This window comes from Vibrio rubrogenes (genome assembly GCF_059641415.1).
The window spans coordinates 115,343-173,013 of the sequence record NZ_JCARSY010000006.1; the positions used below are offsets into that span (position 1 = coordinate 115,343).

The 57,671-nt window shown below is 45.9% G+C and carries 55 protein-coding genes and 2 pseudogenes (2 of these 57 running past the window's edge); 37 read left to right on the top strand and 20 right to left on the bottom strand.

What is annotated here, in order from left to right; translation table 11 throughout:
- Window positions 1–1,696 carry the 3' portion of a DNA polymerase I gene (gene polA / locus AC55NX_RS06650; protein WP_496995025.1) on the top strand. It extends 1,076 nt beyond the left edge of the window, so the window shows 1,696 of its 2,772 coding nt (coding positions 1,077–2,772); its start codon lies off the left edge, out of view; the stop codon is at window positions 1,694–1,696.
- Window positions 1,697–1,892: 196 nt separating this feature from the next.
- Window positions 1,893–1,937 (top strand): annotated as a pseudogene (gene spfP, locus AC55NX_RS06655) (small protein SpfP); the annotation flags it as partial.
- A gap of 488 nt (window positions 1,938–2,425) precedes the next feature.
- Here spfP and yihA read toward each other — a convergent pair.
- On the bottom strand, window positions 2,426–3,088 hold the full coding sequence (gene yihA, locus AC55NX_RS06660) for a ribosome biogenesis GTP-binding protein YihA/YsxC (protein ID WP_496995026.1): 663 nt from the start codon (window positions 3,086–3,088) through the stop codon (window positions 2,426–2,428).
- Window positions 3,089–3,933: 845 nt separating this feature from the next.
- Between yihA and AC55NX_RS06665 the strand changes: the two genes are divergently transcribed.
- The 4 genes from AC55NX_RS06665 (at window position 3,934) to hemN (ending at window position 7,160) form a co-directional block, all read left to right on the top strand.
- A complete protein-coding gene (locus AC55NX_RS06665; RefSeq protein ID WP_496995027.1) occupies window positions 3,934–4,572 on the top strand; it encodes a class I SAM-dependent methyltransferase in 639 nt (212 codons plus the stop codon).
- Window positions 4,572–5,135: a Der GTPase-activating protein YihI gene (gene yihI, locus AC55NX_RS06670; RefSeq protein ID WP_496995028.1), complete on the top strand. Its 564-nt coding sequence runs from the start codon at window positions 4,572–4,574 to the stop codon at window positions 5,133–5,135. Before AC55NX_RS06665 ends, yihI begins: the two co-directional genes overlap by 1 nt.
- 9 nt (window positions 5,136–5,144) lie before the next feature.
- A complete protein-coding gene (locus tag AC55NX_RS06675) occupies window positions 5,145–5,633 on the top strand; it encodes a DUF2489 domain-containing protein (protein WP_496995029.1) in 489 nt (162 codons plus the stop codon).
- A 141-nt stretch (window positions 5,634–5,774) separates the two neighbouring features.
- Entirely contained in the window at window positions 5,775–7,160 is a 1,386-nt protein-coding gene (gene hemN, locus AC55NX_RS06680) for an oxygen-independent coproporphyrinogen III oxidase (RefSeq protein ID WP_496995030.1), read from the top strand.
- Window positions 7,161–7,311: 151 nt separating this feature from the next.
- Here the strand turns inward: hemN and AC55NX_RS06685 are convergent, their stop codons facing one another.
- Genes AC55NX_RS06685 through hemC form a run of 4 tightly spaced genes read right to left on the bottom strand, consistent with a single transcriptional unit; the run spans window position 7,312 to window position 11,340 of the window.
- The gene (locus AC55NX_RS06685) at window positions 7,312–8,496 is read right to left on the bottom strand and encodes a heme biosynthesis HemY N-terminal domain-containing protein (protein ID WP_496995031.1); all 1,185 of its coding nucleotides are present in this window, start codon (window positions 8,494–8,496) and stop codon (window positions 7,312–7,314) included.
- On the bottom strand, window positions 8,496–9,650 hold the full coding sequence (locus AC55NX_RS06690) for a uroporphyrinogen-III C-methyltransferase (RefSeq protein ID WP_496995032.1): 1,155 nt from the start codon (window positions 9,648–9,650) through the stop codon (window positions 8,496–8,498). The genes AC55NX_RS06685 and AC55NX_RS06690 overlap by 1 nt, the downstream gene beginning before the upstream one ends.
- Window positions 9,647–10,399 (bottom strand): uroporphyrinogen-III synthase, encoded by a 753-nt coding sequence (locus AC55NX_RS06695; protein WP_496995033.1) that lies wholly within the window; start codon window positions 10,397–10,399, stop codon window positions 9,647–9,649. The genes AC55NX_RS06690 and AC55NX_RS06695 overlap by 4 nt, the downstream gene beginning before the upstream one ends.
- Before the next feature lie 2 nt (window positions 10,400–10,401).
- A complete protein-coding gene (hemC, locus tag AC55NX_RS06700) occupies window positions 10,402–11,340 on the bottom strand; it encodes a hydroxymethylbilane synthase (RefSeq protein ID WP_496995034.1) in 939 nt (312 codons plus the stop codon).
- Window positions 11,341–11,745: 405 nt separating this feature from the next.
- Between hemC and AC55NX_RS06705 the strand changes: the two genes are divergently transcribed.
- On the top strand, window positions 11,746–14,280 hold the full coding sequence (locus tag AC55NX_RS06705) for a class I adenylate cyclase (protein WP_496995035.1): 2,535 nt from the start codon (window positions 11,746–11,748) through the stop codon (window positions 14,278–14,280).
- A 126-nt stretch (window positions 14,281–14,406) separates the two neighbouring features.
- Here AC55NX_RS06705 and cyaY read toward each other — a convergent pair whose 3' ends face one another.
- Window positions 14,407–14,721 carry an iron donor protein CyaY gene (gene cyaY, locus AC55NX_RS06710; RefSeq protein WP_496995036.1) on the bottom strand — a complete coding sequence of 105 codons (315 nt, stop codon included), beginning with the start codon at window positions 14,719–14,721 and terminating at the stop codon, window positions 14,407–14,409.
- A gap of 76 nt (window positions 14,722–14,797) precedes the next feature.
- Between cyaY and lptM the strand changes: the two genes are divergently transcribed.
- Genes lptM through yigB form a run of 6 tightly spaced genes read left to right on the top strand, consistent with a single transcriptional unit; the run spans window position 14,798 to window position 19,454 of the window.
- Window positions 14,798–14,917, top strand: a complete 120-nt coding sequence (gene lptM, locus AC55NX_RS06715) for an LPS translocon maturation chaperone LptM (RefSeq protein ID WP_082671483.1) — start codon at window positions 14,798–14,800, stop codon at window positions 14,915–14,917.
- Between the two features lie 30 nt (window positions 14,918–14,947).
- A complete protein-coding gene (gene lysA / locus AC55NX_RS06720) occupies window positions 14,948–16,201 on the top strand; it encodes a diaminopimelate decarboxylase (protein WP_496995037.1) in 1,254 nt (417 codons plus the stop codon).
- An 8-nt stretch (window positions 16,202–16,209) separates the two neighbouring features.
- Window positions 16,210–17,040 (top strand): diaminopimelate epimerase, encoded by an 831-nt coding sequence (gene dapF, locus AC55NX_RS06725; RefSeq protein WP_496995038.1) that lies wholly within the window; start codon window positions 16,210–16,212, stop codon window positions 17,038–17,040.
- Between the two features lie 42 nt (window positions 17,041–17,082).
- Window positions 17,083–17,769: a DUF484 family protein gene (locus AC55NX_RS06730; protein WP_496995039.1), complete on the top strand. Its 687-nt coding sequence runs from the start codon at window positions 17,083–17,085 to the stop codon at window positions 17,767–17,769.
- A gap of 35 nt (window positions 17,770–17,804) precedes the next feature.
- Window positions 17,805–18,734, top strand: coding sequence for a tyrosine recombinase XerC (gene xerC / locus AC55NX_RS06735; RefSeq protein ID WP_496995040.1), 930 nt, complete (start codon window positions 17,805–17,807; stop codon window positions 18,732–18,734).
- Between the two features lie 3 nt (window positions 18,735–18,737).
- Window positions 18,738–19,454 carry a 5-amino-6-(5-phospho-D-ribitylamino)uracil phosphatase YigB gene (gene yigB / locus AC55NX_RS06740; protein ID WP_496995041.1) on the top strand — a complete coding sequence of 239 codons (717 nt, stop codon included), beginning with the start codon at window positions 18,738–18,740 and terminating at the stop codon, window positions 19,452–19,454.
- Between the two features lie 55 nt (window positions 19,455–19,509).
- Here the strand turns inward: yigB and AC55NX_RS06745 are convergent, their stop codons facing one another.
- Both AC55NX_RS06745 and AC55NX_RS06750 read right to left on the bottom strand, forming a co-directional pair.
- A complete protein-coding gene (locus AC55NX_RS06745) occupies window positions 19,510–20,202 on the bottom strand; it encodes a tRNA-uridine aminocarboxypropyltransferase (protein WP_496995042.1) in 693 nt (230 codons plus the stop codon).
- Complete coding sequence (locus AC55NX_RS06750) at window positions 20,199–21,212, bottom strand: COG3650 family protein (RefSeq protein ID WP_496995043.1); 1,014 nt, start codon at window positions 21,210–21,212, stop codon at window positions 20,199–20,201. The genes AC55NX_RS06745 and AC55NX_RS06750 overlap by 4 nt, the downstream gene beginning before the upstream one ends.
- Window positions 21,213–21,830: 618 nt before the next feature.
- On the opposite strand from AC55NX_RS06750, the gene AC55NX_RS06755 reads away from it, so the two are divergent.
- From AC55NX_RS06755 to AC55NX_RS06765, 3 genes are read left to right on the top strand one after another with little or no spacing between them, the layout of a single operon-like run.
- A complete protein-coding gene (locus tag AC55NX_RS06755) occupies window positions 21,831–22,520 on the top strand; it encodes a 4'-phosphopantetheinyl transferase family protein (RefSeq protein WP_496995080.1) in 690 nt (229 codons plus the stop codon).
- 51 nt (window positions 22,521–22,571) lie between these two features.
- On the top strand, window positions 22,572–22,784 hold the full coding sequence (locus AC55NX_RS06760; protein WP_496995044.1) for an MbtH family protein: 213 nt from the start codon (window positions 22,572–22,574) through the stop codon (window positions 22,782–22,784).
- A 13-nt stretch (window positions 22,785–22,797) separates the two neighbouring features.
- The gene (locus AC55NX_RS06765) at window positions 22,798–26,298 is read left to right on the top strand and encodes a non-ribosomal peptide synthetase (protein WP_496995045.1); all 3,501 of its coding nucleotides are present in this window, start codon (window positions 22,798–22,800) and stop codon (window positions 26,296–26,298) included.
- Window positions 26,299–26,404: 106 nt separating this feature from the next.
- On the opposite strand, the gene AC55NX_RS06770 is transcribed toward AC55NX_RS06765, so the two are convergent.
- Entirely contained in the window at window positions 26,405–27,226 is an 822-nt protein-coding gene (locus AC55NX_RS06770; RefSeq protein WP_496995046.1) for a Cof-type HAD-IIB family hydrolase, read from the bottom strand.
- A 148-nt stretch (window positions 27,227–27,374) separates the two neighbouring features.
- Entirely contained in the window at window positions 27,375–28,373 is a 999-nt protein-coding gene (locus tag AC55NX_RS06775) for an alpha/beta fold hydrolase (RefSeq protein ID WP_496995047.1), read from the bottom strand.
- A 72-nt stretch (window positions 28,374–28,445) separates the two neighbouring features.
- On the opposite strand from AC55NX_RS06775, the gene rhtB reads away from it, so the two are divergent.
- Window positions 28,446–29,063 (top strand): homoserine/homoserine lactone efflux protein, encoded by a 618-nt coding sequence (gene rhtB, locus AC55NX_RS06780; RefSeq protein ID WP_496995048.1) that lies wholly within the window; start codon window positions 28,446–28,448, stop codon window positions 29,061–29,063.
- 9 nt (window positions 29,064–29,072) lie between these two features.
- Entirely contained in the window at window positions 29,073–30,299 is a 1,227-nt protein-coding gene (locus tag AC55NX_RS06785; RefSeq protein WP_496995049.1) for an EAL and HDOD domain-containing protein, read from the top strand.
- A gap of 66 nt (window positions 30,300–30,365) precedes the next feature.
- Here AC55NX_RS06785 and AC55NX_RS06790 read toward each other — a convergent pair whose 3' ends face one another.
- Window positions 30,366–30,836: a Dps family protein gene (locus tag AC55NX_RS06790; protein WP_496995050.1), complete on the bottom strand. Its 471-nt coding sequence runs from the start codon at window positions 30,834–30,836 to the stop codon at window positions 30,366–30,368.
- Window positions 30,837–31,051: 215 nt separating this feature from the next.
- On the opposite strand from AC55NX_RS06790, the gene AC55NX_RS06795 reads away from it, so the two are divergent.
- From AC55NX_RS06795 to AC55NX_RS06810, 4 genes are all read left to right on the top strand, one after another.
- On the top strand, window positions 31,052–32,056 hold the full coding sequence (locus AC55NX_RS06795; RefSeq protein ID WP_496995051.1) for an acyltransferase: 1,005 nt from the start codon (window positions 31,052–31,054) through the stop codon (window positions 32,054–32,056).
- A gap of 50 nt (window positions 32,057–32,106) precedes the next feature.
- Entirely contained in the window at window positions 32,107–32,478 is a 372-nt protein-coding gene (locus AC55NX_RS06800; RefSeq protein ID WP_059123038.1) for a hypothetical protein, read from the top strand.
- Between the two features lie 858 nt (window positions 32,479–33,336).
- Window positions 33,337–33,930 carry a lysoplasmalogenase family protein gene (locus AC55NX_RS06805; RefSeq protein ID WP_496995052.1) on the top strand — a complete coding sequence of 198 codons (594 nt, stop codon included), beginning with the start codon at window positions 33,337–33,339 and terminating at the stop codon, window positions 33,928–33,930.
- A 131-nt stretch (window positions 33,931–34,061) separates the two neighbouring features.
- Window positions 34,062–34,649, top strand: coding sequence for a YhgN family NAAT transporter (locus AC55NX_RS06810; RefSeq protein WP_496995053.1), 588 nt, complete (start codon window positions 34,062–34,064; stop codon window positions 34,647–34,649).
- Window positions 34,650–34,696: 47 nt separating this feature from the next.
- Here AC55NX_RS06810 and rsmD read toward each other — a convergent pair whose 3' ends face one another.
- Window positions 34,697–35,299 (bottom strand): 16S rRNA (guanine(966)-N(2))-methyltransferase RsmD, encoded by a 603-nt coding sequence (gene rsmD, locus AC55NX_RS06815; protein WP_496995054.1) that lies wholly within the window; start codon window positions 35,297–35,299, stop codon window positions 34,697–34,699.
- Between the two features lie 243 nt (window positions 35,300–35,542).
- On the opposite strand from rsmD, the gene ftsY reads away from it, so the two are divergent.
- From ftsY to glpG, 6 genes are all read left to right on the top strand, one after another.
- Window positions 35,543–36,772, top strand: a complete 1,230-nt coding sequence (gene ftsY / locus AC55NX_RS06820) for a signal recognition particle-docking protein FtsY (RefSeq protein WP_496995055.1) — start codon at window positions 35,543–35,545, stop codon at window positions 36,770–36,772.
- A 124-nt stretch (window positions 36,773–36,896) separates the two neighbouring features.
- Window positions 36,897–37,571 (top strand): cell division ATP-binding protein FtsE, encoded by a 675-nt coding sequence (gene ftsE / locus AC55NX_RS06825; protein ID WP_496995056.1) that lies wholly within the window; start codon window positions 36,897–36,899, stop codon window positions 37,569–37,571.
- The gene (gene ftsX / locus AC55NX_RS06830; protein WP_496995057.1) at window positions 37,561–38,544 is read left to right on the top strand and encodes a permease-like cell division protein FtsX; all 984 of its coding nucleotides are present in this window, start codon (window positions 37,561–37,563) and stop codon (window positions 38,542–38,544) included. Before ftsE ends, ftsX begins: the two co-directional genes overlap by 11 nt.
- Window positions 38,545–38,715: 171 nt before the next feature.
- Complete coding sequence (gene rpoH / locus AC55NX_RS06835) at window positions 38,716–39,570, top strand: RNA polymerase sigma factor RpoH (protein ID WP_496995058.1); 855 nt, start codon at window positions 38,716–38,718, stop codon at window positions 39,568–39,570.
- Window positions 39,571–39,990: 420 nt separating this feature from the next.
- Window positions 39,991–40,314, top strand: a complete 324-nt coding sequence (glpE, locus tag AC55NX_RS06840; protein WP_496995059.1) for a thiosulfate sulfurtransferase GlpE — start codon at window positions 39,991–39,993, stop codon at window positions 40,312–40,314.
- A gap of 86 nt (window positions 40,315–40,400) precedes the next feature.
- Window positions 40,401–41,237: a rhomboid family intramembrane serine protease GlpG gene (gene glpG / locus AC55NX_RS06845; protein ID WP_496995060.1), complete on the top strand. Its 837-nt coding sequence runs from the start codon at window positions 40,401–40,403 to the stop codon at window positions 41,235–41,237.
- Window positions 41,238–41,333: 96 nt separating this feature from the next.
- Here glpG and AC55NX_RS06850 read toward each other — a convergent pair whose 3' ends face one another.
- Complete coding sequence (locus AC55NX_RS06850) at window positions 41,334–41,744, bottom strand: flagellar basal body-associated protein FliL (RefSeq protein WP_059123027.1); 411 nt, start codon at window positions 41,742–41,744, stop codon at window positions 41,334–41,336.
- A gap of 166 nt (window positions 41,745–41,910) precedes the next feature.
- Between AC55NX_RS06850 and AC55NX_RS06855 the strand changes: the two genes are divergently transcribed.
- Both AC55NX_RS06855 and ubiA read left to right on the top strand, forming a co-directional pair.
- A complete protein-coding gene (locus tag AC55NX_RS06855) occupies window positions 41,911–42,456 on the top strand; it encodes a chorismate lyase (RefSeq protein ID WP_496995061.1) in 546 nt (181 codons plus the stop codon).
- Entirely contained in the window at window positions 42,453–43,313 is an 861-nt protein-coding gene (ubiA, locus tag AC55NX_RS06860) for a 4-hydroxybenzoate octaprenyltransferase (protein ID WP_496995062.1), read from the top strand. Before AC55NX_RS06855 ends, ubiA begins: the two co-directional genes overlap by 4 nt.
- An 80-nt stretch (window positions 43,314–43,393) precedes the next feature.
- Here the strand turns inward: ubiA and plsB are convergent, their stop codons facing one another.
- Window positions 43,394–45,817 carry a glycerol-3-phosphate 1-O-acyltransferase PlsB gene (gene plsB / locus AC55NX_RS06865; protein WP_496995063.1) on the bottom strand — a complete coding sequence of 808 codons (2,424 nt, stop codon included), beginning with the start codon at window positions 45,815–45,817 and terminating at the stop codon, window positions 43,394–43,396.
- 227 nt (window positions 45,818–46,044) lie between these two features.
- Between plsB and AC55NX_RS06870 the strand changes: the two genes are divergently transcribed.
- From AC55NX_RS06870 to AC55NX_RS06880, 3 genes are all read left to right on the top strand, one after another.
- Window positions 46,045–46,407, top strand: a complete 363-nt coding sequence (locus AC55NX_RS06870; RefSeq protein ID WP_496995064.1) for a diacylglycerol kinase — start codon at window positions 46,045–46,047, stop codon at window positions 46,405–46,407.
- Window positions 46,408–46,499: 92 nt separating this feature from the next.
- Window positions 46,500–47,123 (top strand): transcriptional repressor LexA, encoded by a 624-nt coding sequence (gene lexA / locus AC55NX_RS06875; protein ID WP_496995065.1) that lies wholly within the window; start codon window positions 46,500–46,502, stop codon window positions 47,121–47,123.
- Between the two features lie 106 nt (window positions 47,124–47,229).
- Window positions 47,230–48,048 (top strand): class I SAM-dependent methyltransferase, encoded by an 819-nt coding sequence (locus AC55NX_RS06880; RefSeq protein ID WP_496995066.1) that lies wholly within the window; start codon window positions 47,230–47,232, stop codon window positions 48,046–48,048.
- A gap of 102 nt (window positions 48,049–48,150) precedes the next feature.
- Here the strand turns inward: AC55NX_RS06880 and sthA are convergent, their stop codons facing one another.
- Window positions 48,151–49,551, bottom strand: coding sequence for a Si-specific NAD(P)(+) transhydrogenase (gene sthA, locus AC55NX_RS06885; protein ID WP_496995067.1), 1,401 nt, complete (start codon window positions 49,549–49,551; stop codon window positions 48,151–48,153).
- Between the two features lie 225 nt (window positions 49,552–49,776).
- Between sthA and fabR the strand changes: the two genes are divergently transcribed.
- Together fabR and AC55NX_RS06895 are read left to right on the top strand one after the other, a co-directional pair.
- Complete coding sequence (fabR, locus tag AC55NX_RS06890; protein WP_059123019.1) at window positions 49,777–50,406, top strand: HTH-type transcriptional repressor FabR; 630 nt, start codon at window positions 49,777–49,779, stop codon at window positions 50,404–50,406.
- Window positions 50,406–50,759 carry a YijD family membrane protein gene (locus tag AC55NX_RS06895; RefSeq protein WP_496995068.1) on the top strand — a complete coding sequence of 118 codons (354 nt, stop codon included), beginning with the start codon at window positions 50,406–50,408 and terminating at the stop codon, window positions 50,757–50,759. The genes fabR and AC55NX_RS06895 overlap by 1 nt, the downstream gene beginning before the upstream one ends.
- A gap of 203 nt (window positions 50,760–50,962) precedes the next feature.
- On the opposite strand, the gene AC55NX_RS06900 is transcribed toward AC55NX_RS06895, so the two are convergent.
- Window positions 50,963–52,009, bottom strand: a complete 1,047-nt coding sequence (locus tag AC55NX_RS06900; RefSeq protein WP_496995069.1) for a hypothetical protein — start codon at window positions 52,007–52,009, stop codon at window positions 50,963–50,965.
- A 638-nt stretch (window positions 52,010–52,647) separates the two neighbouring features.
- Between AC55NX_RS06900 and AC55NX_RS06905 the strand changes: the two genes are divergently transcribed.
- Window positions 52,648–52,836 carry a hypothetical protein gene (locus AC55NX_RS06905; protein WP_159440512.1) on the top strand — a complete coding sequence of 63 codons (189 nt, stop codon included), beginning with the start codon at window positions 52,648–52,650 and terminating at the stop codon, window positions 52,834–52,836.
- Window positions 52,837–52,881: 45 nt separating this feature from the next.
- Here AC55NX_RS06905 and AC55NX_RS06910 read toward each other — a convergent pair whose 3' ends face one another.
- Both AC55NX_RS06910 and AC55NX_RS06915 read right to left on the bottom strand, forming a co-directional pair.
- Complete coding sequence (locus tag AC55NX_RS06910; RefSeq protein ID WP_496995070.1) at window positions 52,882–53,184, bottom strand: hypothetical protein; 303 nt, start codon at window positions 53,182–53,184, stop codon at window positions 52,882–52,884.
- 95 nt (window positions 53,185–53,279) lie between these two features.
- Window positions 53,280–54,017, bottom strand: a complete 738-nt coding sequence (locus AC55NX_RS06915; RefSeq protein WP_496995071.1) for an SEL1-like repeat protein — start codon at window positions 54,015–54,017, stop codon at window positions 53,280–53,282.
- Between the two features lie 825 nt (window positions 54,018–54,842).
- Here AC55NX_RS06915 and AC55NX_RS06920 point away from each other — a divergent pair.
- Window positions 54,843–55,034 carry a hypothetical protein gene (locus AC55NX_RS06920; RefSeq protein ID WP_496995072.1) on the top strand — a complete coding sequence of 64 codons (192 nt, stop codon included), beginning with the start codon at window positions 54,843–54,845 and terminating at the stop codon, window positions 55,032–55,034.
- Window positions 55,035–55,078: 44 nt separating this feature from the next.
- Here the strand turns inward: AC55NX_RS06920 and AC55NX_RS06925 are convergent, their stop codons facing one another.
- Window positions 55,079–56,215 (bottom strand): hypothetical protein, encoded by a 1,137-nt coding sequence (locus AC55NX_RS06925; protein ID WP_496995073.1) that lies wholly within the window; start codon window positions 56,213–56,215, stop codon window positions 55,079–55,081.
- A gap of 3 nt (window positions 56,216–56,218) precedes the next feature.
- Window positions 56,219–57,671, bottom strand: a pseudogene (locus tag AC55NX_RS06930) (hypothetical protein) (its annotated part continues 1,252 nt past the right edge of the window); the annotation flags it as partial.

The following is a 57,671-nucleotide window of genomic DNA, read 5'->3' on the forward strand; positions in this document are numbered from 1 at the left end:
GGCCAATCTGGTCGGGGTGTCATTTGCGATCACCGAAGGTGAAGCGGCCTATGTGCCAGTTGCTCATGACTATATGGATGCGCCGCAACAGTTGGATCGTGATTGGGTATTGGCTCAGCTTAAGCCGATTCTGGAAGATGAACATAGTCACAAAGTCGGGCAGAATCTGAAATTTGATATGAGTATTCTGGCCCGTTATGACATTGAATTACGCGGGATTGCGCATGATACCATGCTGGCTTCTTACGTGTATGACAGTGTCGGCGGACGGCATGATATGGATAGTCTGGCGCTACGCTTCCTGCAACATAGTTGTATCTCATTCGAACAAATTGCCGGCAAGGGTAAAAATCAGCTGACATTTAACCAAATCGATTTGGAACAAGCCGGTGTTTACGCGGCAGAAGATGCGGATGTTACGCTTCGGTTGCACCATCGTTTGATGGAAAATCTGGAACAGAATGAAGCGCTATTACGCATCTATCAAGAGATTGAAGTGCCACTGGTGCCCGTGCTGTCAAGAATGGAGAGAACCGGCGTTCATATCGATGATATGCGTTTGAATGTTCAGTCTCAGGAAATCGCCCAGCGTTTAGAAGAATTGGAGCGCAAGGCATTTGAGATTGCCGGAGAATCATTTAACTTGAGCTCGCCGAAGCAGCTCCAAAAGATCTTCTTTGAAAAAATGGGGCTGCCGGTGGTGAAAAAAACACCTTCGGGAACGCCATCGACCAATGAAGAAGTGTTACAGGAGCTGGCGCTGGATTATCCGTTACCGAAGGTCATTCTGGAACATCGGGGGCTGGCGAAACTGAAATCGACTTACACGGATAAGTTGCCGAAAATGATTAATCCGGTTACGGGGCGTGTGCATACCTCTTATCATCAGGCTGTGACAGCAACCGGACGGCTTTCATCGACCGATCCGAACTTGCAGAATATTCCGGTGCGGAATGAAGAAGGTCGGCGGATTCGGCAGGCGTTTGTGACCGAACCCGGCTGGAAGATTGTCGCGATCGACTATTCTCAGATTGAGTTGAGAATTATGGCGCATTTGTCTGGCGATCAATCACTGTTGGATGCTTTCCAACAAGGGAAAGATATTCATGCCGCCACGGCTGCGGAAATTTTAGGGATTCCGCTCGAACAGGTCTCCGGTGAACAGCGTCGTCGCGCCAAAGCCGTTAACTTCGGGTTGATCTATGGGATGAGTGCATTTGGTCTGGCCAAGCAGCTTGGTATTCCACGCCATGAAGCCCAATCTTATATGGAGAAATACTTCGAGCGTTATCCCGGCGTGATGCAGTATATGGAAGATACGCGTGCACAAGCAAGCGAGCAGGGCTATGTAGAAACACTATTTGGTCGTCGTTTACATCTGCCGGAAATTCGTTCCGGTAATGGGATGCGGAGAAAAGCTGCGGAACGTGCTGCGATCAACGCCCCGATGCAGGGGACAGCAGCAGATATTATCAAAAAAGCCATGTTATTGGTTGATGCCTGGATCGAGCAAGAAGGTCAAGGGAGAGTCCGCCTGCTGATGCAGGTGCACGATGAACTGGTTTTTGAAGTCCAAGAGTCATCTCTGACCGAAATTGAAAGTAAAATACAAAAACTCATGGAGTCCGCTGCGACCCTTCGTGTGCCTTTGGTTGCAGAGGTTGGTCGGGGTGATAGTTGGGAACAGGCCCATTAAATCGGGTTTTTTGACCAAAATGGCATGAATTTTATGAGCTGGCGCACAAGTGTCAGCTTTTTTTTTACATAAAAAAAGTAACAAAATATCAGTTTCTTATGTTGTCTGATTTAAAATAAGTGAAAAAAAACTACAGAATGGGTTTTCTTTTCCATCAGTTTATTGTACATTTAATGACGTAGGGTACAGAGGTAAGATGTTCTATCTTTCAGACCTTTTGTTTCACGTTATTGGATTAGGCTGTTTCAGCCGCCCCAGTCAGTTTTTGACTGGGGCGTTTTTTATTGTGTTAAACTTATGTTATTCATCAATAAAATCTGAATTTCTTTTCGCATTCACCGCTCACTTCACGGCATCTATACTACAAATCGTTGATAAAATTCTTGGTTTTTCTTCTGGGATATGAAAATTCTCAAATGAAGTAATGTAACGATTCTGTAATTAATTACCCTTCACAAAATAGTTATTTCACTAAAAAAATAAAGTGTTACAGTTTGGTTAATATGTATATATTTCAAAATATTACATTTGTTTTGTGGTCTGTGGCGTTTTGGAGCGGAGGGATTGAAAAATCAGATGAATTCAACGATGCTTGTAAGGGCACAAAAACAAAACAATTAGAAGAAGTTCATTATCTCTCCCATTACCCTGCCAGGATGGCGGGGTTTTTTATGCCCGGAAGAAAAGCATGGGTGGTTCCCTTTCTTCCGGAGCACTGAGCGCTTGGTATTAGTGATTGGACTCACTGTTGTTAGTATCACTATCTTGCTCATCATCTTGAGGGGCAAACGCTGGTGCATACCAGCTATCAAGTTTTTGGCGTAGGACATCAACACCCAGCCCTGACGTCGAGGAAAAAGCATCGACACTCACATCACCACAGAATGCCAGTGACGCTTCACGAATTTTCAGTACTTGTGCTTTTCTTGCGCCACTTTTCAGTTTATCGGCTTTGGTCAGCAGAACCTGAACCGGAATATTGCTTTCCACTGCCCAATAGATCAGTTGTTGATCCAGATCCTTCATGGGATGGCGAATGTCCATCAAAACCACCAGTCCTTTTAAACATTGGCGTGCTTGCAGATACTCTCCGAGTGCTTTTTGCCATTTTTTCTTGAGTTCCGGTGGGACTTGAGCAAATCCATATCCCGGCAGATCGACAATATGGCAGCCATCAGTGACCTGAAAGAGGTTGATTAACTGAGTTCGCCCCGGTGTCTTACTGGTTTTGGCTAAGTTTTTTTGATTCGCCAAACGATTCAAAGCACTGGATTTTCCTGCATTGGAGCGCCCGGCAAACGCGACCTCAATGCCTTCATCTTCCGGCAAGTGGCGGATATCTGGGGCACTGGTAATAAAATGCGTATTTTGATAGTGGATTTTTACACTCAAGGTAGACTCCATGGTAACTGTCTGCTGTTGATGAATCATTTGCCGGAATGCAATGGTATCACAGCAATAACCTGAAAGAAGGTCTCTGCGAAACGCCCCCTGATTCAACGGGACTGGCGATTATACACGACTCCTGCCAGAATCTGGAACATTATCATCATGAGCGATGGGCAGGAATTCGTCGTGTGATGGGCTGCCTGGAGCCATTGGCTTGACGGGGACTGAGCTCTCTCCGGCTCGGTATGTTCCTTTTTTTCTATATAGATTGTGAGAGATCCGCTATAGATAACCCGATGATTACACTGAGAATGATTTTAATTTTATGATTTTATTATTATTTTTAATATTGCATGTGGAATGTGATCTGAATCATTTTTTGATGGGTTGTGTCTATCGGGATAAAGCGTAAAGTTTAATCGTTGCTTCAGGGATGAATCGCTCATTCTGAAGTGACTGACAAACAGGATGTTTGTCTGATAAGGATGATCTGCTTGGCCCTATGGAGTGGGGGATGTAATGGAACCAAGCTACGGAAGAGCTTCGTTACAATGATGTTTTCAGGGACAGTGAAAATTCATCAGGATTGATGACGAACAACAACGTTTTTGCAAGGAAAGCACGAAAAACAAAAGGAATATTGTGCGCATCTCTATGTGCCAGAATAGTTTCCGTCACTACGGTGACTGTTTAGAAAGCGACAGGTCATTCTGTCGCTTTTTTTATCTCTCTTTTTTGATCGAACTGAAAGCCATCACGTCTATCCGCTGAAGAAAAAATCAGCTGAAATACTCCACTATCGGGTGAGTTTCTGGTATGTTGCGCATCCCGTAATAAGGAGAGTCCATATGATCTCATGTCCACTGTGCGGTGCTGAATCGCTGGGGATTTATCATCGGGATAAACGTCGCGACTATTGGCAATGCCACCAATGTCATTTGGTGAGTGTCGCACCTGCATTTCATCTGGATGCAGAATCCGAAAAATCCATCTATGATCTGCATGAGAATGATCCATCTGATATGGGATATCGGCGATTTTTGTCCCGCCTGACGGTGCCGTTGGCGGAACGGATTGCTCCTGGTGCTCACGGGTTAGATTTTGGATGTGGCCCCGGGCCGACGCTCTCTTTAATGATGGAAGAGCTCGGGTTTCGGATGGCTGTATATGATGTCTTTTATTTCCCACAGCAGACGGTGTTAGAATCAACATATGATTTTATGACCGCAACTGAAGTGATTGAACACTTACATGCTCCGGGCCAAGTGTGGCAACAGTGGTTGTCCTTGGTGAAGCCGGGGGGATATATCGGAATCATGACCAAATTAGTTAAAAATTTGGACGCGTTTACAAGGTGGCATTATAAAAATGATCTCACCCATGTAAGCTTTTTTAGCCGAGAGACTTTCAGTTTTTTAGCAGAACGGGATGCTCTCGAAATTGAATTTATCGGTAGTGATGTAATTTTACTGAGGAAAAGCCAGTAATGAGCCGTAAGAAGAAAGTAAGATCATCTGGGAATTCAGACGTTGTTGTCGTTCGTCAGCGTTCTCAGACAGATGTCGAAGGGCGTTTGCGCAAGAAGCTGAAAAAGAGAAAAGGCTTGAAAACCGGCAGCCGTCATTCAGAAGAGTCCGGCAATACACGTCGGTTAAGCACTTCGCAAGCGCAGGATCCTCGTCTGGGGAGTAAGAAAAAAATTCCGCTCGTCGTAGAAACCCAGCCAAAAGTCATTGCTAAGCAACGGCAAGACCAAGCTGAACAAGAGCTGGCTTTGCTCGAAAATGATGCGCAGCTTCATGCTTTGCTTGCCCGGTTAGATCGGGGAGAAAAGTTGGGTGCCGGTTTGCAACAGTATGTTGATGAAAAGCTCGATCGCATCGAACAGCTGATGAAACAGCTAGGGTTATTTGATGAAGAGAATCCGGTTGATGAAGAGAGTGATGACGAGGTATCCGAGTCTCCGGTGATGAAATCAAAGCAGGGCGCATCGGATGACGAACTTCTGAAGAAATTTACCGGATTCGATCCGGATGATTTTCAGCAATAGGAGTGACATATGAATCTGACTGTACTCGTGATTGTTGGGTGTCTGATTGTTGCCGGTCTGGCGATTTATGCCGGGTATCTGCTGGTGAAGTTGAAGCAGCAGAAAGCGTTGGTTGCCAAGCATCGGGAGTTGGAGATTGAGAAGAGAAATGCAAATATTTTCGAGAACGTAAACACACTCTGTATGGTCGGCATTCAAGGTCAATGTGATCTTTCGGAAATCAGCATTCGTGTTTATTGCATCATGGACTACGTTCAGGGTGAGCAGCGAATTGATTTTGAAAAACAATTTCCAGCGATTTCAGAGCTTTATCATATCGTCAAAGATATGCCTCGTGGTGAGGCCCGGCAAGAGATGCCCAAAAAAGAACGGATGCAGCAAAATCTGGAACGGATGAAAGCTGAAAATCGGCTGGAGGATGATATTGTCCGAGAGCTGACCAAGCTGAAGGATATGATTCAGCCATTAAACCAACAAATTCAGGTTCAAATGATTTAAATCTCGAGTATTGCAGTGGTTCATTCGGTGATCTCTGTAGCACTTTCACACAATAATCATGGATTTCTATTTTGCTGCCTGAGTTGTCAGTATCGCAGTGTGGCAAAATAGGGGTTCATCGACGCATTCGGAAAGATAAATATGTTTCAGCAGGTATCTCGTCAGCAGGTTGTCTGGGATCAGGCAATGTTGGATAAATATAATTACTCCGGGCCTCGTTATACCTCTTATCCGACAGCCGTCGAATTCCATGAAGCGTTTACGATTGCGGACTTTGATATGGCTTGTGCCCAGTATCCGGACCGTCCGCTTTCTCTTTATATCCACATCCCTTTCTGCCACAAGCTGTGTTACTACTGCGGTTGTAACAAGGTTGTCACGCGTCATTCCCATAAAGCGGATGAGTATCTGGATATGCTGGAGCTTGAGATTCGTCAGCGTGCGTCTCTGTTAGCGGGTCGCCGTGTGGTTCAGCTTCATTTCGGTGGTGGAACCCCGACATTTCTGACTGCTCCCCAAATTACCCGTTTGATGACACTGATCCGACAGGAGTTTGATTTTGAGCCTGAGGCTGAAATCAGTATTGAAGTTGATCCGCGCGAGATACAACTGGATATCTTGGACCACCTCTACCAAGAAGGTTTTAACCGTTTAAGTATCGGAGTGCAGGATTTCAACAAAGAAGTACAGCTACTGATCAATCGCATTCAGGATGAAACTTTCATCTTCGCTCTGGCAGAACGCGCCCGAGAATTGGGTTTCCGTTCGACCAACCTTGACCTGATTTATGGTTTGCCCAAGCAGACACCGCATTCATTTGCTCGAACCTTAAACCGGGTTCTGGAAATGAAACCGGGCCGGTTATCCATTTTTAACTACGCGCATATGCCGCAATTGTTTGCTGCACAGCGGAAAATTAAAGAAGATTTTCTGCCGACGGCGCAAGAAAAAATGGAAATCTTGCAGATGACCATTGAGACACTGACCGATGCCGGTTATCAGTTTATCGGTATGGATCATTTTGCGCTGCCCGAAGATGATCTTGCGATTGCGCAAAGAGAAGGTTGCCTCCATCGTAATTTTCAGGGGTATACCACCTATGGCGATTGCGATCTGATTGGTTTTGGGGTGTCAGCGATATCTATGGTCGGTGATGCGTATGCTCAGAACCAGAAAGAGCTGAAGAAATATTATCAGCAGGTGGATCATCAGCGTCATGCATTATGGAAAGGAGTGGCGTTGGATAAAGATGATTTAGCCCGCCGGGATGTGATTAAACAATTGATGTGTAATTTTACCCTCGATAAAACTCAGATCGAGCGCACTCATCAGCTCGACTTTGATCGGTATTTCCAGCCAGATTTAGCACTACTGGAACATTTCATCGCAGATGGGTTGGTTTTAGTCAGTGATAAGCAGTTGACGGTGACACCAAAAGGCCGGCTATTGATTCGTAATATCTGTATGTGCTTTGATCGCTATCTGCGTGAAAAAGCAAGACAGCAGCAGTTTTCCCGGGTGATATGATTTTATTTTGCTCTGCGCCGATTGCGTCTGCGTAACAAGCATACCGTACTGATATCAAAGTATAAAAAGCCAGCAGATGCTGGCTTTTTTGTCAGTGGCTTAGCTAAACAGCGATATGATTCAAGCAATAACAGGATTCAAGTCATTATGGTTAAGAGGTCGGCTCAATCAGTGAGAGTGCTTTCTTACTGACATGGTGTGCTGCCTGAGACATATCTTGCTGCTCCAGAACCTGAGCAAGCAACTGATAGTCTGAGATGCTGTTTCTGATTTGCAGTGCTTTTTCCAGATGCCCTTGTGCCAGCGGTAATTTTTCTTCCTGAAAATAGAGTTGTCCTAATGCACTGTGAGCTTCTGCATGTTGCTCATCTTTACGAATGACATCTTGTAACAGTTTGATCACCGGCTGGCGACTCTCCAGTTTGAGTTCAGGCAGTAACGGATAACTGTTTGAGTTCGGATGCTTCTTAATGTGTTCTTTCAGGAGTGAAAAGGCTTCTTCATCGCCTTGATGTTTCAGGAGTAAACGAACATAGCACACTATCAGTTCCGGTGTGTTTTTCAGGCGTTTGGGCAGCTCTTTCCAGTATTCGGTCAGTGTCTCTTTCCCGCGGATTGCCGCTGCTTGCTCCATGAGATGGCTGCGGGATTCAATTTCCAGTATGGTAATTTCCTCTTCTTTTGCCAATTTGAGCTTTCTGAGCTGCGGGAGCAGGCTAAGTAGTGGTTGCCATTGCCGGAGATGGCGATAGGTTGTCTTCAGCAGACTGACGACCACAGGGTTATCCGGGTGCTGGATAGCCAGTTCACTCAACACGTTGAGTGCATCTTGATAACGTTGCTCTTTTGTATACTGTTTTGCCTTGGTGAGCTCAACGGCTAGTGTTGAATTCTCTTGTTTGGCGGCAAGAGACAGGTAGTGATCCCGTTTCTCTTGATTGCCTTGCTCAAGTGCTGCTTCAGAGGCAATGAGATAACACAGCAGTGGCATATCATGATTTTTTGCCAGTCGGGTGACTTTTTTCTCGGCCTGTTTCCAGTCTCCCTCGATGAGTTTGATGATCCCTTCGTTGGTATCCCGACGAGACTGTTTGAGTTTTCGTGAACCAAACCAGTTCCAGGTGCTGCTACTAAGATGCAGGGCCTTTTTGATCAAAAACTCGATGCCGAACAGAACTGCCAGTAAAGCGATGACCAGCAGAATCAGCGTAGTGACGCTCATTTCAATGGTTTTGTTCGCAATTGAAATCAGAACGTATCCTTGTTGACCGGAATATTGGGTGCCGACATATAACCCGATACCGAGGACTGCGAAGAGAAAAATGGCTCGAATCATTACTCTTCCTCCTTGATCAAACCGGAAACTTGTTTACGCAACCGCTCATGAATGAGATCCGTCAGCGGTTGTTGTGATTCCAGCTTCACCGGATATTGAATGGTAATTTTTTTCTGACTCAGGGATTGGGTGGCTTGGTTAAACTGTTTCACCTGATCATTGTCAGGGTTCAAGAACGAGACAGACCATTGATTGGCTGTGGTTAAAGCCGTTGTATAAATCTCCTGATTTTCGTCATAGACGGCTCTGATTGCTGTCTCGAGTTTGGCTTTCAGATTCTCTCTCAGGTAGAAATCCTGTTCCGGAGACAGCAACGGAATGACGTTACCATCGCGGGTTCTGAATGTGATGAATTGCTCGGCAAAACTCTTTAGAGAGGTAAGCAGATTATCTTGCCAGTGGCTGATATCTTCGCTGACCTGTGGTTTTTGCTCTTGTGGTGCATCAGGAAGAATCGCGTTTGCCAGTGGCAGTTTATCGATAAGTTGTTCCAGACTGGTGAGGCGCAGTACCAAACCATCTTTATCGATCAAGGGGAGAGATTTCAGTGTGGTGATGTCATTTGCCATGGCCTGACGCAGTGAGACCAGACTCGGGTCATTGAGTGCAGCAATGCGTTCATCGGCACTTTCCATCAGGTGGGTTGCTGTCAGGACATCGTGTTCGAGAAATAGTTTTCGACCGGCAAGTTTGACCAGATAATCCGATTCAGCCAACAGCCAGTCATTAGGACGACGTCCTTTGATATCAGCGAGTGCACGTTGCAGGCTATCAATACTTTTTTGCTGTTGATCCAAATTTGTATCAACCTGATTGATGACCGTGGCCGTTTTTTTATCGATGTCTTGATTGAGTTGAGTTACTTGCGTTTCAACCTGGCTAACCGATTGACTCAGTTGTTGCTGAAGTTGTCTGATTTGTTCCTGATAGCCGTGCATGGTTTGCTGAACATAAGCAGCAATCCCGCCACCGGTGAGTAAGGTTAGCACGATGGCTATTTTACTTAGTCTTGCACCCGATCCGGATGTTTTTTGCTCTGATTTCGCGCCGGAAGGTGTGGTTGCTTCTGGTTTAGATGCTGATGCGGAAGAAGATGTGGCGGATTGTTGCTGATCTTCTGAGGTTGGGGTAACGGCTTTTTTTGTATCAGTCATTCATGATTCCTGTCATTCTTCTCGGCCAGAATTGCGGCCACTAAGTCTGAATTGCTGGCACTACCCACAGCAATGGTATGCTTGATTCCCAGCGAATGTGCATCATGTGCAATCCGTTCACTGGGGACATAAAATGTTTGTTCGAATAACCATGGCGCATCGTGTTCAGCGAGCTGTGTGACGAAAAACCGGAGTTGTTGCTCACTGGTGATGATGATGCTATTTACTGCGGCTTCCTGCCATTCGGAAACTGCAACCCGGGTATTAAAAGGGAGCATTTCTCGCTGATAAACTTCGCAATAATTGACCAAGGCTCCCTGAGACTTTAGCTGTTGGGCGATTAAATCCCGGCCGCCATTTCCTCTCAGTATTTCAACGCGTAACCCAAGAGGTGCACTAAGCTCGGGGAGAGAGAGAAAATTTTCACTATCGCTTATCGCAGGATAGTTTACCGTTTGTTGGGTAAAATTACTTAGAAGCTGTGCGGTTTTTTGACCGATGGCAAGATATCGAATATCAGATGGCCATGAAACGCCATGTCGGTCGAGATATTCCTGACTATAAAGGACAGCTTGCTGACTGACGGCGATGACCAGATCACACTGTTTCAGCCGATCCGGCAGTTGTCCCAGTTCCGAACCGGCATGAAAATCAATTAAAGGATGATGTACCGCTGCTATACCGGCGGCCTGAAGTTGACGGCAGAGTGCTTCTCCCGGTTTACCGGGGCGGGTCACCAGTACCGACATGATCAGTCGTGCTCATGGTAGAGATTGGTGAGTATCTCCCGGGCGCCACGCTCTAAGAGTTGTTTGGCGAGCGTTTCTCCCAGTTGTTCTGCATCGTTGCGATGTCCTCTGATCTCCCCGCGAATGATTTGACTGCCGTCCGGTTCACCGACCAGAGCCCGTAACCAGAGTTGGTCATTTTCCAGCAGCGCATAACTACCGATCGGCACCTGACAACCGCCTTGAAGGGTGGTATTCATGGCGCGTTCACAACGCACTCGATCCGTGGTTTCCTGATGGCCGAGTGGTTTCAATAACTCAATTAATCGCTCGTCATCGAGCCGACACTCAATCCCTACGGCTCCCTGACCAACCGCCGGCAGCGATTGCTCCGGTGCCAGATAACTCCGGATTCGGTTTTCAAGATTGAGGCGCTTGAGACCGGCAGCGGCAAGAATAATCGCATCATATTCTCCGGCATCCAGTTTTCCGAGTCGTGTGCCGACATTACCCCGGAGTTCTTTGATGACGATATCGGGTCGGGCTGCTTTTAACTGACACTGACGTCTTAAACTGCAAGTCCCGACGATAGCACCTTCGGGCAGTTCATCGAAGGCTGCATAATGGTTAGAGACGAAAGCATCACGCGGATCGCCCCGCTCACAGATCGTTACGAGCCCCAATCCTTGTGGAAAATCAACCGGGACATCTTTCATTGAATGAACAGCGAGGTCGGCCCGGCCATCGAGCATTGCCATTTCAAGTTCTTTGACGAAGAGTCCCTTCCCGCCCACTTTAGCCAGCGGAGTGTCCAGAATCACATCTCCTTTCGTCACCATCGTGACCAGTTCAACGGCCAGTCCCGGATGAGCAGCCTGAAGCGCATCCTTTACATAATGGGCCTGCCAAAGGGCTAGCGGACTTTTACGGGTAGCAATACGAATCGGAGATGAATCAATCATATGTTATGAGTCGGTCAGAGAAAAATGGTAGCTCACATCCTATCACTGTTCTTTTCGATCCCCAAGTTCACCTAACCGATTGAAATATAGCACTTGGTGCAGAGAAGTGTATTCATGAAGAAGTGCACAGGAAAACTTGTAAATTTTGAGATATACGACCATAGTCTAATTTAAAATATGTGATGTAGCTCTTGTTTATAGTTTGAGCTATGATTACACGATAATCTGAATGAGATATGTATCAACGAAAAGTATCCCTAAATTCTCTGGATTGCCGACACGGGCATCCGGGAGAGAAATCTTTACCACTGATGGATAAAGTGTTAAATTGATCACGTTTTGACGGCGATTTTGCACAAAGGGCAATCAGTTCGTTGAGTTTTGAGCCAACCAAGGATATTCCCCTTGCAGACATACACCGAGACTTTAATCAAAAGATTAGATAATCTGAATCGGCAACGTACCGAGCGTGCGCTGGCGTTAATGGATTTACAAAGTCGTCGTGTTTTTCATTTAATTCCTGCATTCTTCCAATTCAATCATCCATTAGTTCCCGGTTATTATGACCAAGATGTGCCTTTCGGTGTGTGGGGCTTTGAGGCGGATGACGCACAACAACAGTTTATCCACGATACAGAACTAGCGTTGGGGCAGCGACTCCCGATTTCAAGCGAGCCTGAGATTCAGGGTTTGTACACCATGGGAAGTACGTCTTCTATCGGACAGAGTACCTCCAGTGATCTGGATATCTGGGTGTGTGTTTCTTCGCTGATGAGTGTCAGCCGACGGGAAAAACTGGCCAATAAATGTTTGTTGCTGACGGACTGGGCAAAGACACAAGGTGTTGAAGCCAACTTTTTTATCATGGATGAGCAGCGTTTCCGGTGTAAGCAATCCGATGAAATGACGGGAGAGAACTGTGGCTCTTCGCAACACCTGTTATTACTGGATGAATTCTACCGTTCTGCGGTGCGGATGGCCGGAAAACGTCTTTTGTGGCAAATCGTGCCACCGGAAATGGAAGAGTGCTATGACGAATATGTCAGCCATTTGTGTCGTAAATCTTATATCAACTGTTGCGAATGGTTTGATTTCGGCCGACTCAATCATATTCCGGCTGAAGAATATTTCGGCGCCAGTTTATGGCAGTTGTATAAAAGTATCGATTCACCGTATAAGTCGGTACTGAAAGCGATCTTACTCGAAGCTTATTCTTGGGAATATCCGCATACGCAACTCTTAAGTATTGATACCAAACGACGCTTTTTTACCCATGAGCCAGATCTGTATGGGATGGATGCTTATTATCTGATGCTGGAAAAAGTCACCCGGTATTTAGAACGGATTAATGATCAGCCTCGATTGGATTTGGTCCGGCGTTGTTTTTATCTGAAGACCCATGAGAAATTGTCTCGTGAACCCGGTACCGGTTCTGTCCCATGGCGTCGGATGGCACTGGAAGAATTGACTCGCATCTGGCAGTGGTCGGCAGATGTCATTGCTGAGCTGGATAACCGGCGAAACTGGAAAGTCGAGCAAGTCGCTTTCATGCATGCGGGATTGCTGGATGCTTTGATGCAAAGCTACCGTAATTTAATTCAATTCGCTCGACGCAATGATATTACCTCTTCCATTAGTCCGCAGGATATTTCGATTCTTTCCCGCAAACTGTATGCTGCTTTTGAAATTCTTCCGGGCAAAGTGACGCTGCTTAATCCGCAGATTTCTCCTGATTTACATGAGTCTGATCTGACCTTTATTGAAGTGCAGCAGAACCGCAGTAATCCGGCTGGCTGGTATCTCTACAAACAACCGTTAGTGCCGCGTCGGATGATGGGGCAGCATTATCTGGAACATCATGAGTATCTGAGTAAGTTAGTCGCGTGGGCATTCTTTAATGGTTTGATCACCGAATCAACAAGGCTCCATGCCGTTGTTCAGGATGCTCAGCTCGATATCGATAAGTTTTATCAGATGGTTGGTGATTTGCGGAATACGTTCTCCTTGCATAAACGTCGTCCAACCATGCACGCACTTGCCAGCCCTTGTGAAATTAGTCAGTTGGCGATGTTCATTAATTTTGAGCAAGACCCAACTTATGCGGTTTCAGGAAAATCACTCCGCGTTGATTTAAAAACGGTTGATATTTTAAGTTTCGGGCCGGAACAGCGTTGTCTCGTCGGAAGTATTGATCTGGTTTACCGTAATTCGTGGCATGAAGTCAGAACCCTCCATTTCGAAGGGGAAGGGGCGATGCTTGATGCGCTCAAAACGGTATTGTGCAAGATGCATCAGGATGCGCTACCGCCAGAATCAGTAGACGTGTTTTGCTACAGTAAAAATTTGCGGGGGTTGATCCGTAATGCCATTTATCAGCTGTTGGCCGAATGTATCGACTTACGTTTAAAACCCGTTGAAATCGAGCTGGAAAAGCGCCGCCGTTTTAAAGCGTTGCGTGTCGGTCGTCAAATGTACGGGCTGTTTTTTGAACGACGGGGCGTCTCTGTTCAGCGATTGGAAAATTCAGTCGATTTTTATCGCAGCATCTCGACCAACAAACTCAAAGGTTCGCCATTGATGATGATCGATCGGGAACAGGATTATCATCTGCCTGAAGCGATTGATGGCTTTGCCAGTGAAGGACTCATTCAGTTTTTCTTCGAAGATAGCGATACCGGCTTTAATATCTATGTTCTCGATGAATCGAATCGTGTTGAGGTCTACCATCAATTTAGTGGTAGTAAAGATGAGATGATTTCCAGTCTGAATGGTTTTTATACATCGATGCTGGACGAAAACAACGTGGCATCAAAACTGATTAACTTCAACCTGCCGCAGTATTATCAGGTGATTTACGCCGATGACGGCAGTAATTATATCATTCCTTACCGCAGTGATGCGTCTTCAGGGGCTGCACCGACCAAGGCAGTGAATGCCTGAAAGGTTATCAGTTGCACGCTCTTTTCTCTTTGTCTTTTAATTTCTGAACCTGATATTGCTCAGAGTCCCGAGAGCTGAAATAGCTGCAGGACTCTGATGTTAATTGATGTGACAGCTATTGCAGTATCAATCCCAATCAATCGACTCTCCGGCATGCTTCTCACATTCCTGACGGAGCAAAGCGATGAGTTCCAGCCCCGTTTTAGAGCAGATCCATTGTTGATCGGTATATTGAAAGTGAAATCCGCCGGATTTGGACGCCAGCCAGATTTCATGCATCGGTTCCTGACGATTGATCACAATCTGACTGCGATCTTCAAAATCCAGTGTCATGACATTGCCGCTTGTCTCGTAATCAATATCAGCACCTGAGTCATCAATCATTTGCTCAATCTGTTCTAGCATTTGATCAACAAGTTGGTGGAATTCAGTATCGTTCATCCTCACATCCTATTGCTTTTCCTGAATCTGGTGCGATTATAGGGGGCATTGAATGAATAATCACGATATATGCAAAATGAATAAAAAGTTTACTGCACTTTTAGTGCTGTGCGTGTTAGCGTTGGCAGGTTGTGGACAGACAGGACCGTTGTATATGCCTCAGGACGATACACCGCAAAACCAATCACAACCTTAATCCTTAGTCATTGATAATTAGGAAAATATTTTGGATTATTTTAATTACCAGAACGATGGACAGCTATGGGCTGAAGAGGTTCGTCTCGCAGAACTGGCAAAGGACTATGGCACACCACTTTACGTTTATTCAAAAGCGACGCTGGAACGCCACTGGAATGCATTTGATCAGGCTGTCGGCACACACCCACATCTGGTTTGTTATGCCGTGAAAGCGAACTCCAATTTAGGTGTACTGAGTGTATTGGCTCGACTCGGCTCTGGATTTGATATTGTATCCGGAGGGGAGCTGGAACGGGTTTTAGCGGCTGGCGGAAACCCCGGAAAAATTGTATTTTCCGGTGTAGGTAAAACCGAAGCCGAGATGAAACGCGCACTCGAATTGAAGATTAAGTGCTTCAATGTTGAATCCGAATCCGAGTTATATCGTTTGAATCGCGTGGCTCAGTCGCTGGGTGTGAAAGCTCCGGTGTCTCTGCGGATTAATCCGGATGTCGATGCCAAAACACATCCCTATATCTCGACCGGATTACGTGACAATAAATTCGGGATTGCTTTTGACCGCGCACATGAAGTCTATCGTTTAGCTCACCAGTTGGAGCATCTGAACGTACATGGAATTGATTGTCACATCGGCTCGCAGTTGACTCAGATTGACCCCTTTATTGATGCCACGGACCGTCTGTTGGCGCTTATCGACGCGCTCAAAGCGGAAGGCATTCACATTCGCCATTTAGATGTCGGTGGTGGTTTGGGAGTGGTCTATGATGCAGAAACACCACCACAGCCGGCCGAATATGCCAAAGCCTTACTCGCACGTCTGGGAAATCATCAGGATTTGGAACTGGTGTTTGAACCGGGACGGGCGATTGCCGCTAATGCAGGGGTACTACTGACTAAAGTTGAGTTTCTCAAGCATACCGAATATAAGAATTTTGCGATTATTGATGCAGCGATGAACGATCTCATGCGTCCTGCTTTGTATCAGGCATGGCAGAAAATTGTTCCCGTTACCCCGCGGGAAGGAAAAGCGCTGGTTTATGATTTAGTGGGTCCTGTTTGCGAAACCGGTGATTTTATCGGTAAAGAGCGCGAGCTTGTGCTTGAGGAAGGTGATCTTCTGGCGGTTCGTTCTGCAGGTGCTTACGGATTTGCCATGTCATCAAACTATAATACGCGTTCACGCGCCGCTGAGGTCATGGTTGATGGAAAACAGGTTCATCTGGTACGCCAGCGCGAGCCTCTCAGTAGTTTGTGGGCTTTGGAAAGTGTTTTACCGGAGTAAAAAAAACTATGCATTTTCATTTTTCTAAAATGCACGGTTTGGGTAATGATTTCATGGTCGTTGACTGTATTACCCAGAATATTTTCTTCTCACCGGATCTGATTCGTCGCTTGGCGGATCGGCATACGGGTGTCGGTTTTGATCAACTGTTATTGGTGGAAGCACCTTATGATCCGGAAACCGATTTTCACTATCGGATTTTCAATGCGGATGGCAGTGAAGTTGAACAGTGTGGTAATGGTGCTCGTTGTTTTGCACGTTTTGTGCGACTCAAAGGTTTGACGAACAAATACAGCATTCATGTCAGCACGAAGAAAGGGAAGATGATTCTGAATGTCGAAGAAGACAATCAGATTACCGTGAATATGGGGTTGCCAGAATTTGAACCCGCGAAAATCCCGTTTAAGGCGAAGCAGTCAGAAAAGACCTATATTTTACGCATTGCTGAACAGACCCTGTTTTGTGGCGCGGTCAGTATGGGGAATCCTCATGTGGTGACCACGGTTGAGGATGTCGATATCGCAGATGTCGAGCGTCTAGGGCCATTACTGGAATCCCATGAACGTTTCCCTGAACGTGTTAATGCCGGCTTTATGCAGGTGGTGAACCCCAATGAAATCCGGCTACGGGTTTATGAACGTGGGGCCGGTGAAACACAGGCATGCGGAAGTGGCGCCTGTGCTGCGGTTGCCGTGGGGATTATTCAAGAGCAACTGGCAGAGAATGTCACAGTCCATTTGCCGGGCGGTGATCTGAAAATCTGCTGGAAGGGGCCGGGACAACCACTCTACATGACTGGCCCCGCCACACATATTTATGATGGACAGATTGCGTGCTGAAAACAGCTGAAATAATTGAAGAACGTTGTAGAAAGGGTTGTTGTGTCAAACACTGAAACTGAAATTAATGAAAATGATGTGTTAACCGCCGAAGTGGTGGCTGATTATTTACAAAATCATCCTGATTTCTTTATGAATCGCCCGGAATTGGTTGACCGCCTTTCACTACCGCACCAGCAACTTGGCGCGGTTTCTTTGGTTCACATTCAGTTGAATCGGCAGAGACACCGGATCGAAGAACTTGAAGAAGAAATAACCGCCTTGATGTCTCTGGCAGCGAGTAATGATCGGACGCTTCATGCATTTATGGATTTGCAGGAACAGATGTTTCGGTGCGATGACCTGAGTGAGGTCGTTGAGGCAATTGAACGGAAAGCGGTGCAGTTATCACTGAAAGCGCATATCCGTCTGTCAGGCGTACCGGCACAATACGCTTTGGATCTGGTCTATTGGCAGCGTTTTGTTACGAACAATTTTAATGGAAACAGTGCTTATTTAGGCAGAATGCGTAAAGCGGATCGCGATGGTCTGTTTGGTGAACACTCCGGCGCGCCAGAGTTCGGATCTTACGTCGTGCTACCGATCAGAAGTAAAGACACGCATGGGATACTGGCTTTTTCCAGTGAAGATGGCGGCCATTTCCAGCCGAGTATGGATACATTGTTCTTACGTTATCTGGCTGAGGTGCTGACCCATTTATTACATGTTCTGCCATGGAAACGGGTATGATACGAGTCAGTCACAGAGATGAATAAGTTCGTCATATGAATGGTGAAAGTCTGAGATTACCGGATGAATTACAGCAACCCCTTCAGCGCTTCTATGAATATCTGAGAAGTGAGAAGGGGTTGAGTCTATATACCCGTCAGAACTATCGGCAACAACTGACTCAGATGGCGGCTTATCTGGCTGACAATGGTGTGACACACTGGCAGCAATTGGATTCTGCATGGGTCAGACAACTGGCAGCAAAAGGGATGCGTGATGGCATCAAGGCCAGTAGTCTGGCGACGCGCTTGTCGGCATTGCGTAGTTTTCTAGATTTTATGGTGTTAAGGGGTGCGTTAACCGCAAACCCGGCCAAAGGTGTCTCGGCACCGAAGAAGAAGCGACCACTGCCGAAAAATTTAGATGTCGATGAAGTCGCACAGTTACTTGAAGTAAACGACGATGATCCGCTGGCGATTCGTGACCGGGCTATGATGGAACTGATGTATGGTGCAGGTCTGCGTTTGGCGGAAATGGTCAGCGTCAATTTGAAAGATATTCACCTCGGTCTGGGAGAAATCCGCGTAATCGGTAAAGGTAACAAAGAGCGCAAAGTGCCGTTTAGCGGCCAGGCTGTGATTTGGGTGAAAAAATGGATGGCCGTGCGCGGGCAGTTTGCTCATCAGGATGAACCCGCTTTGTTTGTTTCCAGTCGCGGTAGGAGAATCTCGCATCGCAATGTCCAGAAACGGATGTCAGAGTGGGGGATGAAACAGTCGGTCGCCAGTCATATCAGTCCCCATAAATTACGTCACTCTTTTGCCACCCATATCCTTGAGTCAAGCCACAATTTGCGTGCGGTACAGGAATTATTGGGGCATGAAAACATTTCAACCACTCAGATATATACCCATCTCGATTTTCAGCATTTAGCGCAGGCCTACGATCAGGCTCATCCCCGCGCTAAGAAAAAACGGAAACCATAGTGCATGTTTTATTACCGCTCTCTCCCTTCGATTCAGGCGATGACCTTTGATCTGGATGATACACTCTACGATAACGTCCCGGTGATTCGGCAACTGGAACGTAAAATGTTGGATTGGATGCATTTGAATCATCCGGTCAGTGCGTTGCATCCGATTGAGTGGTGGAAGCAATTGAAAACCCAAGTCGTGCAGCAAACTCCTGAGTTGGCGCATGACGTGACGCAATGGCGTTATGAACAGGTCATGCAGGGGTTGATACTGTTGGGATACGCAGCCGATGATGCTCGTAAAGCAGCTGAAGATGCAATCAATGAAATGTTCTACTGGCGCCATCAGGTGGATGTGCCGGAAGAAACACATCGTGTTCTGACTTTATTGAGCCGCCAAATCCCGTTAATCTCCGTGACTAATGGCAATGTCGATCCGCATAAAATTGGGTTGGGACACTATTTTCAGCAAACGCTGCAAGCCGGCCCTGACGGATTTTCCAAACCTTATCCCGATCTGTTTATCAAAGCGCAACGCGCACTCGATCTGCCTGCTTGCCATATCCTGCATGTCGGCGATCACCTGAAGACCGATGTTTATGGTGCAAAAATGAATGGGTTCGCGGCCTGCTGGTTGAATGACCAACATAAAAATATCCGCACAGAATCGGCTGCGATGTTACTACCGGATATCGAGATTGATCAGTTATCAAGCTTGTTAGATCTTGTGTAACGCCATGATGACATGATTGGTCGGAGGCATAGCTCAAGGGTGGTCTGATGTTCAGCTACCGCTGAACGAATCGGGCCGGGGATCTGCTTTTATCAGCTTGCAAGGTATCCATAAACAGATGTAGAAAATCTTTTAATGCCTGAGCATCTTTGGTCTCGCCGCGTTGTTCGAGTAAGCTGGCAACCACCTCCAACGTACAGAGTGAGTCAGGCTGTTGGTTGCGTCTCAACCGATAAGATGAGGCCGTATTCGGGGTGATCTGCACGCGTGGTAGTGCTGCCAGCCAGGCACTCTTTCGTTCCATTTTCCGCGCCTCCTGCCAAGTCCCGTCGAGCAAAATGAAATGGAGCGTTGGTTGACGTTCCTTTACTTGATGATCGTGATGCTGATACTGATAGTTGTGATGTTGATGATAGTGTTCATCGTCTGTTTGTACGCACAACTCGTCCGCTGTAACGGCGTCCGGGGATGGAAATAGCAGTACCGGGAAAAATCGGGGATCGTCCAGCTGTTGTTGGAATTGCACATCGGGTTGTTTACGTTGCCACAGATATGACTGACACTGCGGCAGTGCATGGACCAGCCAGCGTCCGGTATTGGTTTCCCGATTGAGCTCCCGCTCATGAACCAGCAACGATAGCTTGATTGTGCTATCGCAACGGGGGATTGCCTGACAAATACACTGATATACCAAACCACAATCGGGGCATGGTGCCGGTGATTGTTCCGGTTGCGGACTCACATTCATGGCCTGCTCCGGTACAAAGTTAATCCACCGCCACTGATATCGTAGATCTGCTGACCGACTTGTTCCTTGGGTGCGTGAAGCTGATCGCCCTGACGGGTAAAAATCCGTTGGGAGAGCAGGTATTGCTGTTGATGTTGGGTCATGACCACCTGAATCTGATCGCCGTTGAGTGCCTGCCAAAAGCCTGTTTCCACAATCGGGATTGGATCATTTTGATAATGATAAAGTGTTTGAGCAGTATGATCAGCTTTCAGCATTAATGTCACGGAAAAGTTGTCTTGTCGGGTTGAGCTTGCATGATAGGTCGCGATCCATGTTGTGGATGGATCCTGATTACCGAGCCGGGCACAGCCCCGATATCGGCCTTTCTGTGTGTTGAAAGCTGCCATCCAGCCGTACAAGGCTTGATGATTCAGTTGGCAAACTGATGGTGACAGAGTCAATGTTCCCTGTGGCGCTGTATACACACGATGTTCTTCGGTGTGGTTCACCTGTTTGACGGGCCACTGCTGAGGTGATGATTTGCCAAGTGTCACATCTAAGGTATCCGGTGACGTCATATCAACGAGCCAGTGTGGTTTCTGTCCCTGAGCCTCGGTGTTTTGTAACGGTTGGCTACAACCTCTGACGGCATCCTGTGAGACATAGTTAATCTGATGTGCAATCAGTCGTGCTCTGAAATCAGCATTGTAACCCGTCTGGCTTGGCGCGGTAAGGAAACCTATGATTTCACCATAGATTGATTGATAAGGTGAGGCTACCTGTTGACTGAGTGTCTGATACTGTTGTGCTGATAACGTCAGTAAAAATTGCTGGTTGCTGTTGCAGGGAGTAAATGAGCTGGTTCGGGGGCCAATCACGATCTGACCGCGGAACATGATTTGCGGGATCTGAATTTCGGTCGGTTGCCCCAGAGAAACGTGACCGGAAGGAGCGGTCACCATCGATGAGGTACAGGCTTGCAAGAGTAACATTAATAAGCTGAATATTAGAATTTTCAAGGGTTTCATGGTATATCTTCCTTACCTTAACCGGATTAGACATCGTCTCGTATAGCAACAGCATAACATTTAGCAACAGCATAACATTATGGCATATTGGTTATTTAAAACAGAGCCTGATACTTTCCCGGCGTTGAAATCTTGATCCCCCAGGTGGTTTTCACCGCCTGTCTATTTATCTCATTTAGTATGTTTTATCTCATCAGTACGTTTTATCTCATCAGTGCATTTTGACCGTGACTCTTCGATGAGCCATAAGTAGCTTGAATGAATTTATCATGACATTGATGCATTCTGGATGAGATTGAGGAACTGATGTGTGAACTATCGGTCTTTTATCGTGAGAATTAACACTATATGAGTAAGAAATATAGGAAATAATGCGATCTTCGCTGCGAGTTCAGAGGATTTCTATTGGAGTTTATACGTGCATTGGTTGTATGCTAATGGCTGCTGTTGCAGTGCAATGGTGAGGCTAGTATTAGCGAGAAATTCATAAAATAATCATGAATGTTTGTTTCGGTATACAAGGCTGAAAGCTCGGATGGGGACGGCTTACTCCATTGCTTGAGGCCTATTTTCAATTGATTTGCACATGATGATGAACGAGTTTAGGGACGATGAGTGATGACATTTCTGATCTGGCAAAAGCAATTATGCTTGGGTGGACAGACTATTTTTATGAATCGCTATGCGCGTGACGACTATACGGCAGGTGCTGCGCAAGAAGGCATCACCTTACCTGAATCTCTGCTCGGGGCGGTCAGTAAAAGAAAAGCAGAATTTGTTGCCGGCAGAATTGCCGCAAAATATGCCTTGCTGCACCGGGGTGCATCTGAACCTTGGGTCGGAATTGGTGAACATCGTTCTCCGGTGTGGCCTGACGGATTTATCGGCTCAATCTCACATACGGATGATACAGCCATCTGTACGGTGACGACCACCGCCGATCAGTTATCGATCGGGGTTGATGTCGAAAATATCATGGATGAAACACTCTGCGAGTCGATCGGAAGAATGATTGTCACACCTGAGGAAATCAAGCTTCAGAATGTCACCGATTGGCATAAAGCGCAGTTTATCTCTCTGATGTTTTCTGCCAAAGAGAGCCTTTTTAAGGCGCTCTATCCTTTAGTAAAACGTTACCTTGATTTCCATGATGCACAATTAATATCCCTTGAGCCGCAGCGTTCACATTTCACGTTTGAACTTTCCCAAATACTTCAGCAAGAGACCGGCATACAGTTTTGTCATGGACATTATCTGTTTCTGGAAGACGCGCTCGTGACATTGATACAAATTGAACGGGATGACTGATGTAAACAAAGTATGAATATTTCCCTTAGTTGGCAGGGTGGCTTAAGAATAATGAATGATAAAAAATATACCAATCCATTTGATGATGAGAGTCATCGATTTCTTGTGCTGACCAATGTTCGTGGTCAGTATAGTTTGTGGCCTGAATTCAGTCCGGTCCCTCAAGGCTGGCGAGCGATGTTCGGTCCGGAAGATAAATCCGTCTGTCTTAGTTATATCGAACAAAACTGGCAGCATGTTCATCTCTCCGGGCTTAATTCATGAAGGAATCATCGCTATGTCTATGAGCAATATGATTGATGAATCAATGTCATCATGGTCACAGGCAGCAAGACAGCCTGAAGACGTTGATTTTGTAAAAGATTTAAAGCCAGCCGCATGTCCATTGAATCCGGTTGGTGATTTCTCCCCACGCACACCGCGGGTTAAACAGGCGATGCAGCCATGGTCTACCGGTGCTGTATTAGCGCTTCCCACTGAGTACCAAACCATTCTTGATCTGCTAAGTCAGCAAGTTGAATCATTTCCGACCCGGCTGGCATTGTACGATGGGCAGTCATCATGGACGTTCGCGCAACTGAATACGCAGATCAATACGCTGGCGGTGAATTTCCTGCAAGCCGGCGTCCAACGCGGTGATGTCATTGGGGTCGCATTACCGAGAACTGGATTTGCGGTGATTGTGCTTTTGGCTGTGATGAAATGTGGTGCAGTGTATCTCCCCATTGATCCTGATTACCCCCGGGAACGAATTGAAGCCATTCTGGAACAGGCTCGTCCCCGTGGTGTACTGATCGATGCAAATCCGTCGTTTGGTTTACAGCAAGCGCTGCAACATATCACCACATCTTTATTCTCTATATCACAATGGCGACTCGAAACATTGTTGTGCGCAAGTGAAGATTTTCCCCCGGATTATCCCTCACCGCAAAGAGAGGATACGGCTTATATTATTTTTACATCCGGTTCGACCGGTAAGCCGAAAGGAGTTTTAAACCATCATGGCGCGTTACTGAATCTCGCGCTGTCTCATCGACAGACTATTTTCGAACGGGCGCTATCACAGTTGAAACAAGTGCATGAGCGTCCCGTTGTCCGAGCCGCGCATACCACCTCTTTTTCTTTCGATGCATCTTGGGAACAAATTTTATGGATGATTCACGGCCATACACTGTATCTCTATTCGAATGAACAACGCCGGGATGCCTTTGAGCTGAACCGGTTGGTTGAACAAGACCAAATTGATGCTTTAGATCTGTCTCCTTCGCTGTTTTATCAGATGCTGGAAGCCGGACTGATGACGATGTCGCATGTACCGACGCTCGTTTTGGTCGGAAGTGAAGCGGTACCACATAAGCTGTGGCAGAAGGTGAGCGAGTATCCCGCGCTGATGGTGGAAAACTTCTATGGGCCAACGGAATATACGGTTGATGCAGTGAGTGCCAGTTTTAAAGCGGATGATACCCCGGTGATCGGCCGGCCAATCGCCAATACGCGCACCTATGTATTAGATGAAACACTGACACCGGTACCGACCGGGTGTGTCGGAGAACTATATCTTGCCGGTGCGGGGATGGCGCAGGGATATTTAAATCAACCCGGCATGACCGCAGAACGTTTTGTGGCGGATCCATTTGTTGCCGGTGACGTGATGTACCGTACCGGAGATTTAGTCCGTTGGTCTGAAAAGGGGTACCTCGCTTTTATTGGGCGTTGTGATGATCAGGTGAAAATTCGTGGTTATCGGATCGAACTGGGAGAAGTTGAAAATGTATTGTCGGTTCAGCAAGGGGTCGCTCAGGCGGTTGTTGTGGCGCAGCCTTTTGCCGGCACGCACCGCTTGATCGGATTTTGTGTACTGACACCGGACAGTGCCGGTCAACGTAATGGTGAACATTTGTCGGCGGCGCTTGCCCAAATTCTGCCTGATTACATGGTTCCAGCGGTGATTGAGATTATTGATGAGATGCCGATTAATGTGAACGGTAAAATTGATCGCAAAGCGTTGGCTGCAATGCCTCTGTCGGTGACCCGAAGCTCTGGCCGGGCACCGCAGACGGATATCGAACGGCTACTGTGTCAGGAAGCACAGTCACTATTCAGGGCATCGGTGATCTCCGCAGAAGATGACTTTTTCTCACTCGGTGGCGACAGTATCTCTGCGATGGCTTTGGTCAACCGGATACGTCAGCAGGGATACCTTTTGAAGGTCAAAGATATCTTTGTGGAGAAGACACTGGAAAAAATAGCGTTGAAAATCGACCAACATCAGCATACCAGTATGTCGCATGTGGATACCCCCGCAGAGCATATCCTGATGAGTGATGACGTGCGGGCACAATTCACCGCTGAATACGGTGAGATTCGTGACATTATTCCGACGCTGCCGGTTCAGAACGGGCTGTTGTCTCATGTGCGTACCGGTGGTCAACAGAGCAACTATAACGCCCTGACCAAGATGCAGTTTGTCGGTGAAATGGATGTGCAGCGCCTACAGCAAGCACTCGATAACGTTGTATTACGTCACCCGCAGTTACTGGCTCGTTTTGACGTTCATATTTTAGAACAAGCGGTTCAAGTGCTGCCCCAAATCACGGTTGAGCAGGCGGAGCAAAGAAGAGGCTTATGGCCGCTGGAAATTTGCTCTCTGAATACATTGCCTGATGAGGAGCAAGATGCCGCACTGGCCGCCATTGAGTCCCGGGAAGTCTTGCGCCCCTTTGATATGCAGGACGCCCGTCAGCCATTACTGTATGCCGTATTAGTGCATCATCATGACAATCAACATACGCTGTTTTTGTCTGAACACCATTTGGTCATTGATGGTTGGTCAATGCCGATTTTGCTCCGGGATCTGCTTCAGGCTTATGTTGAGGCAACGGGGCTGGAGACTCCGCAGACGCCTGACCGCTATGCCTGCGTGATTAGACAGTTAGCTTCACGAGATAAATCTGTCGCGAGGCGAGTCTGGTCTCAGGCATTGGCAGACGCGCAACCGACGCTGATCTATCAAGGTGAATCCCCGTCAGATCAGGTCAGTGACACCTCTTTTCGATTGTCACCCTTGATGACACAAAAACTAACCACGCTTTGTCAGCAGAACGGTTTAACCGTCAATTCATTGATGCAAGGGGTGTGGGGGATGATCTTGTGTGATATCAGCGGATGTGAAGACGTCATTTTTGGTTCTCCGGTCTCAGGACGGTTTTGTGATATCGAAGGGATAGAATCTTATGTCGGCCTGTTTACCAATACGGTTCCGGTCCGGATCCGGCTCCAACAAAGCCGTTCATTGATTGAGCAACTGAAAGCGGTTCAGTCAGAACAGATTCATTTGTGTGAACACGATATGTTGGGATTGGATGAGATCGGGCAACTGACGGGAGAGGCGTGTTGGTTTGATACGATGTTGTCGGTTGATAATTATCCGAATTATGATCATTGGTTTAGCATCGATTACCACGGGATGAAACTGATAGCTATGGAAAACCGGGGTTATACCCATTTGCCGCTGACGGTTTTTGTGACGCCCGGAGAATCTTTAGAAGTACTGATTGCGTATCGGTCAACCCGATATTCACCTCAGCGCCTGGCAAGACAGTTCGAACAGCTGCTGATTCAGATTATTGAGCAGCCGATGATGGCGCTGCAACATTATAGCTTGAATCCTGATTTAGTTGTGTCAAACGAGTCCCCGAATCTTGGTCTCGAAAACAGAGCGGTATCTGTAGACTCAAGCTATCTTGTGCATATGGGTATACCGGTATCCGCAGACTGAGAGCGATTATATTCAACCTCTAACCAGCGGGTATCTGCCACCAGCACCGTCGAATGACGATTGACGGTGGATGGATAACAGATGCCCGGGCGGCGTTGAGAATGAATTACAGCAAGTGTTGATGCAGATAGTGGGCAACAGCATCATCAGCATGGCTGCCGATACGCTCAATCTGTGGTAAGGCTGACAACACTTTTTCATGGGCGGTTTTCATCACGAGACCGCAGCCAGCCATCGACAACATTTCAATATCATTCATCCCGTCCCCAAATGCGATACAGTGGTCTAAGGTCTGGTTCAGTGAATTGGCAACAACCTGTAATGCATGGCCTTTTGAGATATCCGGCCCCATGACTTCAAGGCACCACGGGCTGGAGAATGCGATGGTCACTTTCCCGGCAAAGCGTTGGTTGAGGGTTTCCTCATAGCGCACCAGTGCATCGTGGCTGGACTGCCTGTGAGTGAAGAATATTTTTGCCACGTTATCCAATGGTGGATTTTCCGGATCAAACATCTGAAACATGAACTTGGATTCATTGTGATATTGTTGAATCGTTTCATCGACAGCGCTGAGTCGCCATTGGTCATCATGGTACATATGAATGAAGATATCTTGATCATCTTTACAGAGATCAATCAGGCTTTGAACCTGATCTTTCGGGACATTACGGCTGAACATCAGCTGATTATCCGGGCTATGGATACGGGCGCCATTCGAGGTAATCATGAACGCAGGGATACCTGCAATTTCACGGATGCCTGCCACATCAACATGATGACGTCCGGTTGCAAAGATAAATGTATACCCTTTCTGATGGAGGTCTTGCAGTGTGCTCTTGGTAAATGGGCTTAACTTATGGTCCGGAGCGAGTAATGTACCATCAAGATCAGAAGCAACAATGCGAATATCTTTGCTGGTTAGCGTCATAAAATCCTCATTTGATAGAAATGAAATGCAGAACTGCGTTGTTGACTATTTTACGAAAATATAAAGGGGAAGAAGAGGGTAAAATCCATCGTGTCGGTTTTCCTCTTTTCCTTCTCTGTCGCCGAATCAGTTCATCAGAGGGGTGTGGTCAGTCTGAGCGATGGGATGAGAAGTGCCGGAGAATGGCATCCAGAGTGGGCTTTCGATATTGATCACTTTCAAATAACAACTCATGTTTTGCGCCTTCAATCTTAAGGCGTGTACAGTATGGGTTGGTTTTCGCAACTTTGCGATAGAACAAATCCTGGGCATGATTACTGACGATGCTTTCTTCTCCCGCCTGTACGATCAGCGTGGGGAGGGTCACTTGTCGCGTCAGTTGATGACATTGTTTGATCGCCATGAGGCTTTGCCAGACCCACTGTGCACTGGGCCCGCCTAATTTTAATTCTGGATGGCCATCATACAGTTGCCTGAACCAGCGATATCTTGTCTCACTATGCGTCAGCGGATTATTTTCAAACGGCTTGGACAAATATCCCTGATAACCCGGTGCATATTTGGGTTCAGATGTCAGTGCAGACAAAATCTGAGTCAAAGGGAGAGCAATCGGCCGCAGCAAATAGGGGATGTGTACCCCGAACATCGGTGCGGTTAATGCCATGGCATCAAATTCATGATCAGGATGAGTTTGAATATAGCGCGTGACTACTGCGCCTCCCATCGAATGAGCAAGCAGAAAACGGGCCCGGTAAGTTTTCGTGGCTAAGGTGTGTGCAAGAATGGTTTCCATATCACGAACATAGTCATAAAACTCGCCGACATGGCCGATCTGTGTGTCAGTGCAAAGTCGCTCAGACAGCCCTTGTCCTCGATGATCATACGTATAAATATCATACCCTTGGCGGAATAAATCGTAGATTAGTTCCTGATATTTCCATGCGGACTCAATACGTCCGTTTGCAATCAGTATCATTTGGTCATGATCGGGGCGAGTGAAACCGCACCAGTAGAGGCGCTTTTTATCAAATGCCCGCAGTGTCCCTTCCTGCCTGTCCTGCCAGAAAGTTGAAATATCATTGCTGATGGCTTGCTCAAAGAGAAACTCTTGCGTATAAGGGGAGGTCAGTATTTTATGTTGATTCATAATCCAACTGATTGCTGATAGTATGAGAAATATTCGTATTGTGTTAAGCGTCTTTAGTATAGAGGAATTCCCATGGAACTACACGTCTGGCTTGCCTATGTAGCCACGGCAATTATTTTCAGTCTGGCTCCCGGTTCTGGCACGGTGAATTCTATCAGTAATGGTCTCAATTACGGTATCCGCAGGTCACTGTTTGCGATTGCAGGGCTGCAGCTGGGATTAGGCTTTCACATCGTGCTGGTCGGAGTTGGTGTCGGTGCTTTGGTCGCTCAGTCTGTGCTTGCGTTTAGCATTATTAAGTGGGTTGGTGTGGTTTACCTAGTCTGGTTGGGCATACAAAAATGGCGTGATACTAGCACGTCTTTTACGACTAAATCACAGACTTCGCATCAACCTTGGGTTATGCTACGCAAATCGATGCTGATCAATCTAACGAATCCGAAATCGATTGTTTTTCTGGTGGCTCTTTTTCCTCAGTTTATTCAACCGGAAAGCCCTCAGATGCTTCAACTTATTATTTTAGGTGTAACGACCATGGTCATCGATACACTGGTGATGCTGACATATACTTCGCTTGCCGCGAAGCTCAGGCGATATACTCGCTCAGAATTTGTCATGCGTCGTCTGAATAAGGTGTTTGGATCCGCATTTTTGGGTTGTGGCGCTTTATTGGCGGTGGCAAAAGCCTAGGTTCGAAAAATGCGATATACATATGTTGCCCGTCAGCCAATCCTGAATGCAAAAGGAGTCACTTTAGGCTACGAGTTACTTTTCCGGGACGGAGAAATGAATGCTTTTCCGTCTCACATCAGTTCAGAGCGGGCAACCTATCGTTTAATTGCCGAAAACTTTTTGACGGTCGGCAGAACATCTGATCGACGGTCTGCACGCTGTTTTATCAATTTTCCTTATAAAAGCCTGATTCGCCGTCTTCCCTTTACCCTGCCCAAACACCGAATTGTCGTCGAAGTGTTGGAAACCTGTGAACCGACCGATGCGTTATATCATGTTGTTCGTGATTTACATCGCCACGGCTATTTACTGGCGTTGGATGATTTTGTCTATTCGCCAGCATGGGAACGCTTTCTCCCTTACGTCCATATTGTCAAATTGGATATCATGGCTTTGGGGGTTGATGAGGCTTGCCAGTTTGTCCGGAAAAAAATTGCCGATAAATGTCAGTGTCGGTTTCTTGCGGAGCGGGTAGAAACGGAAGAAGAGTTTTTGCAGACGAAAGCCGCTGGTTTCTCCTTCTTTCAAGGCTATTTTTTTAGAAAACCACAGGTGATGAAAAAGCGCTATGTGGTTCCTGAATACCTGACAGCAATGAATTTGTTTATTGAAGTCTGTCAGCCGGAGGTGAACTTTGACCGAGTCGAAGAGATCCTCTCACAAGATGTCACTTTGTCTTATAAACTACTCCGTTTTGTGAATGTACTTTCCGATCGCATTTGTGTCAGTATCTCGTCTTTCCGTCAAGCGCTCATCTATTTAGGTCAAGACAGACTCAAGTCTTTTGTGTCTCTGACCGTTGCCTCTTACATTGCCGTGGACAAGCCCAAAGAGCTCTACCGACTATCGTTACAGCGTGCTCATTTTTGTCAGTTGATGTCATCTCATGAAGTTTTTCATGAGTTGAAAGGGCAAGCATTTATGATCGGTCTGTTTTCTGTGCTCGATGCCATTCTGGATATTTCCATTGATGATTTAATGGAACAGTTGCCATTACCTGAATTAGCGAAAGATGCATTGGCAAAGCGCAAAGGTGCTTATGGCGATCTACTGACGATTCAGGAACATTTTGAACGGGGTAACTGGCAGGGGATTGAAACGGAGAGCGCGAAAATCGGTCTATCGGTTGAGGAAGTCAGTCAATCACTCCACGAAGCATTGTGCTGGAGTAACAATGCTCAATACGTCGTGTGACCCCTCAGACCGATAGTCAGAGAACGTTCTCAGAATTGTGATATGCGTTTGTGAAAACCAGTCACTTTACTGTAGCCAAGCGTTAAACATCCAGATCTGTTTTTCTTGTTCTCTGATGTAATCACTCATTAATGCTGCAGTTCCTTCGTCGCCTGCATCGCCGGCAATTCCCAAAATTTCTCGTTGCTGTTTCACCAGTGTTCCGAATCCCTGAACTAAACCTTCAACCGTTGTTTTTGCCTGTGAGGCTTGCTTATGTTCCTGAATTTCAGAGCGCGTCACATAATCGCTGAAGGTATGCAGCGGTGTGCTTCCCAAGGTCAGGATTCGTTCAGCAACTTCATCGATTTTAGTCAGTAAATCTGTATAGATCTCTTCAAACTTAGTATGAAGTTCAAAAAATTCTGGTCCTTTAATGTTCCAGTGGTAACCCCTGACATTCATGTAAAATACCTGATAGTTGGCAAGGAGTTGATTTAAAGATGTTGCAAGTTTTTGGCTCGTTGTACTGTCTAAGCCGATAACATTCGTTTTCATAAGACACTCCATCTATTTCTGAATTCTGTTCGATTCCTGTACATCATACGTTGACCAAGTTGTAAAATAAATTCGGTTAAGTTTATTCTATCAATTGGTAATTTCTATCAAAGTGAATTTCTGACAGAAGTTTGAATAAAAGATAACCACAGATTGTTGTATCTGACAGGGCGATCTCGCTAGAGTCATCTATATGATAGAAGGAGAGATTCAAGATGAGTCCCAGTCGGGTTTTCTATTTCGATTTACTGCGTTCTTTGGCGGCACTGTTTGTGGTCGGTATTCATGTTTTGGGGCCATTTCGTCATCAATATGGTGTGATTCCTTTTGATCACTGGGTAGTCGCTGCCGGATTGAATGGCATCAGTCGATGGGCCGTTCCGGTATTTATCATGGTATCTGGTGCGCTGCTCGTTGGTGATCCCCGTCCTTTCGACGGGAAATATTATATTCAGCGCAGAGTTCTGAAAGTGGTGATTCCGTTTCTGATCTGGTCCGTTTTCTATGCTTACTTATCGGGTTGGGGTACGACCGGTTTTGATTGGGACAGTGTCAAGATGCGACTCTCTGAGATGCCCCATGAAGCGACCTATTATCATCTTGGATTCTTTTATTACTTTATCCCGCTATACGCTTTGATTCCCTTCTTTCATTGGGCAGTCAGACGATATGAATGGTTTACGCGAGGCTATCTGTTGCTGTGGCTTGTCAGTTCAGTTGCGTATTTGTTTTATTGGAATGGTTTCTGGTCTGATTCGTTGTGGCTTTATTCCGGTTATCTGTTACTCGGATATTATCTGTCCCGGGAGGCGATATATGTCTGGCTTTGGGGGTTGCTGGGATGTATCGGCTTAATTGTAACCGTTTATATGGTGATTCATCTGAGTGTGGATGCGGGAGAGTATACAGTCAAACGCTGGCTTTCCTACAAAACACTGAATACCGTTGTGATTGCAGGGATGATTTTTGTTATGTGTCGACGCTGGGGAGCGAGCCTATCTCCGATGTGGCAAAAAGTGATCCGCTTTACCAGCCGCTATAGCTTGGGGATATACATCCTTCATCCGCTTATTTTATGGCCGATGCATCATTTTGTGTTAAATTTCTCGGGGCATCCGGTTTGGGTCATTCCATTATGGATTATAATGAGCTATATCGGTGCTTTGATGATGAGTTGGATATGTGCTCGTTTCCGGTTGACTCGCTGGTTGCTGCCATAATGTCAGCACCATAGGTTATCTGGGCATCAGGAGAAATCGAGGAGATAGCCATGTCAGAGATTGAAAAAGTTGTTATCAGAACACGAAAATTGGAGCATCTCCTTCGTGTTCAATATCATGCAGAAGGGCGAGGGTTGCATCAGCTGATTTCAAGTTGTGAAAACCGACTACCTCATAATGTGATCAAAAAGCTGAGATATATTGCGACGGTACGGAACAAGTTACTGCATGAAACCGATTATCAATTAGAAGATTGTGAAGCATTTTTGGATGCTTACGATGAGTGTATGAAAGAGTTGATGCCAAGGAGTAGTCGTTTTGTCTGGCGTGCAGCCATCTCTGTGATGATGATTATGACGATGATTGCTCTCGGTGTTTATTACATCCATTGGGAGTTTGTGTCAACGAAGTTATTTGAATGAATGATTTGATAAACAAAAAGGGACGCTTTTTAGCGTCCCTTTTTGTTTATCGAGGTATCAATAAATCAGAGGCAGTGTCATAAGGCCGAGAATAACTGCAATCATGACGAGTCCCTGCTTTTGAGATGGCGTGATCATAACACACTGCTCCTATAATTTGTTTGTTAAGATTTATACAGAATATCATTTTTTCACGATTGATCAAATTCATTTTGTAAAATCTTTGAAAAACTATGTTTATGGTGCTTCAGTAGTGATGTATGGCTGGTTTTTAATATTGTTTTTGGTTGTTTGTTATTTGCTCTATATCGTTTTTTTGATGATTATTGTTATTTAACTATATGATTTTAATGAGTTAAATTTGAATTTAATAGTGGTGGTTATCTAGCCTTGTTGCTTTTGGTGGTTTAAGTGGCTTGATGGTTTTTATCGGGCTTTTTAAGCAAAAAATTGGCTTATATATCGATGTTTTTGACAATAATTATCAACTAGATTACTGCGAAGGTTATTCGTCAGTGGTCTGATGTGTTTTTTTGTCTGTCATGTCTGTGTTTTCATTAATTTTGTTTTTTACTGATACTTTTTGTTTAACTAATTGTATTTTAATAAAATATTTGTTTTATTTGACACTGTTTTCGCTATTTAAAACTGATGGAATTCTCATTTATATTTGATTTTTTTTGCTAAAAATCATAGTTCATTCATTTATGGTTGTTTTTCCTGGTTTTTTGCAGCTTTGTGCTATTTTTATACAGTGAGAATTTACTTCTTTACTCAGATCCAAGTTTTTGAAGCCATCGGTGGATTTCTCATGAAACGGTTATAAACTAGCACCTGTTCAACATGAAGGTAGCTTGTATGCAGGAAAGCCATGTCGGTCACCCAAACAGACTCTCTCTTTATTTGGGACTCATTTGTACTACAGTATTGCTGGTTTTAATGTGGAGTCTTACGTCAGAATGGCGTGCTTCAATCGTCTGGAGTTCAGTGGCATTATGCTGCTGCCTGATCTTTACCTGGTCCTTTGCCGGGCAAACCAAATTTAGATTATCTTTTTCTGCTTTCCTATTGAGTTGTATCGCTTTTAGTCTGGCTTTTTGGCAACATATTTTGTATCCGATCCAGTGGTGGCTGCCGATCACCTTGATTGCACTCGGGATTGTTCTCTATCTTCTTTTCCTGCCTTATATCGATAAACGGATGACCGTCGTTGCTGTTTTAGGCACTGGATTACTCGGGCTGATCTGGTCTGCCAGCGGGTGGTGGCTTCAGGCGCGAAGTTGGAGTGCTCTCGAAGCATCTGTCGGCGCTGCATTATGGTTTGTTGTTTTCTTTCGGGTCATGGTCTATCCCGGTCAAAAAAAGTTTGATCAACTCTCTTTAGTGACAACCAGCGGGTTTTTAGTGGCATTATGTCTGCTGGTTGTGGCTGTGTTGCCATATCACCCTTGAGTTGATTCTTTCGGGAGGGCCGAGAGTGGAAGTGCTTGAATATAGAGCGCTCCGACAAGCTTACTCGGACGTCGAAATCTTGCTTGCAGGTTGTTATACTTCGTTTTTTATTGAACCGTCTGAGATTAAGTATGGAAATTTTTTCCGTCGCGACCATGATGTTTCTGATCATGGACCCGCTTGGCAACCTCCCGATCGTGTTGGCGATATTAAAGCACCTTGACCCGAAACGGCGACGTATCGTGTTAATCCGGGAGTTGTGTTTTGCGCTGCTCATTTTGATGATTTTCCTGTTTGCCGGTAAAAACATTCTGGGTTTCCTGAAAGTTGCACCGGAGACTTTGAGCATATCTGGCGGTGTGATTCTGTTTATCATCGCAATTAAGATGATCTTTCCCAGTGCCGGTTCAATTACGGGGCTGGCTGCTGGTGAAGAACCCTTTATCGTTCCGATGGCTGTTCCAATGATTGCCGGCCCGTCGTTGATCGCATCGTTACTGGTGTTTTCTTCACAGTCACCCAATGAGTTACCCGAATTGGCATTGGCTGTTTTTCTGGCATGGAGCGGTACATCTGTTATTTTAATGTTCTATGACTTTTTTCACCGGATTTTAGGCGAAAAAGGTTTGAAGGCTGCCGAGCGTTTGATGGGGCTACTCTTGGTGATGGTTTCAATGCAGATGTTTCTGGATGGTATCAAAAGTTATGTGGCGGGCTAAGTCTGTTTAAGATAAGTCTGTTTAAGACCCGCCATTGGAGCCCCGTTTTACGGGGCTTTCTGATATAAGCGATAGCAAACTTGTCCGGCAACTTTTTCCCGGTAAAGTTGCCAGGAGGCAGGAATGGCTGTAACCGGCCATTCCTTTTCACTTTCGATATAAATCATCGCCTGTTCGTTTAACCATTGGTTATTCTCCAGTAACCGGAGTGTTTCCTCTAACAATCCTTGTCGGAACGGTGGGTCGATAAATACGATATCGTAAGGCCCTTCCGGTGGTATCTGAGCGAGATAAAGCAGTGTATCGCTCTGGATGATTTGGAGCTGAGCTGCCGCCAGAGAGTGTTGATTTTGCTTGAGTTGTTGAAATGCGGCTGGGTTCTTCTCGATGAGGGTGACGTGTTCAGCCTGACGCGATGCTGCTTCGAAGCCCAGACTTCCGGATCCGGCAAACAGATCGAGACAACGGGCCTTGGGGATATCGGTCACCAACCAGTTAAACAGTGTTTCTTTGACTCTGTCTGTGGTCGGTCTGAGACCTTCAGCATCATGAACCGGCAGTTTGCGGCCTTTCCACAATCCACTAATAATCCGAATGAAGCCTGATTTATCTCTTTTTTGTGACTGGTTTGGCTGACGATGTTTTCCCATGATTTTTTGACCGAAAATAAAGTGTTAATATAGCCGCCCGGCCTGTTTTTGTTGCAGACGGGTGAAGGTACGAATTGAAGCATGATGAAGTTTAACAGTCTGAGTTTAGATTTTTCACGGCTTTGTCATTTTTCTTTTCCTGAGCATATAAATATTCTGAGAAAAGTATGATACCAATGACGTCATCAGTAGAACTGGTATTATAACGTTTTGAACCGATGAATAAATCTAGGATATTTCCAGATGACAGAAAAAAAGAAGCGTGGCCTGCTGTCATGGCTTGGTTTTGGTGACGATGAGACTAATGAAAAAAATGATCCGACTGAAACATCGACCGAAGATGATGTGAGTGAGGACCTCCCTGAGGTGAGTGAGTCTTTGGCAGATATCGCTCCAACAGAGGAAAACGCGGAAAATGAAGCGGCTGAGCTTCCTGAGAGTCAAATCGAGGTGGAAGCAGATCTCACCAAGGAACCGAGTGAAGCCAGTCACGTAGACCCTGTCCCGGAAGCGCCTCAACCAGTGAGAGTTACTGAACAGGAAAAACCGACCGAAGGCTTTTTTGCGCGTTTAAAAAGAAGCCTGAGCCGGACCAAAGCAAATATCGGCGCCGGATTTTTTGGTTTATTCAAGGGGAAAAAGATCGATGAGGATCTTTTCGAAGAACTTGAAGAACAGTTGTTAGTTGCCGATGTCGGTATGGATACAACGCTCAAGATCATTAAAAACCTGACGGAAAAAGCCAATCGTCAACAGTTAAAAGACGGTGAAGCATTATACGGCTTACTGAAAGAAGAAATGGGAGAGATTCTCTCTCATGTCGAGCGGCCTTTAGTCATCGATGAGCAGAAAAATCCTTATGTCATTCTGATGGTCGGTGTGAATGGGGTCGGGAAAACGACCACAATCGGCAAGCTGGCGAAGCAATATCAGATGCAGGGTAAAAAGGTCATGCTGGCTGCCGGTGATACCTTCCGGGCCGCTGCCGTTGAGCAGCTGCAAATCTGGGGAGAGCGAAATCAAGTGCCAGTGATTGCCCAGCATACCGGTGCCGATAGTGCCTCTGTGATTTACGATACCATTGAAGCCGCCAAAGCGCGGGGTGTGGATGTCGTGATTGCTGATACGGCCGGACGATTACAAAATAAAGGCAATTTGATGGAAGAGCTGCGCAAAATTGTACGCGTGATGAAGAAGCTTGATGATTCGGCACCTCATGAAATCATGCTGACCTTAGATGCCGGTACCGGCCAGAATGCGATCAGCCAAGCCAAACTGTTCAGTGAGGTTGCACCCGTTACGGGGATTACCCTGACAAAACTCGATGGAACCGCCAAAGGTGGGGTGATTTTTGCGATTGCTGATCAGTTTAAGATACCGATTCGCTATATTGGTGTCGGAGAAGGTATTAATGATTTACGTCCTTTCCAAACTGAAGAGTTTATCGAAGCGTTGTTTAGTCGGGATGAGTAGCCGCAGTGAGATAAATGATTCAGACGATGACCGCAAAACCGGCGGTGTTGCGAGACTGACTGCCACAAAGAAAGTATATAGACGGGCAACAAACATGGATTATGCTTGGGGAAGGGGATAGCGAGTGATCAGATTTCAGCAAGTGAGTAAAGCCTATCGAGGAGGACGACAAGCCTTGCAGAAAGTCGACTTCCACCTCCGTCGTGGGGAAATGGCATTTGTTGGTGGGCATTCAGGTGCTGGGAAAAGCACATTACTGAAATTGATTTGTGCTATCGAACGGCCAACTGACGGGCGGATTCATTTTAACGGGCACGATATCACACGCATTCCGAATCAGGATATTCCGTTTTTACGTCGTAACATCGGCATTGTATTTCAAGAGCATCGGTTGCTGATGGATCGCAGTGTATTCGATAATGTGGCACTGCCGATGCGCATTGAATCTATCTCTGAAAATGAGATTAAAAGACGAGTCTCGGCGGCTTTGGATAAAACCGGGCTACTGGACAAAATGCGTTGCCTGCCGAGTCAGCTTTCCGGCGGGGAACAGCAACGTGTCGGAATAGCAAGGGCGGTAGTGAATCGGCCGACATTACTACTGGCTGATGAGCCAACCGGGAATCTCGATCCGGATTTATCCAACCGAATTCTTCGTTTGTTTGAGGAATTCAACCGTGCCGGTGTGACAATACTCCTTGCCACGCATGATATTAATCTGGTCAATTCCCGCCCGATGTATCGTCATCTCGAGCTAAATCAGGGTTTCTTAAGCGAGGTTGAAGATTATGGCCACTAAGCCGAAAAACAAACGCGCCTCCAATTCAAAGAAAAAACGGGAACAACAAAAGCGTCCGCCCCGCGATCACTTTCTGGCAATTCATTATAAGCAGGCGAAGTCGTCTTTTTTGGCCCTTTGGCAGCAGCGCCCCATGGGGAACTTACTGACATTGGCTGTCATCTCGATGGCTTTAACGATGCCTGCCTGCCTGTATTTGCTGAGTAAAAACGTTGCTTCGGTTGCCAGCCATGTTGCCACCCCTTCGCAAATCAGCGTTTATCTTGAAGAAGGCACGCCGGAAGCCCGGGTCATGGTACTGAAAGACGAAATAGAAGTGCGTCCGTCGGTGCAGAAAGTGGAATACATTTCTCCGCAGCAAGGACTGGCCGAGATGAGCCAACATGCGGGATTTGAACAAGCGATCAGTCTGCTGGATGATTATGCATTACCCGGGGTGATCGTGATTACGCCGGCGGTGACCAATCAATCCGAAGTGAAGCAATTAGCCGAGAGCATTCAGCATGAGCAGAATGTGACGGATGTGCGCCTTGACGAAGATTGGCTGACACGCTTGGATGCGATCAAACATCTGGCGACAATGGTTGTGGTGAGCTTGTCATTGCTGATGTTTGCCGCTGTTTTCTTGATTGTCGGCAATACGTTGCGTTTTAATGTTTTAGCGAATAAAGAAGAAATTCAAACCATGAAACTCATCGGGGCGACAGATGTGTTTATTCTGCGCCCTTATCTGTACTCCGGCATGTGGTTTGGTTTTCTCGGTTCAGTCAGTGCATGGTTATTTACGGCTTTTCTGACTATATTGTTCAATGGTGCCGTGAGTCAGCTGGCAACGCTCTACGATAGTCAGTTCCGTCTTTTAGGATTAGGTTGGGATGAATCTTTGCTACTCCTGATAGTCGGTACATTACTCAGTTGTATCGCGGCCAAGTTATCTGCACAGCGGCATTTGAAAGAAATTGAACCTGTGTAGCAAGGATGTGTCTTATCTCCTGAGATTTGCAGCGAGTAAAAGTGTGATCTTGACTTCTGATAGAAAATTGTTTATCTGTATCTGTTGGACTTAACTCGTAAGCAACGAGATGATAGAGTCCTATAATAATAGGTTGAGTACACTCTTAATCAGAAATTGATGAGGAATTGAATGACAAACCATACGTATCCAATGGCAGTTGTGACACAAGATAGCCTGGACAGCTATATCCGCTCTGTGAATAGTTATCCGATGCTGAGTGCAGAAGAAGAACATGAGCTTGCGGAACGACTACATTACAAAGGTGAAATTGAAGCAGCGAAAGGTTTGATTCTGTCGCATCTTCGTTTCGTCGTTCATATTGCTCGTGGTTATTCCGGTTATGGATTGCCGATGGCAGATCTGGTTCAGGAAGGAAATATCGGCTTGATGAAAGCAGTCAAGCGCTTCAATCCTGAAGTTGGTGTTCGTCTGGTCTCTTTTGCCGTGCACTGGATTAAAGCTGAAATTCATGAATATGTGCTGCGCAACTGGCGTATCGTCAAAATCGCCACCACTAAAGCGCAACGGAAGCTTTTCTTTAATTTAAGAAAATCGAAAAAGCGCCTTGGTTGGTTTAATCATAGTGAAGTTGAAACTGTGGCGAAAGAGTTGGGTGTTGAACCGTCGGAAGTGCGTGAGATGGAATCTCGTTTGGCGGCTCAGGATGCAACCTTCGATATGACCGCCGATGACGACGAAGGTAATGCAGCTTCAGCACCAGTACTTTATCTTGAAGATAAAAATTCTGATGTGGCTGAAAATCTGGAAAGCACCAACTGGGAACAGCATACCAATCATCGTCTGTCGCTAGCAATATCGAGTCTGGATGAGCGTAGCCAGCATATTGTCCGGTCTCGTTGGTTGGATGAGCCCAAAGCAACTTTACAAGATTTAGCCGATAATTATGGTGTGTCCGCTGAGCGTATTCGTCAGCTGGAAAAAAATGCCATGAAGAAGCTGAAGGAGGCTGTCGGAGAAATGTAAAGAGGCATTTTTCTCGGCCAAACCAAATTTAGAAACCGGGATCCCAGCGATCCCGGTTTTTATTTTTGATCCAAACCAGTGCAGTGATATCAGCATCGGCCTGTGGATAAGTCTGTGTTTAAATGATTTACTTTCGGTGTATGAGTCGTCATTAGCAAGCGCTGAACAGATTGTTCAGCTTGGGGATATCAAAATATTTACACACAATAAAATAAAGATCATCACTACATATTGTGGATCATTTTAAGTCTGACTACTTTATCAACACAATTCACAGCTTTATCCACTGATGGCGCAAAAATAATCAATCGTGGATGACCCTTGTGATTCGATTGTACTGATAGGACCTTGAATAGGTTACAATAGCAATAGTGTCCACGGATAGAAGTGTTCACCGATAGAGTGCGGGAGTGATAAATCATGGAGCAATTTCAACATATTGATGTTCAGGGGGCCCTGAACATGATGCAAGAGCAGGGTGCAACGTTAGTCGATATTCGCGATCCTCAGTCGTTTGCTGTCGCTCATGCTGAATCTGCGTTTCACCTGACCAACGATACGATCAATCAGTTTATGGCCGATGTTGATTATGAGCATCCGGTACTGGTGATGTGTTATCACGGGGTCAGTAGTCAGGGCGCAGCACAGTATTTGATTAATCAGGGATTTGAAGCGGTATACAGTATTGATGGTGGTTTTGAAGCGTGGCATCGGGCGAATTTACCGATCTCATCGTTGTCATAATATCAGTGCTTTCTACAACCATTGTGAGCATATGACGTTGTGAATCATCCAATGTTCCCATTATTCGACGAAGAAGAGACAGAGATATGATTCGTCTGATTACGATCGATAATCCTCGTTTGGGGCAGGCATTCATCGACTATATGGCTTTAAAGCATATAGAAATTATGATGATGCCGGAAGCAGAAGCAACATTCTGTTTATGGTTAATCAAAGATGAAAACTTGCATGAAACAGAAGTCGAACTGAAGCAGTTTTTAGCACATCCTGAAGATCCGAAATATCGTGCGGCATCCTGGGAAACTGACGGCAGACAAAAAACCTTATTTCGTTACAGCTCACCAAGTGTTTTACAAATGTTTTATGCCAAAGCCGGCTATATGACACTCGGTGTGGTAGTGCTGTGTATCGCTGTTTTTGTGCTTCAGATGTTTGGATTACAACAAACGGTGTTCAATCTGCTCCATTTTCCCACTTCACAGAGTCAAGCTTGGGAAATCTGGCGTTGGGTCACTCCGGCTTTCCTGCATTTTTCGATACTCCATATCATTTTTAACCTGCTGTGGTGGTGGTATCTGGGGGGCGATCTCGAAAAACGTTTGGGTGCTTTGAAATTAGTCAACTTACTGGTGTTGTCTTCTGCCGGATCAGGGATCGTGCAGTATTGGAGTGATGGCCCGGGGTTTGGTGGTTTATCCGGTGTGGTCTATGCGTTGGTCGGTTTTATGTGGATGATCGGCTGGAAGCGGCCTGAACTGGGATTATCGATTCAGAAACCGTTACTCGGTTTCATGCTGATCTGGTTAGTGATTGCTTTTGTGCAGCCGTTTATGCCAATTGCCAATAGTGCTCATGTGGCTGGACTATTGATCGGTGTGGGGCTTGGGTTGTATGAATCTAAGCGTGCTCCGGCAAATGTGTAGGTAAACACCGTCTGCGGAAAGCCTTGTTCCGGACAGCCCGTCTCTTGTCAGCAGACGGCCTCTTTTCAAGCACTGCGTGCAGTCGTCAAGAGGCATTTATTGATAGATATACTTAGTGAATAGTAAATCGGCGACGATGGGACGCCCTGTTTCCGGCAATAGCAAGTCATTGATTCTCTTAACCAATGTTTTTCTCAAATCTTCTCTTCCCGCAAGGGATCGAATCGTATCTGCGGTCTGTTTCCCCATCAGCTCGACCACCGTATCGCGAATCAGTGGCTGATTTTTTTCGATGAGTGGCAGATCCGAATTATTGGCAACCATAATCTCGATACGGACTTGAATGTATCCAAGCTCTTTCCCTTTGGTAAAGAAATTGGTGGTTAAATCAGGCTCCAACGTAAAATAGGCAAGTTTAGGTGCGCCTGAATCTTCAGCTGCGTTGCTAAGAGAGACAGAAAGCATGCCTGTCATGAGAATGATGAGGGCTAAATAACGTTTCAGCATAATAATGTTATAATCTGACAAAGGTTGATGATATTCGAATCGCTCTGATCTTGTTACAATAGTTTACCCATTGATAACAAAGTTGACAGCCTTCGACATTCGCTTCAAAACAATATCCTAATCAGGATATTATGCAATCACAAAGGCATTCACATAAAATAGTAGTATGTATCAATCAGTTTCGCCTTATCTATCGCTATTAAACCAGATAATCTGGCAAGAATGCGAAAATTTTTATTTTCCGACGCCAAAGATTAGACAATGGTTACAAGAACAGGGATCGCTTTCCCAGTTGATGAAAAACTATTGTCAGACGCTATCCGTTGAGGTACTCCGACATGACTGGAAAGATACGGCATGGCTTTCGGTGCAAGAGCAAAACTTATTGTGTTCGCCTCAACGATGTCTGGTTCGTCAGGTGCTACTGTCGGGTGACGAAACACCATGGGTCATTGGTCACACGCTGATTCCGCAACTGGACAATAGTGACTTGTCAAATCCTATCTTTCAATTGGGAGCGAGTTCACTTGGGGATTTTGTCTTTCAGTCTGAGGATGTTCAGCGAGATGAGCTGCAGGTCGCAAAAGTAGACACCGAAGATGGCGTATTGTGGGCGCGTCGCTCAAGGCTATGGATGGCGCATCAACCGATGCTTGTCACAGAACTATTTTTACCTGACGCCCCTGTGTATGTGAAGGAGAACAAACAATGACTGTATCAAAGGCAAAAGCATACTGGCAATTGATGCGAATGGATCGTCCCATTGGTTCTTTGCTGTTGTTATGGCCGACGTTATGGGCATTGATTCTTGCAGCCGAAGGTATTCCGGATCTGAATGTTCTGCTGGTCTTTGCGCTTGGGGTTGTCTTAATGCGTTCTGCCGGCTGTGTGATTAATGACTTTGCCGATCGTCATGTTGACGGGCATGTGCAGAGAACTCACATGCGTCCTTTACCGGCCGGTCTAGTGACTGAGAAAGAGGCGGTCGGCTTATTTCTTATTCTGTCGTTGTTCTCGTTTGCGCTGGTGCTGACGATGAATAAACTCACCATCCAGCTCTCTTTTGCGGCGATTGTATTGGCGTTTATCTATCCTTTCATGAAACGTTACACACATTTACCTCAAGTCTTTCTGGCACTGGCTTTCAGCTGGGCGATTCCGATGGCTTGGGCGGCACAGTCCAATAGCTTACCGGGAGTGGTCTGGTTTATTTTTCTGATTAACTCGGTCTGGACGGTTGCTTATGATACGCAGTATGCGATGGCAGATCGGGAAGATGATTTAAAGATCGGCGTGAAGTCAACCGCCATTCTGTTTGGCCGCTTTGATAAGCTGATTATTGGTATTCTTCAACTGATCACGTTACTGATGCTGATTGGCGTCGGTGTGATGTATCAGTTGAGTGCAGCATTTTATTGGAGTGTGCTGATCGTGAGCGGATTATTTGTTTATCAACAGCATTTAATTCGACATCGGCAGCGAACTCTGTGTCTACACGCATTCTTGAACAACAACTATGTCGGTATGGTGATTACCGCGGGTTTGTTAGTTTCCATGTCGTCGATTTAAACCTTTCGTCAATCGTAATGTGAGAAACGGCATCAAATGATGCCGTTTCTTTTTGCCCGGATAAAATAGTTCCTGAATCGCTAATCAATCAGGTAAGTGCTTTCTCTGATCGTGAGGCGAATCTCAGGATAGAGCAACGTGAATATCAGCTCCGACAATTGCTGACATTTTTCCGCACAGAGTTGCTGATCATGATTAAGATAGTCTTGCTGTTTCAGCGTGGTCATTAGGGCCGTGAATACGCCTTTATCAAAAAACTCCGGCGCATTAATCCCATGCAGTCGTCCCAGACGGCGGGCGATTTCCTGACTATTTTTTTCGAGTTCGCTTTTACTCATATCCGGTGTCGAGACCAGTAAGTTTAACGTAATCGCATAACGCTGTAGTGTCTCTGAAATCGTTCTGCCGAGTAAAATGAGCACTTGTGTTCTGGCCGGATTAATTGATACCGTTTCATCTTCACATTGGATTAATTCCTGACGCTGCAATTCACGCAGGTAAGCATCAATATGCTCATCGAGTGCTTCCGGTTGATAACTCAGAAACAGTTCTTGCTGGATGAACGGATAGATGAGCGCCACATAATTGCGCAGCGTATCGAGCGACAGAGATTGGTGACTCACCAATATCTGAGCAATCAGTGACGGCAACGCCAACAAATGAATAATGTTGTTGCGATAGTAAGTCATGAGAATTGATTGGTGGCGATCCAGTGAGATAATTTCACCGATACTATCGGATTCGATCAAAAACTTATCGAGAGATGTCGCATGACGAACCAACGACGCCGCACTATCCGCCGGGACGGTCATTGTTTCCGAGTAAGGGACGTTGCGCAGCAGATCAAGATAACAGTCGATCTGTTTGATCAAGTTTTCCCGGGCAAGCGCACGCTGACGAGAAGCGAGCAGTGCGGTCGCACATAATGTCATGGCATTCGCTGCCGCGGCATCATTGATGCGGGTCATCATCTTGGTTGCCAGCTGATTGACAAGCGGTGTGATCCATTGAGGACGACTGTTGCCGACTCGATCAATATCTTTGGTCCAGTCGGGGACTTCCTCATTCAAAAACTGATTGAGCAGGATAGGCTCGCCAAAGTTGACATAACCTTGGCCGAAGTTCTTCAGTTTACGAATGGTTCTGATCACCAGACCAGCATTTTCTTTCTCTTTCTGCTTGCCGCGCAGTTCTTTGGCATAGGTTGAGACTTCCATAACATGTTCATAGCCAATGTACACCGGTACCAGCGTGACGGGTCGGTTGAGACCTCTTAACATCGCTTGGATCGTCATCGCCAGCATTCCCGTTTTAGCAGGGAGCAAACGTCCGGTTCTTGAACGGCCGCCTTCGCTGAAATACTCAACGGAGTAACCTTTCGCGAACAAGTCAGCCAGATATTCGCGGAAAATGGTCGAATAAAGCTTATTGCCTTTAAAACTGCGGCGGATAAAGAATGCTCCGCCACGGCGGAACAAAGGACCTGCCGGGAAAAAGTTCAGGTTCAGACCCGCCGCAATATGAGGGGGAACCATTCCTTCGTGGTACAGCACATAGGACAATAACAGGTAGTCCATGTGACTTCGGTGGCAGGGAACATAGACAATTTCATGACCATCTTGGGCCAGACGGCGCACACGCGCAGCATTGTGTACATTAATCCCTTGATAAATCCGGTTCCAGAGCCATTTCAGCAAGCGATCACTTTTGCGTACGAGAGAGTAGGAGAAGTTCGCTGCGATCTCGTCTAATATTTTCAGGGCTTCTTTCTGCGCTTTTTTCTGCGAAATATTTTTGGTTTTCACTTCGTCATTGATGGCATGACGAATGGCTTGTGACTGCATCAGACGTTGCAGCAATACTTCACGCTCCGGCAGTTGCGGCCCGGAGGCGGCCAGTTTCTGGCGTGAAAAATGAATCCGGGCTACCCGCGCAACTTTATGGGCAATGGCTGCATCCGTGCCGTGGCTGTCTGCCATGTAGCGCAGAGAAACTACGGGACTGAAACGGACTAAGCAATCTCTGCCGGACAGCAATACCGCCTTGGCCTTTTGTGGCCCGTTCATCGGTTCCAGATAAGCTTTACTCTGGTTCTCCTTGCCGGGTTTTCTACCCCACAGGACGGATGTCGGCAGTAACTGAATATCAAGCTCGGGATTGGCTTGGTGTAATGCGAGTAATTCAGTGAATTGCGTGACGGAACCGTAGGGTACATCCTCATCGCTACGGATCAGTGTCGGGCGGGATGCAATAAAAATATAACGCGTGAGTTTTTTACCATCGATTTCCAAAGGCTGGAATGGGTCCGGAAGTCCTAGTTTCTCTGTCTGCTGTTTCAAAGTCAGCAGATCAACGGTCGATTGAAACGGCAGTGCATAGACAATGGGTTTCTCCAGATCAATATGATGATCAGCGATCGGATCGGCCGGAACGACCGTGCTCTTGGTCAAAGCAGAGACAGGGATAGTTAATAGTGAACGTGATACTGATTGTCGGACTGACATAAAAGCTCGGACTCTCAAGAATGAATAACGAAAGAGGGACCAGATTGTCACGATATCAAGCATGTGAACCCAGTCACCAGAATGTTGTCTAGGATAACAGAAACAGGGACAACCTTTTACTATTGACGACTATTTTTGTGTACTACTACAGTTCCCTGCCACCGTCGTGATAGGATTCTCCCTGCTTGTCCGGATGTACCTATTCACCCTAATAATCGGAAAAATCTATGCAACAGAAACCAGCGCAAGGTCTGACACGTATATTGAACGCTGCCAAATATTCCTATCAGGGCATTCGTGCCGCGATCATTGGCGAAGCGGCCTTTCGGGAAGAGTTAATCGTGTGTCTGATCCTGATTCCTGTCGCCCTGTTTGCTGATGTGAGTCAAATCGAGCGCATGATGCTCATCGGTTCATTGCTGGTGGTCTTGATCGTTGAGCTATTAAATAGTGCGATTGAAGCTGTCGTCGATCGCATCGGGCTTGAGCACCACCAATTGGCGGGGCAGGCGAAGGATATGGGGTCTGCAGCCGTGTTGCTCTCGATTCTCATGTCACTCTATATATGGGTAGATGTTTTTGTATTCTAAGGGTTTCAAAGATTGGGTTTGAAAGATTCACTTTCCATTTATCAGAATACTGGATATACTCACAGTTAACTGTATAAAAAGACAGGTGAATTATGAAGCCTTTAACACCACGCCAACAACAGGTCTTTGATTTGATCAAAAGCCGGATTGAAGATAACGGAATGCCACCGACTCGCGCTGAAATTGCCAAAGAGTTGGGGTTCCGTTCTGCCAATGCGGCTGAAGAACATTTGAAAGCACTTGCGCGTAAACAAGTGATTGAAATTGTTCCGGGCGCCTCTCGTGGAATACGCATTCTGCTCGCTTCAGCAAATGAGCCGGTCGAAGAAGGTCTGCCGCTGATCGGCCGCGTTGCGGCGGGAGAGCCGATTCTGGCGCAGGAACATGTCGAAGCACACTATCAGGTCGATCCGGCTATGTTCAGACCCCAAGCTGATTTTCTGCTGCGCGTCCACGGTGAGAGTATGAAAAATATCGGCATCATGGATGGCGATTTGCTGGCCGTGCATAAAACGCAGGATGTCAGAAATGGTCAGGTTGTGGTCGCTCGTGTCGAAGATGATGTCACGGTGAAACGACTTGAACGTCAAGGGACCAAAGTGTTGTTACATGCCGAAAATGAAGCGTTTACGCCGATCGAAGTCGATCTTACTTCTCAGGAATTAACCATTGAAGGGGTCGCTGTCGGGATTATCCGTAATACCGATTGGATGTAACCGACGGATGGTGAAACATCTGACTGTGTAAGTTATTGAGAATCTCTCTCAATAACTTGCTAATGGAATTGATATTCATTATCATCTAAATCGACTTTAGAGGATAATGACGATGTCATATTACTGCCGGAAGCATAGAGAACACTACCAGATTCCCGCGCATCTCGTTGAGCCGCTATGGTTCAGGAGCCGGGAAAGCTTAGCAGACAACGGCTTAATCTATGATCCGATTGCCGCACAAGCCTGTTTATCCTGTCAGGTAGCTCTCGATTGCTGGGATGGCAACCTTGATCAAAAGCAGTTGTTACATGTCACGCTGACTCAAATCTGTGATCAACAGGTTCGGGAATTTCTTTCTACATATCCGGATGCTTGGGTAATTAACGTCGGTGCCGGTTTGGATACGCGGTTTTATCGCGTTGATAATGGTCTTTGCCATTGGCTGGAAGTCGATGTGTCTGAGCATTTGATCTGGCGACAGCGATTATTCCATCCCAGTGAGCGTTATCAGCACATGAATGGCAGTGTCACCTCGCTGGCATGGTTAAAAACCATCAATATTTCAGAGTCTGCCCCGGTGTTGATTCTTTGTGAATATGCTTTGCTTGAAACGCAGTCAGAACATGTCGCCGCGTTTATCAGAACGCTCGGGCTGACTTTTCCTCATGCTCATGCATGTTTGCTGCTTGCCGGCGATAAAACTGGCACCCGTTTAGGGCAACGGATGGGATGCGGTGCTTACCAACATGGTTTTGCCGCCCCGAAAAATGCGGTATTGAACTGCTTACCGTGGGTCAAAGAGGTCCGCAGTTTTTCACCGTTAAACTATCCCTGTCGGCGTTGGAAAATCTGGCAGCGCTTAGTTTGTCGCCTGACGAGCTGCCAATTCCGCTACACGCCGGTGGTGGTTCACTGTTATTGGTAATATGGTATTGCTCGCCTCTTGTCCGGGCTGTGTACACCGTACCAAGCCCGAAACAAAAGCATCGAAGTGCGACTGAAGCATTGCGCAATGGGAGGCTGGCGATTAAAACAGGCGATTCAATCCATTCAACGCTGCGACCCGATAGGCTTCCGCCATGGTCGGATAGTTAAAGGTCGTATTGACGAAATATTCAATGGTATTGGCTGCGCCTTGCTGTTCCATGATCGCCTGACCGATGTGAATAATTTCCGCTGCCCGTTCACCAAAGCAGTGAATCCCGAGAATCTCCTTGGTTTCCCGGTGGAACAGAATCTTCAGACTCCCCACATCAGTCCCTGCGATTTGCGCGCGCGCCAGATGTTTAAACGAAGAGCGGCCGACCTCATAAGGGATTTTGGCATTGGTCAGCTCCTGCTCGGTTTTGCCGACAGAGCTGATTTCAGGAATGGTATATATCCCGGTCGGAATATCTTCAATGAGCTGACTGTTACTCGCACCGAATGCAATGATTTGTGCGACAAACCGGCCTTGGTCATAAGCGGCGCTGGCGAGGCTAGGGTAACCAATCACATCACCGACGGCATAAATATGTTCGACTTCAGTCTGGTAGCTCCGATTGACCGCCAACTGGCCGCGTGAATCGGCTGCCAGCCCGAGCACTTCGAGATTTAACCGATCGGTGTTACCCGTTCTGCCGTTGGCATAGAGCAGGCAATCGGCTTTCATTTTCTTACCTGATTTCAGGTGAACAATCACCCCATCCTGACAGCCTTCAACGCGCTGATAAGTTTCATCATTGCGAATCACCACGCCGTTATTCCAGAAATGGTAGGACAGCGCATCGGAGACTTCATTATCAAGAAAAGACAGCAGACGATCACGGGTATTGATCAGATCGGTTTTCACCCCAAGTCCCCGGAAGATCGACGCATATTCACAGCCGATCACCCCGGCACCATAGATCAGAATATGGCGCGGATCATGGGCTAAGTTGAGAATCGAGTCACTATCGTAGATGCGCGGATGACTGAAATCGACATCATGCGGTTGATAAGGGCGCGACCCCGTGGCGATGACAAACTTATCCGCGGTATAACGCTCTTTGCTGCCATCATGCTGAAGCACTTCGATGGTGTGACTATCGATAAATTGGGCAACGCCAAACAGTAAGGTACATTTGTTGCGATCATAAAACCCTTGGCGTAACCGGGTCTGCTTATCAATCACAGATTTTGCGTGCAACAGAATATTGGGGAATGTGGCGTGAAGGCTGGTGTTGTTATGGCAAAACAGCGGGTTGCTGTTAAATTCGATGATACGGCTGACGGCATGTCTTAAAGCCTTGGATGGAATCGTCCCCCAATGGGTACATCCGCCACCGACACTTTGTTCTTTTTCAACGATGGCGACATTCAGCCCTGCTTTGGTCAGCCCCATCGCGGCACCTTCACCGCCGGGACCACTGCCGATGACAATCGCATCGAAATGATGAGTCTCTGACATATGACTTCCTGATGAATGTTCGTTGGTTTTTTTGTGATCATATTGTAACGGATTATTTGCCGGTGTCTCTGTTCTGCCAAGCGATCAGTGATAATGATCGCTGATACGGTCATGAAATCAGTTTGAATAGACAATTTTGTGCGGGATGAGATATTGTTTTATCGATAAAACAATAATTCGCGTTATAGTAGAGCGTTTTTAGCTGTGATTTAGGAATTGTACGCCATGGGAATCCGTGCTCAACAGAAAGAAAAAACCCGTCGCTCATTAATTGATGCAGCCTTTCGCCAATTGAGCGCACAACAGAGTTTTTCCAGTTTGAGCCTGAGAGAAGTCGCCAGAGAAGCCGGTATCGCCCCGACTTCATTTTATCGCCATTTTGATGATATGAATGAGTTAGGGCTGACCATGGTTGATGAAGGCGGATTATTGCTGCGACAACTGATGCGTCAGGCACGCCAGCGTATTGCGACCAAAGGCAGCGTGATTCGCACCTCGGTTGAGACGTTCATGGAATTTATCGAAAACAGTCCCAATGTATTTCGGCTATTATTGAGAGAACGCTCAGGAACCTCCTACGAATTTCGGGCTGCGGTCGCAAGAGAGATTCAGCATTTTGCTGCCGAGCTGACTGAATACCTTGTCCTCAACGGATTGGCACGAGAAATCGCAGCTCCTCAGGCTGAAGCTTCCGTGACCTTGGTATTCAGCTCCGGTGCTGAAGCGATGGATCTGGATAAGAACGAACGGGATGAACTGGCAGAACGATTAATTATTCAGTTAAGAATGATTGCCAAAGGTGCAGCAAGTTATCGGATTGCACGTAAACATCAACAGAGAGATGGAGTTGATTAATGTCGGATAAAAATACTTCAGAACGCAAGAACCTGATTCTTGCTTTTATTGTCGGCGTCTGTGGCGATGCCATTTTGTCTTCAATGACCATGAGTGAGGTCACTTTTTCTATTTTTCCCTGGATAGCCTTAATTCTGGCGGTTCAGGCACTTTATCAGGAATATCTGCGTCAGCCGGTTTCAGAAGATTTTCCGCTAGTCGGGTTAGCCTGTTTTTTTGTCGGTGCTTTCGGCCACTCCGCCTTTGTTAAAGCGCAGTACCCCGAAGCCGGGTCGAACTTTCTCGCGATCGTCGTGGTACTCCTGCTGATGATCTGGATTGCCCGCAAAATGGGGTATTGGGGTAAACATTAACCCTATGCTGATGCGGGTTGTCCGTGCGACAAGCCGCAGCGTGTAACACAACTCAACTGTTTGCTCAACAAGCGCTACACTGCATAGTAAAAGCCGGTCAGTGAACTGACCGGCTTTGTTGTTGGTGAAACGACCTTTTTCATCATTCTATCGTTGGCGTGTGTGCCGGAGACTGTGAGTCTGCTGCGAGAGTTGCGTTCCTCTTATTCTTCAATCACCGAAACTTTGCGCCATGCATAATCTTTAAAGTCACTTTTTTTGAAATCATAACGTTGAATAAATTTTTCAATCAACTGATCTTGTTGCTCAGTGGTCAGGTGGGTACTCTTCGATGAGATAAAAAATAACCGCTCCTTGCCGGCAAAATTTTCTGAGGTCAGCATGTCCGCCTCTTGGTTCATCTTACCGCCATTGAGCAGCGCTTGGCTGAGAATAAAACTGCGACTGAAATGACTTTTATCCAGTTGGTATTGTTTGAGATCTTCTTGCGTCAGATTGGGGTTTCTTGCTAAGAACTCTGCACGCTCCGCTTCAGTGACCGGTTGAATTTTAGTGATCCACAGTGAGGAATCTTGCTGATGCTTGTCACCGGGGTAATAAATGGACTGATTAATGTAATAATCCATCGTTTCAATATAGATACCAACCCGATAGCCTTGTGTGTTCTCGTGGCTCAAAAAGAGAGAGATGGGATTCATACCATTTTGAACATAGTCCCTGTCAGCGTTGCGAAAACTGGGGTGCTCCAGATAGTCCTGAATCTCACTGACATAGCTGGAGAAACCGTACTGATTCGGGATCATATAGCCATCCAGTGGCATTTTTGCATTGGTATAGACGTAAAATGACCCTAAATCTTTTTCTCTTTGCTCGAGTGTTGCTTCGGCTTGCTTTAAGAGGTTGTATGCTTCCTGTCGTTTTTGATGATGCATATTGTTCATGGTTTGCATGGCATTCTGAATGGCCAGCTCATCCTGTTGGCGCTTCCAGGAGATCCCCTGTATCGCTGCAATAAAACCGAGGAACAGACATACAGCAACGATGAATTCAAGCTGACGCTTTTTATCAACAGCGGCCGCCATCTGTTCAGGAGTGAGGAAACGAATATCATAACCGAGAAGTTCATCGTCATTGGGCAGTCTGACTTGGCCGACATCTTCAAATGGCACATAAATAACCCGTCCATTTTTTAATGTCACGATCGCGTAAGCATCAATGGTCTCGACAAGGCCATGATTTTCGATACACACATACGAGATCTCCCATCCGGGAAATTTAGCATGCGAGTAAAGCACTGCATGTTTATCAATGAGTTTAATGGCTCTCTGGACGTTAGTGTAAAAGAACATACGTGATGGATTCCGTTGACTTGATAAGACGATTTAAATATGAGCTATCAATACGCACGTGATGTGAATACCGATTTAACGCAGGCTGACGATATTAACAGGCTCACTTGACTAGGAGAGGGCGATTATAATGAAATCCCTGCATTGTTCTTGATAGATTGATATATAAAAGTACACACTGTGAAATTACTCGCAAAACAATGTCGAACTAAGTATTAGAAAAGTATGAAATTTCACCAACTCTCTCGCGCTTTGCTAAGCGACCACTCGCCAACAAACCAGACACTGCTTACGCTGCATCTGCACCGCTAAAAAACGGTGTCGGGATTCGAACCCTGCTGCAAACCACAGATACACAAGTGACTCATATTGTATTGATGAGCCGTTGTGTGTAGCCTTTACTCACTCCGATTATGGTGAGCTGGGTTGGGCTGACTCAGTCAGGCTGCAACCTGTGGTGCGGTAGTTCGAACCCTCCCAGTTCACCACCTCTGAGATTCGAACCTCTGGTGGTGATTTTTGAAACGCTACAGGAGGCCATGATGCCAAATTCAACCACTCATCTTGATTTACACCTGACCGCTCGCGGTTATCTGATTGATTTCCTTGCCACCAGCACCGCACCTTCCGTTGACCAAAATGAATTGCGTGAGATTCTGCTATTTCTCAATAATCTGATTACGTTTGATGAGATAAATTTGATTAAAGAAGACGTAGAAGGGATTTAATGGAGAAAAGGGGGATCAGGTTGCTGAACCCCCTTATTGTAGTATTTATGGTCTTGTGTTCATTTCATCAATATAAATGGCAGGAGTCATGTTTTTAATAATTTCTTTTGCTATCGATTGAGCCTTTGTTAATTCATCTTTTGTCAATGGTTTGATATTATTGTTATTTATGGAATAGTTATATATTCTCATGTTTCTCGTTTTATCTTGCAATGTATCATCAACAATAGAACATGCAGCCCCCATGATTATATTATCTCTGTCACTGTTGTCTATATCAGAATAGTAGTTTCTACATACATATAAATTACTATAGTTATATATAGTGTGCTTAACTAGTTTTGACATATAAGAATGAGAGATTAAATCCACATTGCTATATATAGTGTTATTCACTAATGGGAGGAAGTTATTGTTTGCGGCTAATTTTGATAATTTTATTATTAATTTTTTTTCTCCAAAGATAATGGTTCATTCTTTTCTAAAAATGGTAAGTATGATCTGCTGGTATAATCATAGATTAATCTCATTAATGGCTGATAATAATGGTTCTTGGCATTTTCAGTGACTAACTGCTCCAGTTTTTTATGTACTTCTTCTGAGCTGTTTTCATCATACTGAAGCAGATAATACTCCGCTTTTTTATCGCCTTTCTCTGCCCGCTCCTGCAGTAGTTTTCGCCCGAGTTTTCCCCACTTTTGATCACAGTAACCGCTCATAAACATCTGGCACTCACGATTGTTGCTATCTAATCGGAGTGCGGCATAGGGATTCCCCAGCTCGGCTGACTTCCGGAATAACTTGGCCGCCGGGCCACTGGAGTAGTAGCTATCGTCATAGGTGATTTGAGCCAACCAATACATGGCATCAGCATTGCCTTGTTCGACTAAGGGTTGCAACAGTTCTTCGGCTCTTCCCTGCTGATGTCTTTGAATATATAGCAGGGGTTCATACAGCGGATCTCTGGGTCGATAGGTACTGGAGATATACGGGTCGGGGTTAAATGGCTGACTTTCTTCAGCCATTTTCAACAGTTCTGTCAACACCTTGGGACCTTCCGCTTGGCGGGACTGAAAGCCGGAAGGGATCATCAGGTAGGCCATAAAGCCAGCTATGGATAAGATAACAATACCAATTAAGGTAAAGAGTGTTTTGTAAATCAGTCGTTTATTGATCTTCATGCTTTAAGTGTCCAGCTTTGTTCTTTCCACGGTTTATAGGTGGTTTTGTTCCAGAAGTAACCGTTGTCTTTTCTCGTTTCTGTTTTCGAGCATTGTATGATGCGCTGAATGTTTTCGATCTCAGTCACTTCTGCGTCTGCGCATCAGATACTTTTGGCTTGGCCCCAAAAGTATCCAAAAAGGCCGGTTGTTCAGCTTTCGTGCCGGCTATCAGGGGCGCTTTTATTCGCATCCTGCTCACGAAAAGCTAAAAAGTTCGTCCTGAACTTTTTCCCTGAGTTCATCGCTTCAACCGACATAAGCACACAGGACGATCAAACTGATACTGCAATGCTGAGATTTACGTTAAATCGCTTTGTTTCAGCTTGACCTTGTGAATGACTTCATTTGAGCGGTTTGATTGTAACCCAATCTAAATATGAATCATGATGAATTGGTGTTTCAAAGCAGCACAGTGTGAAATTACTCGCAAAATAATGATGCCCCCAGTGTGAGCAAAGTATGAGATTTTACGCTATGACACGCGCTTTATTTTCTTATGACTCGTCAGCAAACCAGACACTGCTTACGCTACATCTGCACCGATAAAATCCGGTGTCGGGATTGGAACACCGAGTAATAACACCAAATGCATAAACCATCGCCTTGTGCTACTTCATGTTTATGTGTAGCCTTGGCTCACTCATATTATGGTGAGCTGACAAGGCAACCTTGTGTTGACCGTTTGGTGTTAACGGTAGTTCCAAACCTTGTTCAGCTTGCCACCCATGGAGATTGGAACCTTCAGTGTGGCTGTATTCTCTCATTAACACCAAAGAGGTTACGATGTCTAATTCACAACCTAATTTACAACCTAATTTACACCTGACCGCTCGCGGTTATCTGATTGATTTTCTTGCTACCAGCACCGCACCTTCCGTTGACCAAAATGAATTGCGTGAAATTCTGCTCTTTCTCAATAATCTGATTACGTTTGATGAGATAAATTTGATTAAAGAAGATGTAGAAGGGATTTAATGGAGAAAAGGGGGAGCAGGTTGCTGATCCCCCTTATTGTAGTTTTATGGTCTTGGATTCATTTCATCAATATAAATGGCAGGAGTCATTTTTTTAATAATTTCTTCTGCTATTGATTGAGCCTTTGTTAATTCATCTTTTGTTAATGGTTTGATATTTTTGTTGTTTATTGAATAGTTATATATTGTCATGTTTTCCGTTTCATTTTGCAATGTATCATCAACAATAGAACATGCGGCTCCCATAATTATATTATCTCTGTCATTGTTGTCTATATCAGAATAGTAATTTCTACATACATATAAATTACTATAGTTATATATAGTGTGTTTAACTAGTTTTGACATATAAGAATGAGAGATTAAATTCACATTACTATATATAGTGTTGTTAACTAATGGGAGGAAGTTATTGTTTGCGGCTAATTCTGATAATTTTATTATTAATTTTTTTTTCTCCAAAGATAATGGTTCATTTCTTTCTAAAAATGGTAAGTATGATCTGCTGGTATAGTCATAGATTAATCTCATCAATGGCTGATAATAATGATTTTTGGCATTTTCAGTGACTAACTGCTCCAGTTTTTTATGTACTTCTTCTGAGCTGTTTTCATCATACTGAAGCAGATAATACTCCGCCTTTTTATCGCCTTTCTCTGCCCGCTCTTGCAGTAGCTTTCGACCAAGTTCACCCCATTTGGGGTCACAGTAACTACTCATTCTTCTGCGACATTCGTAATTATTGATATCTAATCGCAATGCAGCATAGGGATTCCCCAGCTTAGCTGATTTCTGAAATAGCTTTGCTGCGGGTCCTCCTGAATAATAGTTATCTCGATAAGTGATTTGGGCCAGCCAATACATGGCATCAGCATTGCCTTGCTCAACCAGAGGTCTCAATAGATCTTCCGCCATTCCCTGACGATGTCTTTGAATATATAAGAGGGGTTCATACAGCGGATCTCCGGGGCGATAGGTACTGGAGATATACGGGTCAGGGTTAAATGACTGGCTTTCCTGAGCCATTTTCAGCAGCTCAGTCAGCACCTTGGGGCCTTCTGCCTGCCGGGACTGAAAGCCGGAAGGGATCATCAGATAGGCCATAAAGCCACCTATGGATAAGATAACAATACCAATTAAGGTAAAGAGTGTTTTGTAAATCAGTCGTTTATTGATCTTCATGCTTTAAAGTGTCCAGCTTTTTTCTTTCCACGGGTTGTAGGTGGTTTTGTTCCAGAAGTAACCTTTGTCTTCAGTCTCTTTGATGGTCTGTTCCAGTTTGTTCCGATCGGCAATTACTTGTGGTTTGTCACCTTCTTTGGCAACCCGAATGGTTAAGTAGTCATATTCGCCATCGACAAAATGAGCAATGGCATCCGTCCGCTCTTCAGCTTCATAGTGGTAACGTTTCATATTGCCACATAATGTCTTACTTAAAGCAACAAAGATTTTTCTAAGATCAGTTATATCCTGATCCCTACCATAATCAGAGTATAAACTATTGATAAATTTTGCCAATTGCATCCAGCTTTGGGTAAAGCGTCGCCATTGTTCCATCGGGAGCCGGGCGGATTCATAGTTGCCCCTCATACGGATCAGGGTCTTTTCAAACTGTCGGCGTTTTTTCTCAATATCCGCTTCACCGGCACCTGTTTTTGGAGATATCCATTTGAGGATTTGCACAATGGCTAATGCTTTATTTACTTCTTGGTTCTGTCTGATCCTTTTTTCTTCTTTATTTTCGAACAAGCCGCCTTTGTTTTGATTACTCAAACAGTCGAGCAGATGGCACAAAGTTTCCGGTGGCAGGTTAGAAACCCAGAGTTGGGTTTTCTGTTGCTTGTCATCTGCTGATTCGAGAATACTATCTGCGATTAACGGTGCATAATCTTCCTGCAAACCATCTTTGTGAATAAATGACAGGGCTTTGGCCGGCAGCAGCAGGGCTTCACCTAAAGTCAGACCGAGTGCGACCGCGACGGTCAGGCGGCGGTTGAGCTCTTCAAAGTCTTCGTTGCGGCCTTGCTCATTCACTTCACCGAAAGCTTCAATGCGTTTAAAGCCGGATTCATTGAGCATGGCGAGCAGGCATTGAATAAAACGGTCAACGTTGAGCGCATCAAGGGCGATGGCGACTTTGCCTGACGCACCGGGGCCGCAGACCAGTTTGGCTGCGGCAATCACATATAAAGCTCCGCGGTGGAAGGTAATGCTGAACTGAGCTGATAAACCGACCCCGTAACTAACGGCTGCCTGAACCGCTAAACTCCCTAAGCGCATCATCTTACCGCGCTCCGCACTATTGGAGATGTCAATCGTCGGTGGCCGCCAGTAGACTTCACCACTCAGCTCACCGCCGACTTCAACCCCGGCAAAGGCATCGACGGTAATTCCTGCTTGTGCGGCTGAGTTCTTTTTGAGTGTGCCGAGTGCCCTTTGCCCGACGGATTGCTCTGACTGTGGCAAGGATGGTGGCGGTGCTGCGCGCACTTGGCTGATTTCACCGGCATTATAGTCCGCTGTTGTAATCGCCTTACCCCGCACACCGAGTTCACCCGCTTTCGTTGTGGCCGGGCCGAAGCAAAGATTCCCGGCGATACTGACACTGGCGGCTGCCAAACCATAAATCGTGGCGGAG

Coding starts and splice junctions, on each gene's coding strand:
- AC55NX_RS06665 (WP_496995027.1), top strand. CDS start 3,934: ATGATCTCATGTCCACTGTGCGGTGCTGAATCGCTGGGGATTTATCAT.
- yihI (WP_496995028.1), top strand. CDS start 4,572: ATGAGCCGTAAGAAGAAAGTAAGATCATCTGGGAATTCAGACGTTGTT.
- AC55NX_RS06675 (WP_496995029.1), top strand. CDS start 5,145: ATGAATCTGACTGTACTCGTGATTGTTGGGTGTCTGATTGTTGCCGGT.
- hemN (WP_496995030.1), top strand. CDS start 5,775: ATGTTTCAGCAGGTATCTCGTCAGCAGGTTGTCTGGGATCAGGCAATG.
- AC55NX_RS06685 (WP_496995031.1), bottom strand. CDS start 8,496: ATGATTCGAGCCATTTTTCTCTTCGCAGTCCTCGGTATCGGGTTATAT.
- AC55NX_RS06690 (WP_496995032.1), bottom strand. CDS start 9,650: ATGACTGATACAAAAAAAGCCGTTACCCCAACCTCAGAAGATCAGCAA.
- AC55NX_RS06695 (WP_496995033.1), bottom strand. CDS start 10,399: ATGTCGGTACTGGTGACCCGCCCCGGTAAACCGGGAGAAGCACTCTGC.
- hemC (WP_496995034.1), bottom strand. CDS start 11,340: ATGATTGATTCATCTCCGATTCGTATTGCTACCCGTAAAAGTCCGCTA.
- cyaY (WP_496995036.1), bottom strand. CDS start 14,721: ATGAACGATACTGAATTCCACCAACTTGTTGATCAAATGCTAGAACAG.
- lptM (WP_082671483.1), top strand. CDS start 14,798: ATGAATAAAAAGTTTACTGCACTTTTAGTGCTGTGCGTGTTAGCGTTG.
- dapF (WP_496995038.1), top strand. CDS start 16,210: ATGCATTTTCATTTTTCTAAAATGCACGGTTTGGGTAATGATTTCATG.
- xerC (WP_496995040.1), top strand. CDS start 17,805: ATGAATGGTGAAAGTCTGAGATTACCGGATGAATTACAGCAACCCCTT.
- yigB (WP_496995041.1), top strand. CDS start 18,738: ATGTTTTATTACCGCTCTCTCCCTTCGATTCAGGCGATGACCTTTGAT.
- AC55NX_RS06745 (WP_496995042.1), bottom strand. CDS start 20,202: ATGAATGTGAGTCCGCAACCGGAACAATCACCGGCACCATGCCCCGAT.
- AC55NX_RS06750 (WP_496995043.1), bottom strand. CDS start 21,212: ATGAAACCCTTGAAAATTCTAATATTCAGCTTATTAATGTTACTCTTG.
- AC55NX_RS06755 (WP_496995080.1), top strand. CDS start 21,831: ATGACATTTCTGATCTGGCAAAAGCAATTATGCTTGGGTGGACAGACT.
- AC55NX_RS06760 (WP_496995044.1), top strand. CDS start 22,572: ATGAATGATAAAAAATATACCAATCCATTTGATGATGAGAGTCATCGA.
- AC55NX_RS06765 (WP_496995045.1), top strand. CDS start 22,798: ATGTCTATGAGCAATATGATTGATGAATCAATGTCATCATGGTCACAG.
- AC55NX_RS06770 (WP_496995046.1), bottom strand. CDS start 27,226: ATGACGCTAACCAGCAAAGATATTCGCATTGTTGCTTCTGATCTTGAT.
- AC55NX_RS06775 (WP_496995047.1), bottom strand. CDS start 28,373: ATGAATCAACATAAAATACTGACCTCCCCTTATACGCAAGAGTTTCTC.
- rhtB (WP_496995048.1), top strand. CDS start 28,446: ATGGAACTACACGTCTGGCTTGCCTATGTAGCCACGGCAATTATTTTC.
- AC55NX_RS06785 (WP_496995049.1), top strand. CDS start 29,073: ATGCGATATACATATGTTGCCCGTCAGCCAATCCTGAATGCAAAAGGA.
- AC55NX_RS06790 (WP_496995050.1), bottom strand. CDS start 30,836: ATGAAAACGAATGTTATCGGCTTAGACAGTACAACGAGCCAAAAACTT.
- AC55NX_RS06795 (WP_496995051.1), top strand. CDS start 31,052: ATGAGTCCCAGTCGGGTTTTCTATTTCGATTTACTGCGTTCTTTGGCG.
- AC55NX_RS06800 (WP_059123038.1), top strand. CDS start 32,107: ATGTCAGAGATTGAAAAAGTTGTTATCAGAACACGAAAATTGGAGCAT.
- AC55NX_RS06805 (WP_496995052.1), top strand. CDS start 33,337: ATGCAGGAAAGCCATGTCGGTCACCCAAACAGACTCTCTCTTTATTTG.
- AC55NX_RS06810 (WP_496995053.1), top strand. CDS start 34,062: ATGGAAATTTTTTCCGTCGCGACCATGATGTTTCTGATCATGGACCCG.
- rsmD (WP_496995054.1), bottom strand. CDS start 35,299: ATGGGAAAACATCGTCAGCCAAACCAGTCACAAAAAAGAGATAAATCA.
- ftsY (WP_496995055.1), top strand. CDS start 35,543: ATGACAGAAAAAAAGAAGCGTGGCCTGCTGTCATGGCTTGGTTTTGGT.
- ftsX (WP_496995057.1), top strand. CDS start 37,561: ATGGCCACTAAGCCGAAAAACAAACGCGCCTCCAATTCAAAGAAAAAA.
- rpoH (WP_496995058.1), top strand. CDS start 38,716: ATGACAAACCATACGTATCCAATGGCAGTTGTGACACAAGATAGCCTG.
- glpE (WP_496995059.1), top strand. CDS start 39,991: ATGGAGCAATTTCAACATATTGATGTTCAGGGGGCCCTGAACATGATG.
- glpG (WP_496995060.1), top strand. CDS start 40,401: ATGATTCGTCTGATTACGATCGATAATCCTCGTTTGGGGCAGGCATTC.
- AC55NX_RS06850 (WP_059123027.1), bottom strand. CDS start 41,744: ATGCTGAAACGTTATTTAGCCCTCATCATTCTCATGACAGGCATGCTT.
- AC55NX_RS06855 (WP_496995061.1), top strand. CDS start 41,911: ATGTATCAATCAGTTTCGCCTTATCTATCGCTATTAAACCAGATAATC.
- ubiA (WP_496995062.1), top strand. CDS start 42,453: ATGACTGTATCAAAGGCAAAAGCATACTGGCAATTGATGCGAATGGAT.
- plsB (WP_496995063.1), bottom strand. CDS start 45,817: ATGTCAGTCCGACAATCAGTATCACGTTCACTATTAACTATCCCTGTC.
- AC55NX_RS06870 (WP_496995064.1), top strand. CDS start 46,045: ATGCAACAGAAACCAGCGCAAGGTCTGACACGTATATTGAACGCTGCC.
- lexA (WP_496995065.1), top strand. CDS start 46,500: ATGAAGCCTTTAACACCACGCCAACAACAGGTCTTTGATTTGATCAAA.
- AC55NX_RS06880 (WP_496995066.1), top strand. CDS start 47,230: ATGACGATGTCATATTACTGCCGGAAGCATAGAGAACACTACCAGATT.
- sthA (WP_496995067.1), bottom strand. CDS start 49,551: ATGTCAGAGACTCATCATTTCGATGCGATTGTCATCGGCAGTGGTCCC.
- fabR (WP_059123019.1), top strand. CDS start 49,777: ATGGGAATCCGTGCTCAACAGAAAGAAAAAACCCGTCGCTCATTAATT.
- AC55NX_RS06895 (WP_496995068.1), top strand. CDS start 50,406: ATGTCGGATAAAAATACTTCAGAACGCAAGAACCTGATTCTTGCTTTT.
- AC55NX_RS06905 (WP_159440512.1), top strand. CDS start 52,648: ATGATGCCAAATTCAACCACTCATCTTGATTTACACCTGACCGCTCGC.
- AC55NX_RS06910 (WP_496995070.1), bottom strand. CDS start 53,184: ATGTCAAAACTAGTTAAGCACACTATATATAACTATAGTAATTTATAT.
- AC55NX_RS06915 (WP_496995071.1), bottom strand. CDS start 54,017: ATGAAGATCAATAAACGACTGATTTACAAAACACTCTTTACCTTAATT.
- AC55NX_RS06920 (WP_496995072.1), top strand. CDS start 54,843: ATGTCTAATTCACAACCTAATTTACAACCTAATTTACACCTGACCGCT.
- AC55NX_RS06925 (WP_496995073.1), bottom strand. CDS start 56,215: ATGAAGATCAATAAACGACTGATTTACAAAACACTCTTTACCTTAATT.